Here is a 57,195-nt window from a genome sequence, read left to right as displayed (position 1 = left end):
AGATTGCGCAATAAAATTGCTTCTTCGACTTATCATATGACTTCTGACGGACGCAGGATCGTCCGCAGCAGGTAACGCAGATGCGGCGTTCCGGTTTCACGTCATGTTAACCACGCCCTGACTACGTTGGCAGCGAGCGTAGCAGTGACCCGTTGTTACTGCGTGGTTTAGTAATGAGTACCGTTCATGCCGTCTCAGCCGGCCAATAACGCGGACGTGCGCGCCTTGATGGGCCGTGACGGGAAACGCGCTGCCCAAAAGACCGTGCTTGAGGCACGCCAGAAGCTGACGTCCAGCTCCGGCACCCGTGCGGAATTCGACTTCGAACTGATGCATGATTATGCCGCTTCGCGTCGTGAAGCAGCATTGCCCATGGCCGCGGTCGTCTGCATCCTCGCCATCGTCTCGAGTTTTTGGGTGCCAGTCATTTTCTCCGCACTTTGGGCGGGGCTGGTAATCGTCAGTTTGCTGGTGGTGGTGCTGGTTGCGAGCCGGTTCATCGACCAGGACCCCAGCAAATTCAATGCGGCGAACTGGACGACGAGTTTTGTTGCGGCCGAAACCTTCTATGGCCTAACGCTTTCGCTTCTGGCCGTTTCCGCCTTTGTGGCCCCGACGGATGTGGCGCCGGTGATGTTTGCCATGGTGCTGGTAAGCATCGCAGCCAATGCGATCGCGACCCACACACTGCCCCCGGCGACGCTGATGAGCACTTTACCGGTAACGATCAGCGTGGCGATCAGCCTTGTCTGGCTCGGTGGTACGATGAATTACACGCTGGCCGGAGTTGCCGTCTGCGGCGAAATCTTCTTCCTGTTCCTTGCCCGGCAGCTCTATGGCTCGGAGCTTGAGACGCTGTCGCACCAGTCCGAAAAGGATTCGCTGATCGCGGAGCTGGAAGAAGCGCGGCAGATGTCGGAAGAGGCGCGGCGACATGCCGAGCAGGCCAATATCGCCAAGAGCCAGTTTCTCGCGACGATGAGCCACGAGCTGCGCACGCCGCTCAACGCCATCATCGGCTTTTCAGAAGTGCTGAAATCCGAACTGTTGGGCACGCACCAGGTGCCGCAATACAAAGAATATGCCGGCGACATCCATTCGAGCGGGCAGCATCTCCTCAACCTCATCAACGAATTGCTCGACCTCAGCCGTATCGAGGCCGGTAAATATGAGCTGCATGAGGAAGCGGTTTCGATCATCGATATCGCCGACGATTGCCAGCGCATGATGCAATTGCGCGCCAAGTCCAAGGGTATCGAGTTGACCTTTAGCTATGGCGATAACCTGCCGAAAATCTGGGGCGACGAACGCGCCATTCGCCAGGTGGTGCTGAACCTCCTGAGCAATGCCATCAAGTTCACGCCCCAGCATGGCAAGGTGATGCTACTCGTAACGCGCAGCGCCGATGGCGGGCAGTTGCTTTCGGTCAAGGATAACGGTCCGGGCATTCCGGAGAACGAAATCGAGACGGTGCTGTCCTCGTTCGGCCAAGGGTCACTCGCCCAAAAGACGGCGGAACAGGGTGCGGGTCTCGGTCTGCCGATCGTGCAGCGGATCATGGACCTCCATCAGGGCAGGTTCGATCTGTTCTCAAAGCTCCGCTTCGGCACTGAAGTCATTGCGACCTTCCCGCGTGCTCGCGTGATGGATGCGCTGGCCCCGGTGACCGAGCGTCGCAACAAGCTCGAGATTTACTCGCAGGTTGGTTGAAACCGAGCATTTGGCGTCTCAAATTTGCCCCTATCGGGCCCTCCATTGCGGTCCAGTTAGGGGTATCGAATTTGAAGTCGCTTGCTCGGTTCTTGTCGTTGTTGATCCTGCTCCCGACCCTCGCCTTTGCGCAGGAGAAACCGGTCCAGGTTTTCGACACCAGCTATCCGCCTTCAACGATCATATCGGCGCGTATCCAGCGCCAATTCCTCGACTCGGTTCGCTGGTCTGTCGGCGTCGAAGTGCGCAATAGTCTTGCGGCAGCGTTTGCCGAGCGACCCGCGCTGGAAATCTGGCAGGACCTGGTGGCCAAGGACGGGCTAAGGACCGGCAATGTGGCTGACGCGTTGACCGCCTATTGGGTGCTCAACTGGGTGACTGCCAACGCCCGCTACAACAGCAAGATCGACAATGAACCGGTGCGGGCGCAAATCGCCGCGGCCATGGCGAATGATGCAAGTTTTCGCACGCTCGACAATCTGCAGCGGCAAGAAATGGCTGAGGGATATATCCTCAAATTCCTCGTCGAGCATGCAGCGCTGAACCGGGCGATGGCCAGCAAGGATGTGGCAGCCCTCGGCAGGCTAGCCCTCGCCTCGGCCACCCGCTTCCGTCAGGAAATGGGCGTCGATCTCTTGACCCTTGAGCCCGGCTCAGAGGGGTTCATGCCAAGGGCACGACCTGTCGCGCCAGCGGCCGACTGACCGACGCGCTTTCGAAGGTCGCCATATTGGTGTGGAGGTGGAGGGCCGTCTTGATCAGGACGACACCGAGCGCTGCGCCCGTGCCTTCGCCGAGATAAATTCCGAGATTGAGCAGCGGCTTCTTGCCGAGGCGTTCGAGCACCTGTGCGTGGGCGCCTTCGTCGGCGACGTGTGCGAATAGGCAGTGGTCGATAGCTTCGGGGTTGACCGCATGGGCAATGGCGGCAGCGGCGGTTGCTACATAGCCATCGATAACGACAGGGACTTTCTGGTGGCGTGCAGCGATCAGGGCGCCGAGGATGGCCGCGATCTCGCGGCCGCCGACGCGGGCGAGAGTAGCGAGTGGATGATCGAGTTGGCCGGCATGGAACGCCAAGGCACGGTCGACGGCGTCGATCTTGTTGGCGCGGTGTGCGTCAAGGCTGCCTGAGCCCTGCCCGACCCAATCCGCGCCAGTGCCACCATAAAGCGCGGCAAAGATCGCGGCAGCGACGGTGGTATTGCCGATGCCCATATCGCCGAGGCCGATGAGATCTGGCTTACCGGCGACCGCTTCCATGCCGTAGGCGATGGTGGCTGCGCACATCTGATCGTCGAGTGCGGCGGCTTGGGTGATGTCTGCGGTCGCGAGTTCGAGCGCGAGTTCGAAGACGCGCAGGTTGATTTCATGGAGGCCACAAATCTGCGAGATGGCCGCGCCGCCATTGGTGAAATTGGCGACCATTTGGGCGGTCATTTCCTGGGCGAAATCCGACACGTCCTGCGCCGCGACACCGTGATTGGCGGCAAAGATCGTGACCATGGGATTATCGAGCCGCGGAACTTTCCGGTGCTGCCAGCGCGCGAGGAACTCGACGAGCTCTTCGAGGCGACCGAGCGAACCGGCGGGCTTGGTCAAATCCGTATCGCGTTCCCGCACCGCTGCCACGGCCGTTTCATCCCCATCCGGCACAGCCATCAGCAGGTCGAGAATATCGGCAAAGGCGGGATTGAGCGCAGGCATGGGGCAGTCCGGTAAAGGGCGATTGGTGCGGACTTGTTGCCCAGAACCGCGCCGAATGCAATTGAGACTGGAGCCGAGGCGCGACTGCGGCGTTAACGCGGGGAACTTCGCTGCTGCCAAGCCTTGAAATGGCCGCGCTGCTCCCCTTAATCCATAGGCACAGACCAACGGAGCGACGACGACGATGATCTTCATAGGGATTGCTCTCCTCGTCGCCGTGGGTATCGCCCTGATGATCTCGGCCGATGCCGGGAGCATGATCGGCCTGACGCAAACACAGACCGCCCAGCTCGTGCCGATGGTGGTGATCCTGATTGTCTTTGCCGGCGGGCTTTTCTCAAGGCGGCGCCGCGCGGCAGAATTGCTGGGCGCGGTCGGGCTTTGGGTCGCGATCTTTGCAGCAGTGGGCGTGGGCTACGCCTATCGTGACGAATTACTGGGTGTCGTCGGTCGGGTGACGGGCGAATTGCAGCCGGGTGTCGCCGTCGTCGATAGCGAAAATCGCACGGCAGAATTCCGGCGCGGCTTTGGTGGGCATTTCGAAATCGCGGCGACCATCAATGGCCACACGACCCCCATGATCTTCGACACCGGGGCAAGCGCCGTGGTGCTGACGCGCGCCGATGCCGAGGCGGCGGGGATCGATCTTCAGGGATTGCGCTATACAGTGCCGGTCTCGACGGCCAATGGCACCGGCATGGCGGCGCGAGCGCGGCTCAAGAATATTGAGGTCGGCGGGATCAGCCGGCGCAATATCGCGGCCTTTGTGGCCGAGGATGGCGCGCTCGATACGAGCCTTCTAGGCCAGACGTTCCTCGAAACGCTGGGCCAATATAGCGTGAGCCAGAACTCGCTCTTGCTGCGCGACTGATTACTCGGCAGCGACCTCGGCGCGGTCTTCGACAGCCGCCAGCGCCTGGAGGAACACTTCCGTGCCGGCATTGGGTCGGCAGGCATCGACGCTGAGAATTTGGCGGAATTGGCGCGCACCGGGACGGCCATTGGCGAGGCCCAGCATGTGGCGCGCGATATTGTTAAGCCGCGCGCCGTCGCGAAGCTGAGTTTCGGCATAACCGGCCATGGCATGCATGACATCGGCAAGGGTGATGTCGCGTGGCGCTTCGCCAAAGAGGCGCTCATCGACTTCGGCCAGCATCATTGGATTTTGATAGGCGGCGCGGCCGAGCATGACGCCGTGCATGTGCTGGAGATGGCCAGCGATGTCTTCAAAGGTTTCGATGCCGCCATTGATCACAATCGGCAAGGGTGCAAGGCGCGCGCTGAGCCGGTGAACACGCGGGTAATCGAGCGGCGGGATCGTGCGGTTTTCCTTTGGACTCAATCCCTGAAGCCAGGCTTTTCGCGCATGGACATAAAGCGCGGCAACGCCGGCTTCCGCCATCTTGTCGGCGAAGCGATCCAGGCTCTCTTCGGTGTCCTGATCGTCGATGCCGATGCGGCATTTGACGGTGACGGGCTTGTCGGTTGCGCTGCGCATGGCGCGGACGCAGTCGGCAACGAGGTCGGGTTCGGCCATGAGGCAAGCGCCGAACTTGCCCGACTGCACGCGGTCCGATGGGCAACCGACATTGAGGTTGATTTCATCATAGCCGAACTCGTCGCCGATGCGGGTAGAGGCGGCCAGATCGGCGGGATCGGACCCGCCAAGTTGCAGAGCGACAGGCTGCTCGACGGGATCAAAGCGCAGCAGGCGCTCGGTATCGCCGTTGAGGATTGCGCCAGTCGTGATCATTTCGGTGAACAAGAGACCGCGACGCGTGAGTACGCGATGGAGGTAACGGCAATGCCGATCCGTCCAGTCGATCATCGGGGCAACGGAGAAGCGGCGTGCGGTCTCGAGGGAGACGGCGGGGCCGCGCTTCTGGTCGGTCATCAGCGCGCAAACACGTTTTTCTAATCAGGAGGTGGCTGGAATAGACCTTTCCATGGCGGCGGGCAATGGACTGATCTGGATCAAAGCGGACACGCATGCGTTAGTCCAATGTCACACCAGTCCAAGCCAAAAGGGGGAATGAATGTATTCCAACATCATCTGCGCCATCGACGGGTCCGATCTCAGCACTAAGGCGCTGACCCAGGCGATCCATATTGCCGGAAAGCTTAGCGCGCGACTGACGGCGGTGACCGTAACCGAAACATCGATGATCGTGGCGCCGGGGCCGGAAATGATGATGGTCGACACGACCAATATGATCGGCGAACTCGATAAGGCCAAAGCGGAATCCGCAAAGGCGACCTTGGCCGCAGCATTGAAGCTGGGTGAAGCGTCCGGGCTCGAAATGTCCGTCAAGCATGTCCCGAACCTACCGGCAGCCGAGGGCATTATAGCGGCCGCGCGAGAGCTGAATGCGGACCTGATCGTGATGGGATCGCATGGACGCCGCGGGCTTGGCCGGCTGCTGCTTGGCAGCCAGGCGGCAGAGGTTTTGGCCCATGCCGATATACCGGTGCTGATCATCAAATAGCGCTAACATGTTAGCCATGGCGCGGCGGTTTGAATTCCGCTATGGGGCTTAAGCCCCGACGGAGAGCGCTGCGCCATGACACAGTCCCTGCCCCGCCATATCGCCGTGATCGATATCGGCAAGACCAATGCAAAAGTGGTTTTGATCGATGCGGCAAGCGAGACCCAACTTGGCGGGCTCAGCCGACCCAATACCGTCCTTCGCGATGCGCCATACCCGCATGCCGACGTAGATGGGCTGTGGGATTTTGTGCTCGATAGTCTCGGTCGGCTGCATCGCCAGCATGGCGTCGATGGAATTTCCATTACGACGCATGGTGCCACCGCCGCGCTGATCGCGGGCGATCGACTGGCGCTGCCGGTGCTCGACTATGAATATGATGGTCCTGCGGCTTCGGACGAAGCCTATGACCGAGCGCGGCCGAAATTTGACGAGACACTGTCACCAAAACTGCCGAACGGGCTCAATCTCGGGGCTCAGATCTTTTGGCAATCGCGCGCCTTCCCCGAGGATTTCGCTCGGGTGACGAGCATTCTGACCTATCCGCAATATTGGGCCTGGCGGTTGACGGGCGTGCTCGCCAGCGAAGTCACCTCGCTCGGCTGCCATACCGACCTTTGGGCGCCGGACAGCGGAGACTTTTCGGCGCTAGTGGATGAGCAGGGGTGGCGAGGGCTGTTTCCGATGATCCGTCCGGCGGCTTCAATATTGGGCGCCATTCGGCCCGATATCGCGACGCTGACAGGTCTTGCGGCAGACACGCCGGTGACCTGTGGGATCCACGACTCCAATGCGTCGCTGGTGCCGCATCTGGGACGGCGCGCTGCGCCATTCACGATCCTTTCGACTGGGACTTGGGCCATTGCGATGACAGTGGGTGGGGACACGGCGCAGCTCGACCAGATGCGCGATAGCCTTGCCAATGTCGATGCCTTTGGACGGCCCGTGCCGACGGCGCGGTTCATGGGTGGGCGCGAATTCGACGCGCTGGTGGACAAGATTGTCGAACCGACAGAGGCTGATCTGACATCGGTCATCGAGCGCGATGTTCAGGCTTTGCCGACCTTTGCGCCGGGGGTTGGGCCCTTTGCAGGCAAGAAGGGGCGGTGGACCGCGGCGCCGGATGGTTTGAGCGATGGAGAACGGACCGCTGCAGCCTCGCTTTATCTCGCGCTCGTCGCCCGCGAATGCCTCGAACTCTGCGGGTTGGGAGAGACCATCACCATAGAAGGTCCATTGGCGCGCAATGGCGTATTTGCGGCGGCGCTAGCGGCTTTGGCCGAGCGGCCGGTGCATGCTTCGGGCGATGGGACGGGAACGAGCCTGGGGGCCAGCCTGTTGTTCGGTGGACAGCCTGCGCATGAGCAGCACGATTCTCCGATCGCGCCGCTGACGCATCCAGGTTTTTCGGCCTATGCGCAGCGTTGGCGGGATCGTGTCACCGGATAGACTTAAGCGGCATTGACGGCGCGCTGCCCAAACCCAATGTTTGAGGCAGATATGGAGGCCGCCATGACGACGCCAAAGCACCGGATCATCATCATCGGTGGAGGCTTTGGCGGTATCGCCGCGGCGCAGGCGCTCAAACACGCCGATATCGACGTGTTGCTCATCGACCGGCGCAATCACCACCTGTTCCAGCCCCTGCTCTATCAGGTCGCGACGGCGTCGCTCAGCCCATCGGAGATTGCCTGGCCGATCCGCCACGTGCTGCGTCGCCAAAACAATGTCCGCGTAATCATGGCGACGGTCACCGGGATCGACGTTGCCGGCAAACAGGTGATGATCGAGGATGGCGAGCCGGAGCGCTATGACAGCCTGATCGTCGCGACCGGGGCGCAACACGCTTACTTTGGCAATGACGAATGGGAGCAGTTCGCGCCGGGGCTGAAAACGCTAGAGGACGCGACAGGCATTCGCCGCAAGCTTCTGCTGGCTTTCGAGGCGGCTGAGCGCGAGGCGGACACAGAGCGGCGGCGAGCCCTGCTGACATTTGCGATCATCGGGGCCGGGCCGACCGGGGTCGAGATGGCGGGGGCGATCAGCGAACTAGGGCGGTCAGCGCTGGCGGGGCAGTTCAAGACCATAGCGCCTGGAGATGTGCGCGTGGTGCTGATCGAAGGTGCCGATCGCGTACTGCTCAATTTTGAGCCCGAACTCTCGGACTATGCGCTCAAGGCGCTGAAGCGGCTCGGAGTCGAAGTAGAGCTAGGGCAAAAGGTCAAAAATATCGACGCCGATGGCGTCAGTTATGGCGACAAGCGGCTTGAGACCAAGACCATTATCTGGGGCGCTGGGGTTGCGGCGTCGCCAGCGGCAGAGTGGCTGGGCGTGGAGCCGGATCGGTCGGGACGGGTCAAGGTCGAGAAGGACCTGTCGCTGCCGGGACATAAGGAGATTTTCGTCGTCGGGGACACGGCGAGCATCATGCAGGAGAATGGCAAGCCTGTGCCGGGCGTGGCGCCTGCGGCCAAGCAAGCAGGGGCACATGCGGCGAAGACCACACTACTGCGGCTCAAGGGCGATATGAGCGCGCATCCATTTTCTTATAGCCATGCCGGCGATCTCGCGACGATCGGGAAGCGGGCAGCGGTCCTCGACTTTGGCTGGACCAAACTCACCGGCGGGCTCGCCTGGTGGGTTTGGGGCATCGCGCATATCTACTTTCTGGTCGACGTCAAAAACCGCATCTTCGTCGCGATGAGCTGGCTCTGGATTTATCTGACGGGCCAGCGCAGCGCGCGGTTGATCACCCACGGGCGGGCGACTTCTGCAGAGCCCTTGCGGGAAGTCGAAGAGGGCAAGGTCGGCTAGTGCGGCACAACAACTGAGGGCGCGGGCTTGGCCAAGCTCCGCTCGCGCAACCAGATGTATAGCCCGCTCAAAATAACGATCGGCGCGCCGACATAGAGCCAGAAATCGGGCGGCTGGGCGAAAATCAGCCAGCTCGAAAGCGCCATGAAAATGATCTGAAAGTAAGAAAATGGCGCCAGCACAGTCGCCGGTGCCAGACCCGAGGCCATGGTGATCAACTGATGACCGAGAAAGCCGAAGATGCCCACGGCGAAGAAGGCGATCCAACCATCTGGCGTCGTCGGCCAGGACCAAAAAAATATCACGATCGGCAGCAGTACGACGGTTGCGAAGATACCAACATAAAACTGGCTGGTCGCGGGGCTGTCGAAGGCGGAGACGCGGCGTGTGAGCAGCATATAAGCCGCAGTGCTGAATGCACCGAGAAGGCTGAGGAGTGAGGCTGGGTGAAAGGCGTTGGTGCCTGGGCGAACGATCACCAACACACCGATAAAGCCGACGCCGATAGCGGTCCACCGCCGCCAACCGACGGTTTCGCCGAGGAAGGGGACGGAAAGTGCGCAGATCAACAGGGGGACTGTGAAGGCAATGGCGCCCGTGACGGTCAAAGGCAGATATTGCACCGCGACGAAATTGCAGACGGTGGACCCAAGCAAAGCAAGCGCACGGAAGAACTGGAGTTTAAGGCTCCCTGTCCTCACCATGACCCGGCCATGGCGCGGCAGATGGACCGTCGCCACCAAAGCAAGATGAATGGCGTAGCGCAGGAAGACGATCTGCACGGCCGAAATGCCGACAAGCCCGAGCCATTTGGCGGAGGAGTCGATGCCCGTGAACATGAAATAGGCGGCAAGCGCCAAGCCGATCCCGAGGAGCCTATGCTCTTGGGGCGGGGCGAAGGGAGCAGACATTTTCTATCCATGCGGCCGCAGGAGGCGCGGCCCGGATCAAGGGTGGAAGAAAGCTGCCGCCCAGTCAATCGCCGGGCGACAAAAACTTGTATGGAAGTTTAGAAGGTTTCGGCCAGGTTGCGGATCTTCAGCGAGTTCCGCAAATCGGCCGAAGTGACGCTCGCGCCGTGGCGCGGGTGGAACACCAGCTCGACCGGCTTGCCAGGAAGCAGGGTTAGCGCATTGTCCGAGAAGTAACCGGGAACATCGACTGTCGCTGTCGCAAATACGGCTGGCTTGTCCGAAACGAGTGTCAGGACCGCCTGGCCGTCGCGATCGGACCAGGAGGAAGCGATCGTGGGCTGGACCAATTCATAGGCCTTATAGGGCTTGGGGAAGTAGTCGTTTTCGCCGATCGTTGTTCCGGCAGCGTCCTTCCATGAGAAGTAGAGGAACTCGTCGTCCGCAAGATCGGAGAGCGACATAGTTGCGAGAACGCTGGCAGCGTCGGGACCGACGGCGGCTTTGCCCGAAAAGACCGTCCGGGTTTCGCCAGTGACTTTGACGGCTTGAACGTCAAGTGTGAGAGACGCCGCGCTGCCGGTGTCGTTGATGCCCTTGAGGCTGATTGCGGTGTTTTCAGCATTGGGGACGGCGACGACATTGACCAGGCGGAAGAAGCGCTTGGCCATGTATTGCATGAGTTTCCACTGCCCGCCGTAATCAAGGCTGGACCAGCTTGCAACCGGCCAGATGTCGTTGATCTGCCAATAGAGCGTGCCCATGCAGCGCGGCTTGGTGGAGCGCCAATATTCGATGGCGGTCTTGATGGCGAGACCCTGTTGGATCTGGCTCAAAAACACCATCTGGTCGAAATCGCGCGGGAAGCGGAAGTAGCGCGTCATCGTCTCGATGATACGGGCATTGCCGCCATTGTTGCGCTGGTGGTTTTCCATGACCGGCGAGGACGGATTGCGGTCCTTTTCTTCCGAGAAGGTTTCGATGACGTTCATCGAAGTGAAGGACTGAAAGCCGAATTCGGAGGCGAAACGCGGATTAACCGATCGATAGGCGTCAAAGCTTTTCGCCGAATGCCAGACGTCCCAATAGTGGAGATCGCCGCGGGTGTCGGAGTGCCAGCCATCGGAAAAGTCCATGTATCCCAGCGATGGCGAAGACGGCCAGAAGCGTCGGGCGGGATCTTCATCCTCGACAATGCGATGCAGCATCGAATTGAGGCGGTCGTAATTGGCGAGATAGCGGCCGGGATCGGCTTTGGTTTCCGGATACCAATTGAGCGAGCCGATGACTTCGTTATCGCCGCACCAAAGGGCAATGGAGGCGTGGTGACTGAGGCGGCGCACCTGCTGGGTGATTTCGGTTTCGACCGAGGCGAGGAATTCGCGGTTGGACGGATAGCTCATGCACGAGAACATGAAATCGTGCCAAAGCAGGATGCCGAGCTCGTCGCAGAGATCGTAGAAATAGTCCGGCTCGTACTGACCACCGCCCCAGATGCGGAGCATGTTCATATTGGCAGCTTTCGCGCTCTCCAGCAGATCGCGGATGACTGTTGGCGTGATGCGCGAGGGAATGGCGTCGGCAGGGATCCAGTTGGCGCCCATCATGGTGATGTCGCGGCCATTGATGCGACACTTGAACGAGTGGTCGATCTCGTCCTTCTCGATGATCCATTCGAGTTTGCGAAGGCCGATCTTGCGGGTCGTCACTTCGCCTTCAAGATTGGTGGTCAGCTCATAAAGCGGTTGCTCGCCCTGCCCGGCCGGCCACCAGATCTTTGGATTTTGGATGATTACGTTGTGGGTGAAGACGTTCTCGCCCTTCTGGACGGAAACCTTATCGGTGATGGTCTGGCCAGCGATCGTGTGTTCGAGTTCGACTTCGCCATGGGCAAAGGCGAAGATGCGCGTCTTGATCGAGAGTTCGACCGAATTGGCGCCGTGGGCCTGATTGACCTCGACGCTTTCCTGGCGGGCAAGGCGCGATTTGCGGAGGCTCATTGTGCCGTAGACCCCGATGGGCATGGTGCAGATGCCCCAGTCCCAACCCGCATGGCAGGCTGCCTTGCGGATGAAGTTCATGTGGATGCCCTTCAGGCCATTGGTCTGGTAATTGTAGGTGAAGGGGATCGGGAACGGGTGCGCATCCGAGCGCGCCTTGGCGACATCGGGCGCGATATCGAATTCGATGCGGAGCGTGTTATCGCCAGCGCGGACCTTTCCGGTGACGTCGATGTCATGGCGCACAAAGCTATTGTCCGTTCGCGCGATCTCTTCGCCGTTGAGGAAGATGGTCGCGATGCAATCGACTTCCGAGAGCGTCAAGGTGAGATAGCCATCGATGTCCGTGGCCGAGGCTTCAAAGCGGCGCTCGACCGTCCAGGCGGTCTCATTGACCCACATCACGACCTTTTCATTCTCGCCGTAATAGGGGTCGGGAATGAGGTCGGCGGCAAGAAGCGCTCCATGAACGTCGCCAGGCAAGGTGATGGTCGTGGCGATATCGCGCGAGGTGGCGGTTAGCGCATATTTTCCGTGCAGGTTCAGCGCAGTATTGAAGCTTGGGATGGTCAAGTCGTCCTCCTGCCGGGCAGGCCCGGCCTCGTCTGGCAGCGGATGGCGTGGCTGCTGAAATCGATTTCGGAAGCGCTTTTAGCGTGAAGAGGTGACGGTTGGAATGCCCGCAAGCGCGCATTTTTTATCTTTTGCATCGTTGCGATCAGCTTGAGCCGAGAATGCGACGCTGGATTTACTGATCTATTAGGAAGTTACTGCTTAGTCTTCCTTGGTTAGGGGCGTTCGATGGCAGTTTTCCGGCAATTTTGCCGCAGCGTATTCGGTGGGCAGGCGACGGCAGAGCTGACGCTTGCGCAATGGGATGCCCTGCGGCTGCAAGTGCCGCTGATGTATGTCATGCTGCTGACCAATTCGATCATCCTGGCCGCCACGCATTATGCCGTCGCGCCGCATGGATTGACGCTGATCGTCCCTGGCGTCCTGACTGTCCTTTGCACCCTTCGCATTGTGATCTGGATGCGCGACGGAAAGCGTCCGGTGACAGTCGAGAAGGCAAAGCGCGGCTTGCGCATGCTGGTCATCCTTGGGCCAATGTTGGCTGTTGGTTTCACTTGGTGGTCGCTGAGCCTTTTTCCCTATGGCGATCAATATCAGCAGTCCCACGTGGCCTTTTTCATGGGCATCACCGTAATCGGCTGCATGTTCTGCCTTTTGCGCGTACGTCAGGCGGCGCTGGCGATCAGCGCGATCGTCATCGTTCCATTTCTTCTGGTTTTCGGCACCGCAGGTGAGCCGACGCTGCTGGCTATAGCGGTGAACATGTTGCTCGTGACGGCCACGCTGACCGTGATCCTTTTCGGCAATTATCGGGACTTTGCCGGCCTCGTTGCCTCGCGCACGGCGATCGCGCAGAAGCAGGCCGAAACGCAGACGCTGCTTGAGGAAAACCACCGCCTCGCCTGGCTCGACAGTCTGACCGGTGTGCCCAATCGGCGCTCGTTCCATGAGACGCTTAGCGCCTGTCTCGAAGAAGCGGGGCGCGAGGGCCGGACCATTGCGCTAGCGCGGCTCAATCTTGATGCGTTTAAGGCCGTCAACGAGGTGTTCGGACAATTCATGGGCGACCAAGTGCTGCGGGAAATTGCGCAGCGGCTCGACCAGAACAAGCCACCGCATTCGTTTTTCGCCCGTCTCGATAGTGATAATTTCGCGCTGATCGTGACGGAAAACACCGGCAGCAAAAATCTGGAGCGGCTTGGCAAGCGGCTTGGCGATATCGTCAACCAGCCGATCACCCTGGTGCAGGGCACGGCCCACGTCACCGCCTCGATCGGTTTTGCCGCATCAAGCGTCGATGACACACCAGAGACGCTGTTCGATCATGCTGATTATGCGAGCTGGCTGGCCAAGCGCGATATGCGCGGCCGCTGGATGATCTTTTCGGCCATCGATGCGCATGACCTCCGGCAGATCCGCCGGATGGAGCAGATGCTCCACGCTGCCGATCTCGAGAGCGAAATCTACATTTTGCTGCAGCCGCAATTCGATGTCTCGATTGGCGAGACGACGGGCTACGAAGTACTGGCGCGCTGGCGCAGCCCGCATCTTGGCGAAGTGTCTCCCGCCGATTTCATTCCCATGGCGGAGCGCTTGGGGCAGATCGGGCGGATCACACAGGTGGTGTTGCGCAAGGCGATCGAGGTCAGCAAAACCCTGCCGCGCGGCGTTCGCCTGTCGGTCAATCTTTCGGCGCACGATATCGGCTCTGATGCGGCCGTCGATGAGGTGATTGCACTGGTCAAAGCCGCGGACCAGCCAACGCGGATCGATTTCGAGATAACCGAAACGGCAGTGATGCGCGATCTGCATCAAGCAAATGAAGCGGTGTCGCGCCTCCTCAATCTCGGGTCGCGCATCGCGCTCGACGATTTCGGCACGGGTCACTCGAGCCTTACCCATGTGCAGCGTTTGCCGCTCCATCGGATCAAGATCGACCGCAGCTTTGTTGCCGAAGTCACGACCGACAGCACGAGCCGCGCCATCGTCAAAACGATGATCGACCTCTGCCGCAATCTTGGGATGTCCTGCGTGTTCGAAGGGATCGAGACCGAGGAGCAGCTCGAAGCGCTGGTCGGGCTCGGCGGAACAGTGATGCAAGGCTATCTCTTTGGCCGCCCCATGGCGCCGGAAGCAGCGCTTGAACTCGCCGCGCGACCAGGAGACGGCAAAAGGAATGACCGCTTGCGCCAATACGGCACGACAAGCTGAATTTTCGCGATGGCGTGTCGAAACCTCAGCCCGAAAATCGTCGCAAGGTCAGCGGCTCAACAGTGAGCGCGGGATGGACAAGACAAAATGATCAGGACAGGTTGGGTATTGAGCGTGCTGGTCACGCTGTTTCTTCTCGGTGCTTCGGCAGCGCCAAAGCTGATGAATTCGACGCTGGCACTGGATCCAATGACTGTCGTTGGCTGGCCAGCAAAATACATGCTGCTTATTGGCCTCATCGAGGTGCTGTGCGCTGTGCTCTATATCATTCCGCGCACCGCCCTATTGGGCGCCGTGCTGACGACCGGGCTTTTGAGCGCGGCACTGGCGGCCAATCTGCGGGTAGACAATCCGCTTTTTAGCCACACGCTGTTCAGCGTCTATTTCGGTATTCTGGTTTGGGTGGCGCTGTGGTTGCGCGAGCCCAAGATACGGAATCTCTTTCCGATCATTCGCTAAGAAAAAGCCCCGGCATCGCTGCCGGGGCTTTTGCTATCGCGCGGTTTCTAAATCAAGGAAGCCGCCCGATTGGCGTTCCCAGAGCATGGCGTAGTGCCCGCCGGAGGCGAGGAGTTGGGCGTGCGTTCCCTCCTCGACGATCCGGCCCTTTTCGAGCACGACCAGACGGTCCATGGCGGCGATGGTCGAGAGACGGTGGGCGATAGCGATCACCGTCTTGCCCTGCATCAGCATGGTCAACTGCTCCTGGATTGCCGCTTCGACTTCGGAATCGAGAGCAGAGGTCGCTTCATCCAGCACGAGGATCGGCGCGTTCTTGAGAAGAACGCGGGCAATGGCGACGCGCTGGCGCTGGCCGCCCGAGAGCTTTACGCCCCGTTCGCCGACATGGGCATCATAGCCCCGACGGCCCTGCGGATCGGAAAGGCCCATGATGACTTCATGGACATTTGCCTGCTCGGCGGCCCGGATCATCTCTTCGTCACTCGCCGAATGGCGGCCGTATTTGAGATTTTCGCGGACCGAGCGATGCAGCAGCGACGTGTCCTGGCTGACAAGACCAATGGCGGCGCGGAGGCTTTCCTGCGTCACCGAGCGCACATCGTGACCATCGATGCGGATCGAACCGTCCTGAACATCGAACATGCGCAGGGCAAGGTTGACCAGCGTCGACTTGCCTGAGCCCGAACGTCCGACGAGACCGATTTTTTCGCCTGGCTGGATCGTCAGGTTGAAGGCATCGATGACGCTGCCTTCCTTTCCGCGCCAATAGTTGAAGCTGACATTGTCGTATTGGAGGCCACCCGCCGTGACCGGCAGAGCGACCGCTTCGGGCGCGTCGAGCATGGTGAGGGGCTGGGCGATGGTGTCCATCGAGTCCCGCGTCGTACCGATCTGACGGAAAATGTTCGACCCGATCTCAAGGATCCAGCCGCTCATGTTCATGATCTGGAGGGCAAAGGGAATGGCCGTCGCCACCGCAGCGGCAGTCAGCGTGCCATTGTTCCAGCCGGTGAGAGACAGCCAGGTGACCGAGACCACCAGACCGGCATTGAGCAAGAAGAGCGTCGACCACATACAGGTAAAGACGCCCATGAGTTTACGGAAACTCTTGGCGTGGTCGAGGACGCTGTCGGAGACGTAGCGGTCCTCATGCTCGCCGGTCGCAAAGGTCTTGATCGTCTGGATATTGGTGTAGCTATCAACGATACGGCCGGTCATCACCGATTTGCTTTCCGAAAGCTCTTCGGAGTAACGAGCAATGAGCGGCATGGTGATGGTGAAGAGCACCGCATAAAGCAGCAGCCAGACGCCAATGGGCACCAGCAGCAATAAATCGAGCTGTGCCAGGACGATGATGGCGACGACTACGAACACCAAGGCATACCAGGCGGCGTCGATGGTCAGATTGACGCCGATCTCGATGGCTTCACCGACCTGAATGACCTTGTTGGCCATGCGGCCGGCAAAGTCGTTTTGGAAATAGGTCCAGCTTTGCCGGATGACATGCCAATGGCTTTGCCAGCGGATGATGTCGACGAGATTGGGCACGATGGCATGGTTGCGCACCAGCGTATCGAGGAGGAAGGTGAGCGGCCGGACGAGCACCACCACAAAGACCATCCACAAAAGGGTCTGGCCGTGCTGGTCGAAGATTTCGCCTGGATTGGTGGTGGCCAGCATGCCAACGATCATGCCGACGAAGACAGGCATGAGCGCATCGGCAACCGAGCCGATGGCGACAAGGCCTATGCGGATGGCAAAGGCGCGTTTGAATTGGCCGATGAAGTAGCTGACGAAAGGTCGGAGGCCCATCGGCGGCTGGCGGTTCTTGGCCAGGGCGACGGGCGAATAGAGATTGTCGAAGAATTCGATGACGCGGTTGAACATTTTCTGCTCATTTTATTGAGCCGCGCCTGACGGGAGCTTCCTTAGTTGTATTGCTGGGAAGGAAAGCTGGTTTCCACTCTTCCTAGCGATACTGGCTTCCAAGTCAGGTTCGGTGCCGATCGGTGGGTTTGGGTTGGCTTAGGGCAAATGCACTCGGGTTGCCCATATGTCGCGTCATGATGATATCTCCCATTTGGGATCTCCTTGGTTGGTGCTGCCCCTCGGGGCAGCGGGTTGATAACTCTATGTCGGAAACGGAGCGGCGCTTATTGCGCCGCGTCCTCCACCTGATCCATTTCCAGGAAACCGCCTGATTGGCGGGCCCAAAGCTGGCTATAGATGCCGCCTGAATCGACGAGCTCGGCATGAGTACCCTGCTCGACGATCTGGCCTTTGTCGAGCACCACGAGACGATCCATCATGGCGATGGTCGAAAGGCGGTGGGCGATGGCGATCACCGTCTTCCCGCGCATCAGCAGCTCGAACTGGCTCTGGATGGCAGCCTCGACCTCGGAATCGAGAGCAGAGGTTGCTTCGTCGAGCACGAGGATCGGTGCGTTTTTCAGGAGTACGCGGGCAATAGCGATACGTTGGCGCTGGCCACCGGAGAGTTTCACACCGCGCTCGCCGACATGGGCGTCGTAACCGGTGCGACCCTTGTAGTCGGTGAGGTTGAGGATGAAGTCATGGGCCTCGGCCAGCTTGGCCGCTTCGATCATCTCCTCTTCCGTCGCATCCGGACGGCCGTAGGTGATGTTTTCGCGCACCGAGCGATGCAGCAGAGATGTGTCCTGCGTGACGACGCCGACATTGGCGCGGAGGCTATCCTGCTGGACCTCGGCAATGTCCTTATCGTCCATAAGAATGCGGCCACCCTGACGGTCGTAGAACCGCAGCAGCAGATTGACGATGGTGGACTTGCCTGCGCCTGAACGGCCAACGAGACCGATCTTTTCACCCGGCTTGATATTGAGATTAAGGCCCTCGATGACGCCGGATTCCTTGCCATAGTGGAACGACACGTCGTCAAATTTGATGTCGCCGGCAACGCGGCCGATGGCCTTGGCCGCAGGCTTGTCCGAGACGACGCGGGGCAGCGAGATCGAGTTGATGCCGTCCTTGACCGTGCCGATGTTTTCGAAAAGCGACGACATTTCCCACATCACCCATTGGCTCATGCCCTGGAAGCGCATGACGAGGCCGAGCGCAACCGCGAGGGCGCCGGGGCTCATGATGCCCTGCATCCAAAGCCAGATGCCAGTGGCGCCGACGGCAAAAAGCAGTAGCGCATTGGACCAGAGCACCAGCATATTGAGCCAGGTGAAGAGCCGCATCTGGCGGTAGACGGTGTCGAGGAACTCGTCCATCGCCTCGCGGGCATAGGTCTCTTCGCGGTTGGAATGGCTGAAGAGTTTTACCGTCGCGATATTGGTGTAGCTGTCGACGATGCGGCCGGTCATCATCGAGCGCGCATCGGCCTGCGCCTGGGAAATCTTGCCCATGCGCGGGATGAAATAAACCATCAGAGCGACATAGGCAGCGAGCCAGGCGAGAAACGGCACTGCGAGCCGCCAATCAGCGGCGGCGGCCAGAATGACGGCGCCCGTGAAGTAGACGACGACATAGACCAGCATGTCGAGAAGTTTCATGACCACTTCGCGCACGGCGAGCGAGGTCTGCATCAGCTTGGCGCCGATACGGCCGGCAAACTCATCCTGGAAATAGCTCATCGACTGACGGATCAGATAGCGATGGGCCATCCAGCGGATGCGCTGGGGGAAGTTGCCCAGGAGTGTCTGGTTCATGGTCAGCGTCGAAAGAAGCGCAAAGCCCGGCACGATGAACACAACCATCGCGCCCATGAGCGCCAGCTTCCAACCGTCCGTCTCAAGGAACGTGTTGGGATCGGCGTCGGCGAGCCAATTGACCACATCGCCAATGAAACCGAAGACGAGGATTTCGCCGATAGCAACGGCTGCGGCGGCAAAGGCCATGAGGGCCAGCCACTTCTTGGCGCCAAGGCTATAGTGCAAGCAGAAGGCGAGCAGCCCCTTTGGCGGCTCCGTCGGCTCACCTGCAGGGTAAGCGTCGAGCCGCGTTTCGAACCATTTCAACATAACGTCACCATACCTACCGTCCGGAAGGACACCGTGGCCAAACGCTATGCGACGGCAATGACAATGGCCGTCAGCAGAGCTGGCAATGGTCGAACCACCCAGGAAAACTTCAAGGACCGCGCTCGGTACGCCCCCAAGTGGCGCAGAGGAGCTGCGTGGTGCATTGCCCGTTCCTCCTCCTCGCACCGCCCTATGGCACGAAGAATTGGGCTATGCAGCCAAGAGCGGCGTAGAATACACAAATGGAGAGAGTCGGCTGTTACCCGATGGCCACATTAGACTGCCAGAAATAACGTTGTATTGGATCGCCTAATGCGCACCGAGACCGAGCACACCATTTTTCTCAAGGACTATGCCCCGACGCCCTACGCGATCGTCGCCGTGGACATGGACTTCAAGATCACTGCGGCTGGGACTCGGGTGCGCACGCAGATGACGGTGGAGCCGCGACCTGAAACGGCGCCGGGGACGCCGCTGGTGCTTGATGGCGATGGACTGACGCTCGATTCCATTGCCATCGATGGCCTGCCGCTGATGCTCTCGGCCTATGCCTCAAACGAGACAGGTCTCACCGTTGTGGAACCACCGTTCCGCCGCTTCGTGCTCGAAACGGAAGTGAACCTGCAGCCCGACGCCAATACGAAGCTGATGGGGCTCTATCGCTCGGGCGGGACCTGGTGCACCCAATGCGAACCCGAGGGGTTCCGGCGCATCACCTATTATCTCGACCGGCCCGACGTCCTCGCCACATTCAAGGTGCGGATCACTGCGCCCAAAGACATTGCGCCGGTGCTGCTCTCGAACGGCAACCTCGTCGACAAGGGCGAAGCTTCCGACGGCATGCATTTCGCGCTTTGGGAAGATCCGTTCCCCAAGCCCGCTTATCTCTTCGCGCTCGTTGCCGGCGATCTGGGCTCGATTACCGACACTTTTACGACCATGAGCGGCCGCAAGGTCGATCTCGCAATTTATTGCGCCCATGGCAAGGAAGCCGAATGCGTCTATGCCATGGACAGCCTCAAGCGCTCTATGGCCTGGGATGAAAAGCGGTTCGGCCGGGAATATGATCTCGACGTTTTCAACATCGTCGCCGTATCCGATTTCAACTTCGGCGCGATGGAGAACAAGGGCCTCAATATCTTCAACGACAAGCTGGTTTTCGCCCTGCCCGAGATCGCGAGCGACGCCAATTATTCCAATATCGAGCGCGTCATCGCGCACGAATATTTCCATAATTGGACCGGCAATCGCATCACCTGCCGCGACTGGTTCCAGCTCTGCCTCAAGGAAGGGCTGACGGTCTATCGCGATCAGGAATTCTCCTCGGACGAGCGTAGCCGCCCGGTGCAACGCATCCACGATGTCGAAAACCTGCGCGTGACACAGTTTCCCGAGGATGGCGGTCCGTTGGCGCATCCGCCGCGGCCTGACCATTATCGCGAAATCAACAATTTTTACACGACAACTGTCTACCAGAAGGGCGCGGAAGTCGTCCGCATGCTGGCAACGCTCCTCGGCGAGGCTGGTTTCCGCAAGGGAATGGACCTTTACTTCGAGCGCCATGATGGCGAGGCGACAACGATCGAAGCTTTCATCAAGGTGTTCGAGGACGCCAATGGGATGGAGCTCAATCAGTTTGCCCGGTGGTACACCCAGGCGGGAACGCCAATCGTCAACGCGCGCGACACGTACGACGCCGCGAGCCAGACCTACACGCTGAGCCTAAGCCAGCGGACGGCGCCCACTCCAGGCCAACCGGAAAAGGCGCCCTTCGTCATTCCCGTGAAGTTTGGGCTTATCGGACCAAATGGACACCCTGTGACTTGGTCCGAAGTCAGTGGCGGTCGCGTAGAGGGCGACCTCATCGTCCTCGACCAGGAAACCGTCACCCTGACGTTTACCGGTGTTGCCAATCGGCCCGTGCCGTCGCTGTTCCGCGGTTTTTCAGCCCCCATCAAGCTCGAGACGGGGCTCGGTCATGGCGATCTGCTTTTCCTCGCGCGGCATGATAGCGATCCACTCAATCGTTGGGATGCGATGCAGACGGTTGCAACGCAATTGCTCGCCAAGAGCGCCACTGGCGCGAAGCCGACGACCGGTGACATAGATGCCCTCCGGCAGGCGATGATGGATACGCTCAACGATCCATCGCTTGATCCGGCCTTCAAGGCCCAGGCGATCGGCATTCCGGACGAAACCGTGATTGCGCGGCATATCGGGCGCAATGTGGATCCAAGCGCGGTTAGCGCGGCGCGGGCAAGCCTCGTCAAAACCATCATTGGCCCAATTGCGGCACAGCTTGAAGCGGTCTATCGCGAACTCGCTGTTTCCGGACCCTATAGTCCCGATGCGGAGCAAGCCGGACGCCGGTCGCTGCGCAATCGGCTGCTTGCGCTGCTGACGGCAGGATCGGACCTCGGCGCGGATCTGGCCGAGGCCCAGTATTACGCGGCGACCAATATGACGGACCGCTACGCTGCGCTCGCAATATCGGCGCATAACTGGACCAAGGCCGCGCCTGCTCTACTTGGGGATTTCCGAATGCGTTTCGGCGGCGATCCACTGGTGTTCGACAAGTGGCTGGTGGCGTCCTCGCAGGCGCCGGACGACGGGGTGATCGAGCGCCTTCGCTCTATCCTTTCGGCACCGGACTTCCCCAAGACTAACCCCAATCGCCTGCGCTCCCTGCTCGGCAGCTTTGTCATGAGCAATCTCGAACAGTTCGCACGCGCCGATGGGCTTGGCTTCCGTTTCGTGACCGAAGCGGCGGCGGAAATCGATAAGGTCAATCCGCAGGTCGCGGCTCGCATCCTCACAGGCTTCCGGACATTGCCACTCCTTGAAGCCAATCGCCGCGAGATCGGGCGGGCAGCGCTTGAGGCACTCAAGAGCCAGCACGCGCTCAGCCGAAATACTGGTGAAATTTTGGATCGAATCCTCGCCGGCTGACCCCAAATCACAGCCCGCTGTTTGGCGCTAAGCCACGGCTTCTGGGCACCTCAGACGAGTATTCCACAGGCGGGTTCCGGAGACGTTCTCTGGGACCCTTTTTCTTAAACTATTTTTCTTTGAGCCTAAGTGACTCAAGAGACTCGCGTTTTTTGACAAGCCCAAAACAGCCCCTGTGAGGACTCTGGACAACACCCCTCGGGATGATTCATTAATCGTTAACGGGCAAATCGCTTCGAGACTAACCTCTTCTAGTTCTGGAGAATTTTATGCAGTCGTCGGAGACCTCCGGCGCCAGTGCTGACGAAATCGGCGCGGGCAATGGACGAAATTTCTGGCGTGTCCGCCACCACAGCAAGACTGCACCCCGCAGCCGGCGCAACAAGACAACATCGGTCACGATGTCAGTCGCCGGAACAGCTTTTATCGCCGCAACACTCTTTGTTGCCTATGACGTCTATTCGACATTGGCAGAGGTAAAGCGCGAGCTGGCTCTGATGGGCACCGCTGTTGCAGCGCGCGTCGCCACCGTTGCGCCGGAAACCGCCGAAGCGACTTTGGCGGGCAGTCTGGGTGATTATCCCGGGATCGTCAGCGCCAGCTTCATCCAAGGCGGCGTACCCGAGCAACGCCCGCTCTTTTCCGAATTGGTCCCCGCTGGCGAGCATGGGCTTATCAGCATTGAAGGCGAACAGTCCGGTGCGCTGGCAGGTATTGCAGGCCGTGGCGCCGCAGCCCTCGCCCTTGCCGGTCTTATGACCGCCTTTACACTGCGTCGCCGCCGCGACGACGACACCGAAGTTGATCTACAGCTTGAAACACTCGAAGTCCTGACTTCCGCCATCCCCATGGGCGCTGCCTGCTGGACCCAAGAAGGCCGCATGATCGTCTGCAATGAGGATTATCGCGCCCGCCTCAAACTCCGCGACGATGACATCACCTACTCGGAAGCGCTGGGACGCCTGTTGACGGGCGGCTACCTCAAGCTACTCCGCGAAGACCGCGGCAATCGCCTGCTCGAATTGCACCAGGTCGATGGCTCTTGCCTGATGATCGAAGAGCGTCCCTTGGACAATGGCGGGTTCATGACCCTCGTGTCGGACGAAACCAAACGCCGCCACGCCGACGTTCTGCTCACGACGATCCGAGAAGAGCAACGCCAGCTGGCGCGGCGCTATCATGAGGAAAAGATCAAGGCCGAGGCTGCGAGCCGCGCCAAGACCAATTTTCTTGCCCATCTAAGCCACGATATCCGCACGCCGCTCAACCACATCATCGGCTTTGCCGAACTGATGGGCCGGGAAACCTATGGCAAGCTCGGCGATCCGCGCTATGCCGACTATGTGCAGTCGATCCGTAATTCCGGCGAGCATCTGCTCAACTCATTCTCTGCCATTCTCGACCTCGCCGAACTCGACAACGGCCAGAAGGTGCTCCGGTCCGACACAGTGCCGGTTGATGAGGTCATCGATTCCGTCAGCCGCCGTTTCCAGGCGCAAATCAAACGCGCCGGCCTCGAACTTGCTGTCAGCGCCAATTGTGGTGCCGTGCTCAATGGCGATCGCCTGGCCCTCGTCCGCATGGTTGCCAATATCGTCGAAAATGCCATCCGCTTTACGCCGCCAGGCGGGGAGCTGACCCTAGCCACGTTCGCGGCTGAAGATGGCGTCGTGATCGAAGTGACCGATACCGGCATCGGTATGAACGAAGAACGCCTGAGCAGCCTCCGTCAGCCATTCGCCCTTGGCGATGCGACTTTCACCAAGGAAGGCGTCGGCCCTGGCCTCGGGATTTCGATCTCCCGCGCCATTGCCGAATTGAGCGGCGGCCGCATGGTGATCGACTCAACGCCTGCGATCGGCACGACCGTTGCCATCTCCCTCCCCATCGGAGCAGACCTATCTAAGGCGACCGTGGCAGCCTGATCGCAACTGGTCTGATGCGCACCGAACAATAAACGTTACAGCGTTCGCGCTTTTTCGTACCACTGGGCCGCTGCTGCAGCGACTTCGCTCTGCATCTGGGCGACATCAGTCGCGAGCAGCCGGAAATCGGGATAATGGCAGAGTTGGGCCAAAAGCTCTTCGAACGCCGGAGACCAGGCCGTCTCGCTGAACGGCGAAACCAGCGCCGAACTCATCACCTGCAGAATGGTCGCGTAGATCTGGTGGATTTCCGCCAGTCTTTCGCCCCTCGGCACCAGGCCGAGCTTGCCGAGGCGCATCAGCACGCGTGGGGGCGCGGCCTGTGGCAGATCGATCATCCTGCTCGCAACGAGCTGCGCCGATTGCGCGATAAATTCGAGATCAACGAGGCCACCCGGCGCCAGCTTGAGATCGAAGGCATGGCGCGGCTTGCGCTCCTTGGCCATCAACGCGCGCATGGACACGGCGTCGTCGATGGTTTTTCCGACATCGCGTGGCATGGCCATGACTTCAGCGATCTCGGCATCAACTTTTGTCCGCAAGGCGGGAGCCCCAGCGACGACGCGTGCGCGCGCCAGTGCCAAGTGTTCCCAGGTCCAGGCTTCTTCATGCTGATAGCGATGGAAGGAGCCGATGCTGGTTGCGAGCGGTCCGGCATTCCCCGAAGGCCGCAGCCGCATGTCGGCCTCGTAAAGCACGCCTTCGGACGTCGGCGCAGCGAGGGCGGCAACCAGACGTTGAGTGAGCCGCGCAAAATAGTGGGAGGTCGCCAATGGCCGCTCGCCGTCGGACTCGGCATCGGGCGCGTCGTAGAGCAGGATGAAATCAAGATCGGAGGCGAACGTCATCTCCCGGCTCGCCATCTTACCGAAGGCCAGCAGAGCGGTCGACGCGCCGACAATGCGCCCATGGCGCCGCGCGAACTCATCCTCGACGCTGGCGAAGAGACGATGCAACAGGGTCTCGGCCAAGGCGGTGAACTGTTCACCGGCAACCGTTGCAGAGACTGTGCCCGAGAGCAGCCCCGCGGCCACGAGAAATTTCTGCTCCTGCCCGATGATGCGGGCGCGATCGATCAGATCTTCATAGGAGCGCGCATCGGCGAGGAACGTGTCGACTTTTGCCACCAGCACATCGCGATGGGTAACATCATCGGCAAAGGCCGGGTCGATCAGACCATCGACCACGTGCGCGCGATGAATGACCGCCTCCGCCATGCGCGGCGCCGAGGCCATGAACTGGACGAGCAGCGACCGCAATTGCGCATGATTGCGCAGCAGCGCGAAAAGCTGCACGCCAGCAGGCAGGCGCGAGAGAAAGTCGTCCATACGCGCGAGACCCAGATCGGCGCTTCCCGCCGCGGCGAGCGTCGTCAGCAGTGCTGGCAGAAGTTCTGTCAGATGCGCTCGGGCCGCGGAGGTGCGCGTTGCGGCGTAGCTCCCATAGTGCCACTTTCGCACGATCTCGATGGCCTTGTGGGCGTCAACGAAGCCCATATTGGTCAGGGTTTCGAGCGTGTTCGGATCGTCGTCGCTGCCGGTAAAGACAAGGTTGCCTTCGACCGTTCCCAGCGTTTCGCCCTCGGTGAAGAGCTCGGCATAATAGCGAGCGACCCGTTCGAGCGCCGCGCGATAGGTCTTCTCGAAGGTTGCAAGATCAGGCTCGCCCATCAGCCGGCCGATAACGGCAACGGCTTCGGGCGTATCGGGCATGATGTGGGTCTGTTCGTCGCGCAGCATTTGCAGCCGGTTTTCGACGGCGCGGAGATACCAATAGGTCTCGGTCAGTTCCTTCGCCGTCGTCGGCGCGATCCAATTGGCCTCGGCAAGCGCGACCAGAGCATGGGAAGTCGGCCGCACGCGCAGCGACTTGTCCCGGCCACCAGCGATCAATTGCTGGGTCTGTGCGAAGAACTCAATCTCGCGGATACCGCCGCGTCCAAGCTTGACATTGTGCCCTTCGACGCGGATATCGCCGACCTTCTTCGACACATTGATCTGGCGCTTCATCGCCTGGATATCGGTGATGGTCGCGTAGTCGAGGTGCTTGCGCCAAACATAGGGCGCCAGCTCCTTGATGAAGGCTTCGCCCACCGCCTTGTCGCCCGCGCAGGGCCGCGCCTTGATCCAGGCGGCGCGTTCCCAATTCTGGCCGCGCACTTCGTAATAGGCAATGGCCGCATCGACCGACAAAGCCACGGGGGTCGACCCGGGATCGGGCCGCAGGCGCAAGTCGGTGCGGAAAACGTAGCCATGAGCTTGATGATCCTCCATCAGCCCGACGAGCTTTTGCACCATGCGCGAATAGATTTTCGTTGCTTCGCTCGGATCGACAAGCACAGGCTTTTGCGGATCGAAGAAGGCGACGATATCGATATCGGAGGAGTAATTGAGTTCGCGCCCGCCATGTTTGCCGAGGGCGAAGAGCGCGAGACCGGAATTGGCCGCCAGAGCTTCCTCACGCGGCAGAACCAGTTGTCCCTTGTCTGCGGCCTGCCCCATAAAGAGATCGAGCGCCGCTTCGAGCGCTGCGTCGGCCAGGTCGGAAAGCGCTTCCGTCGCGCGTGCCGTCGTCCATGCGCCACCGGTTTCGGCAACCGCCGCCAACAGTGCAGTCCGGCCCTTGGCGATGCGTAGCGTCTGCCCAAGCCCCGCCTCGTCACCCGACCGGCCAGATGTGCTCACCTCGGCCAGCAGTGCGCCGAAAGCGACATCGGGGCCCGTTTCGATCGCGTCCATCAGCCATTGCGCATGTACGCGCGCCAGTTCCAGCAAATAGGGGGCCGACTGCAGCAGCGGCCCCAAGAGGCCAGCATGCCTCTGAAACTGCTGGCTGAGCGATGCTGGCAAGTCAGCGCAAAGCGCGTCGAATGCTGGGTGGGGAATGGATGGCAAAGGCGAAAGAACGGTGCTCATTAAAGAGGCATAACCTGCCTCCTCCAACCCAGCAAGTCAGGCTAGGCCCTGTCCGTCTTGCCGGCCTCAGATTGGGAAAGTTCGGCCAGGACGCGCTTTTCCTCGTCTGACAGATCATCGCCAGCCTGAGGCGAAGATTGCCTGCGGCTAGCCATCCAAATACCACCGAGGCCCGCAGCCAGCAGGGCCGGTGCCGCGATCCAAAGGATCCAGGTATGCTCGTTGAGTCTTGGATTGAGGAGGACATATTCGCCATAGCGATCGACGAGATATTGCTGGACCTCGGCGTCACTATCGCCGGCTACCAGTCGCTCACGCACCAGAATGCGCAAATCCCGAGCGAGATCGGCGTCGCTGTCGTCGATCGACTGGTTCTGGCAGACGAGGCAACGGAGCCCCGACGAAATCGCCCGCGCCCTTTGCTCTAGCGCCGGATCGGACAGCATTTCGTCTGGCGACACCGCCAAGGCCGGAAATGCCAGAGCCAGCATCAGAGCGAGACAGGCCAGGACCAGCTTCATTCGGCCGGTTCCATGGCGTGCTTGGTGGCGCGCTGTGGAGCGCCGACGCGGAGCCGCCGATCGGTCAGTGACAGCACCCCTGCCCCCGCCATGACAATGGCGCCGAGCCAGATCAGGAGTATATAAGGCTTGTGCCAGATGCGGACGACATGGGTGTCATCGAGCGGCTCGCCGAGCTGCAGATAAAACTGCGACAGCCCAAAGGTGGCGATTGCCGCTTCTGTCGTTGGCATGCCGCTCGCGACATAGGTCCGCCGCTCGGCCTCAAGATTGGTCGTGCCGCCACCAGGCGCGGTCAGGGTGAAATGGCCGGTGTCGGCCATATAGTTCGGGCCCGGAATCTGGGAGAAATCGTCAAATGTCAGAGAATAGCCGGCAAGTTGCGTCGTCTCTCCAGGATTGAGCGTTGTGACCAGTTCGGTTTCCCAGGCGCTGACAGAGACAATGCCGAGCACTGTCAGCCCCAAGCCCATATGGCCAATCGCCGTCGACCAGATGCTGCGCGGGAGTCCTGCCAGACGGCGCAAACTTTCGCGCACTGGAATGCGCCCGATCTTGCCGCGCTCGATCAGTTCGGCAAAGGCGCCGAAGGTGACCCAGAAGCCAAGCAACAATCCGAGTGGCGCGAGCGAAATCGAGACGCCGCCCAGCGCTGACACCAAAATCGTGAGGAAAATGGCTAGTCCTGCCGCACCGATCAGCCGCTGCCCAGCAGCCACCATATCCGCGCGCTTCCAGGGCAAGAGCGGCCCAAACGGCAGAACCAGCAGCAGTGGCGCCATCAGCGCGCCGAAGGTCAGATCGAAGAAGGGCGCGCCAACAGAGATAGTGGTGCCGATCAGCGCGTCGAGCACGAGCGGATAAAGCGTGCCCACAAGGATCGCGCCGACAGCCGTTGCCAGGAACAGATTATTGAGGATCAGCGCGCCTTCGCGGCTAATGGGCGCAAAAAGACCACCCTGCCGCAAGGCGCTTGCACGCAGCGCGAACAGCAGGAAGGCGCCACCGATCAGCACGGCGAGAATAGCGAGAATGACGAGACCACGCGTCGGGTCGCTAGCAAAGGTATGGACTGATGTCAGGATGCCCGAACGGACAAGGAAGGTGCCAAGCAGGGACAGCGAGAAAGTGATGATGGACAAAAAAATCGTCCAGATTTTCAGCGCATTGCGCTTTTCCATCACCAGCGCCGAATGAAGCAGCGCCGTGCCCGCCAGCCAGGGCATGAAGCTGGCGTTTTCGACCGGGTCCCAGAACCACCAGCCGCCCCAGCCGAGTTCGTAATAGGCCCAATAGGAGCCCATAGCGATGCCGAGGGTCAGAAAAATCCAGCTCAGCATGGTCCAGGGCCGCACCCAGCGCGCCCAGGCCTGGTCGATGCGGCCGGAAATCAGCGCGGCAATGGCAAAGGAAAAGCAGATCGAAAAGCCGACATAGCCCGCATAGAGCAGCGGCGGATGAATGGCGAGGCCGATATCCTGCAAGATCGGATTGAGATCGGCACCCTCTATCGGGGGCTGCGCAAGACGGGCGAACGGATTGGACGTGAACAACGTAAAGCCGCCAAAGGCAACGACGAGCAGGCTCTGCGTCCCGAGCACCAGATTGAGAAGGTCCGCAGGAAGACGCCGGCCAAACGCCGCCACCAGAGCACCGAACAGCACAAGGATCAGGATCCAGAGCAGCAGCGACCCCTCGTGATTGCCCCAGACGCCGGAAATTTTGAAGATCAGCGGTTTCAACGAGTGCGAATTATTCGCCGCCAGCGCGAGGCTGAAATCGGATGTCGCAAAAGCCTGCACCACGGCGAGGAACGCAACTGCCACCAGCACGAACTGCAAAATAGCCGATTGCGCCAAGACGGAAGCCAGACGTTCTCCGCTGCGCCAAAGCGTCAGCCCGCCAATGGATGATGCCAGCGCAATGGCGCAGGCTAGGATCAGGGCGAAATGTCCCAGCTCGATGCTCATTGCGCCGTGCCCTCCGGCCGCCATTCGCCCTGCGCCTTCAGCGCCTCGACGACTTCCTTGGGCACATAGTTTTCGTCGTGTTTCGCCAAGACATTGGTCGCGGTAAAAATGCCATCAGGACCAACCGAGCCCTCAGCGACGACGCCCTGCCCTTCGCGGAACAGATCCGGCAAGATGCCGCTATAGCGCGCCGTTATCTCGGTGCCGCCATCGGTGACAACAAAGGAATTGTCCTGCCCAGCGCGCACCCAGGTGCCGTCCTTGACAAGACCACCGAGACGGATTGGGTGACCGGCCTCGACACCACGCGATTGAATTTCGGATGGAGAATAGAAAAAGACGATCTGATCGCGTAGCGCCGTCAGCACCAGCGCCGCAGCAATAGCCAGCACCACACCAAGCCCGACGATCACAGCGAGGCGCTTCTGCTTGCGCGACCAGCCCTTGCGGCGGACTGCGGAAGGCATGGTCATTGCGCGTCTCCGTTCAGTTTTAGTCCAGCGCTCAGGGCCAGTGTGTCGAGTTCGCCTCGTTCGAACGCCGTGGGATAGGCCGCGACCGAAGCATCATAGGCTTTTTGCGCATTGGGCAAATCGCCAAGCACAATGTAGGAACGCACGAGCTGCGTCCATTCTTCGACCGTTCCACCCTCGTCGTAAAGCCGTGTGGAGAGACTCTCGACCATTCCGCCGATCATCTCTGCCTGATCGGCCGCCGTCGTATCGACACCGTCGTTTTGCGCCACTGCAAGACCCTGCCGGGCAGCCGGCAGCCAAGGCTCCGTGCCAGTCGCAAGGTCTATCGCCGACTGCCAATAGCGCGCAGCATCGTCATATTTTGCAGTCCGCGTCAGTTCGGCGGCCAGATAAAGCTGCGGCTGCGGGTCAGTGGGGTCGAGTTCGGTTGCCTGGCGCAGCAGCGTCATAGCCTCATCAGACCCTGCGCCATCCGCCGCAAGCAGCAGCGCCTCAGCCTGGTCGGTCAAGAGTTGCGCCGTCGGTTGCGATAGCGCGATGACACGGCCATAGGCGTTGGCGCCATCCGTGAAGCGGCCGACCTGCACCAAGGCCGGCGCGAGGACGGTCCAGCCGCGAATGTCATTGGGATCTTCTGCAAGCCGGGTCTCAATGCGGGAAATGGCCGCGTCGATATCCATGTTTTGCGCCGCCACATCGGCGCGCGAGGCGAGGGGCTGAGCGGGACTATTGGGGCTGCCAAGAAGAGCATAACCACCGAGCGCAATGGCGGCGACAAGAGCGGCACCGGAGACAAGCGCGGCGCGGCCGAATCCGACGGCAGCGGGCTTGGCTTCCGACTTTGCCCGGATCATTTCGCGCGCCAACTCGCCCTTGGCGCCAATCGCTTCATCGGCATTGATCTTGCCGGCTGCCAGATCGCTATCGATCCCGGCGAGCAATTGGCGGAAATGGCTGGTGGTATCTGCGCTTTCGTCCACCGCTGCGTTGACCCGGCGACCGCGCCCCGCGTACAACAACGCGGCGCAGGCAATTGCGGTTACAGCTATGGCGATCAACCAGAAAATCATGGGCTCCGGACGCTTGCTTCCGGCCTTGAGAAAGGCCGCGCCTTCTATAAGCCGATTGGCAGCAAATGCCACTAAAACCCACGTGTTAGCACCGGACTCATTGCCACAGGGTCAGCGCGCCGCAGGCAGGCCGCATGCCTGACATCTTGGTCGAGTTCGCTGTTTTCGGCGCCAGTCCGCTGGCCTGCCTCGTTGCGGGCCTCCTTGCCGAGCGGCATGGAAAAACCGTGGTGCAGATCGCGGAGCCCGAAGCCCGCTATCGGTTGACGCGCAGTATCGATCTCTCTATCGCGCCGATCACCCGGCCCGAAACCTGGGCGCTTTTGGGCAAACTTGTTCCCGAAACGCAGAAGCTGCTGACGCGGATCGGCGGGCGTCGCGTCCTGCGCCGGCTCGACCCGCTGCTCTACGCCGATCACGCAGAAGGTCAGGAAGCTATCGGCCACATTGCTCACATGGCCCGCGCCAATGGGCTGATGGCCGATCGGGTTGCCAATTCGAAGCTTGGACCGAACCGAAGTGCGTTCCGGTTCGGCGACGTGCTGGCAATTGACCGACAAGCGCTGCAGCCACGCTCAGAAAAATGGCTCACGGGTCTAGGCGTCAGGCGTTTCAGCCCCGACTTTGCCACTCTGCACGCCGATGGCGCGACCGAGCTAGTGGATGGCGAAAACACGATCCGCGCCGCGCGATCGATCCTGATCGACGAAGCCGCCATCATGCGACAACTCCCCACCGCGCACTGGCCGGACGAGCTTCAGACCCGCCCCCATGCCAGCATTCTCATTTCCGCCAAGCATCGTCTCGGCAGCGACGTGATGCTCAATCTCGATACCGGTCTGACACTCATCCAACTCGATAGCGGCAGTGTCGCCGCCACGGGCCCCGGCACCCTTTCGCAATTTTCGGCGCGGCTCGCGCAAACACTCTCGGACCGGGGCGTCACCCAACAAATTGGGCAGTCCGGTTTTGACGCGCTTGTCTCACTTGACGGTGCACCGATCATCGACGCTGTGGACACGGGCCCAGTGATCCTTGCCGGCCTTGGCACGACCGGCGCTTTCCTCGCGCCTCTCTTTGCCCGCTACCTGACGAATACCGCGAGCGACGAAGAAGCTGCTTGGTGCGCCGCAAGGAGTTCAGGCACCGACCGCCGCGCCGTCGCCGAGTTCCTTTTCCGCTTGCCGGATCATGCCGCATGAGACCGCAGATTAGTCGGCTACCCGCAAACACCGCCAAGGGCCTTGCTGGCTCGCAAATCGATCGCACCCGGCCCATCGAGTTCCGTATCCAGGGCCGCATGGTCTCGGCGTTCGAAGGCGACACGGTGCTGACCGCGCTCCTCGCTTCGGGAATCGACACCATCGGGACCCATCACGGTCAGCCGATTGGATTGTGCCACGGCGCAGCCCCCGCCATTGCCTATGCCGGCGCTGCCGCCACGCCAGAACTCGCCTTGCCGATGGATCGTGTACCTGCGCGGGGCGGCGCCGATTACGTCTTCGTCGCTCCCGGCAAGAAGTCAGGCCTTATCACCCGCCTGTTCCAGGGTGGCCGCACACTTGGCCTGACGCTGGACGATCATAACAGGAGCCTCGCCGGCCCCTGGCGCAGTCTCGTCGGTCGCACCGAACCCGGTGTCGATGTGCTCGTCATTGGTGGCGGTGTCGCCGGGATGAGCGCGGCTTTGACTGCCGCCCGCGCCGGTCTTTCGGTCACGCTCGTCGAAGCGAGCCCCATGCTTGGTGGCCATTCCGGCCTGTTCGGCACTCAAGATGGCGATGCAACGCCTGAGGACCACGTCACGCTACTGGTCACCGAAATCAAATCCCACGCCGCAATCACCGTTCGCACCCATAGCGAAGCCTTCGCGATCGTGCCGGGTCTTGTCCGCGTGCATCAGATCGATATCAGCGGCGGTCTCGTCACCGGCAAAGTGCTCGACCTACCCGCCCGCTACATCATTCTCGCCACGGGCTCCATCGAGCGCCTCCCCGTCATTCCCGGCAATCGACGGCCCGGCGTCATCGGCGCGCAGGAAGCCTATGAGCTCGCTCAGCGCTACGGCATCTGGTCAGGTCATTCGGTGATGGTCGCAACCTCGGCCAATCCCGCCTACCGCCTTGCCACGCTGCTTGCCGAAACCGGCATCGCACTCGATCGCATTACCGATGGGCGCGATCAGGCCAGTTCGCGCTATATCGAATTTTCGAAGGCTTATGGGTTCCGCTTGTTTCCTGGCACGGTACCAAAGAGCATCGCCACAGCCGACGGGCAGCTTGCCATCGATCTGGCGCATGGAGATGCCGTTCGTGTCGACAGGCTCATCCTCAGCGGCGGCTGGCAGCCCGATCTTACGCTGTGGCACATGGCTGGCGGGCAAAGCCGCTGGAACGCCAATGCGGAGCGGCTCGAACCCATCGGCACGCTCGACACAATCGCTCTCGCTGGCGCCGCCGCGGGCTACCTCACGCGCCAGGGCTGCGTCACCAGCGGCGTTGCCGCGATCAATCATCTGCTCGGCCGGGCTGGTCCCGGTGTCGACGACCCCGTCATATCCGCGCTTTACGAGACGCCCGATCGGCAGATGTGCGCTCTTGAAGCGCCAGACGCGAACCCTGCCTATCTCGATGCCGAAGCCAGTCTAGTCGTTCGCCCTACCCCCCAGCCGCAGCATTGGTTGTCCAAAATCACCGACAGGCAAGGAAGCACTTCGGGCCTTCTCGCCGAATCGCCGCAGCCGCTTTCGATTTCTGCAATTTCCTCGGGCGTCGCTCTTGGCCTGATCCCGCCTGAATCCGCCGGTGTCGTCGCGCAGGAGCGGGTCGCCCTGATCCCTCTCTCGCACCAAGATGCGGCAGACATTTCCGCGCCATCCGAGACCAAGTCTGTCCCAGATTACCTCCAGGGACGGTTTGGCGCCGACGCCATAGTGGTGCAGCTCGATCAGCCCGAGGCGCGCCGAACCGACAGCGGTGCACTCATCTTCCTCGATCACGACACGACCAACCCGCAGCGCGCGGTGGGTATCGTCCTTAGAATGCGGAGTGAGAAGATCGAAGCGCTCTTGGCCGCAGCCCATGCGCAGCCGGGCGTAAGGCTGGTCGTGCGGGATCTCGGCCAGGCGTTCCCGGCCGAGGTAAAGGCTTAGCTGCGCTTTTCCGCGGCGTGCCGCGCGCGCTTCAGCGTCTCGGCATATTCGGCCGAGAATCGCACCTGCGCCATCTGGATCACCGCATCGAGGCGGGCGATCGTATTGGCGTCTTCCGGGTCCTGCCGATAGGTATCCATCGTGCGCTGAATGTGGATTTCCAATGCCTGGCCTGACTGGTTCCAGGCCTGCTCGAACACCGAATTGAGCGCCAAAGAATCCCGGCAATCGCGTACGGTTGCGAGGAGGAAAATCCCGCCAACAGCGGCGAAGAGTTTTTCGGTGTCGAGCCGGTCCGCGTTCTCGCGCCGGCGCATGGCCTGGTTGAGGTCGGTCACGACCTCCTTGAGCCGTGGCTCCAGCCGGTCCGAAACATATTTGGTGATGGCCGAAAGGGTTGCCGTCGCCTGGCTGCCGCGCGAAAACTCAATATATCCCGTCAAGGAGCGCACGAGCTTGTGGAAGCGCTCAAGCGCCCGGCAGATCAGATCCACATCGGCGAATGGCCCATTGCCCTCGAAGAACCGCAACTGATTCTGGGCATGAGCGATATAGGCATCGAGAAGTGGGCCGAGGCCCGCGCGCCGCACGGACACTTCCGTAGCCGCGCCCGAAAGTTTGATGGCGGCGAGAACGAGGATCGTCGGGTTCCCCGCCTGACCAAGCGCAGCGTGGAAAACCAACGCCGCAAGCGCAGGCTCCTGCAGCGGCATGGCCTTGATGGCTGCGGCCAGAGCATTTTCGTCGGAGATTGAATTGGTCGCCTTGCCGAAGGCCTGGGCTTTGCCGAGAAGTGCCCGGTTGCGCAGAGCCAACATCACCGTGGGCAAATGTTGGCGCGTCTCGTCGCCGCCAAGCTGGGCGGAAAGGCGTCGCGCGCCTTCCACATCGGCCAGGCCTTGAGCGAGCGCGGCCTTCATCCGCCCCAGCATTTCGGGCAGAGCAGCTTCCACCTCGGCAGGCGTCAAAGCACCGCTGGCAATGCGATCGGCCGGAAAAATATCATTGCAGATATCACGCGTTACCCAGGTCCATATGGCTTGGGCCGCGTGAGCATTCACCGATCCCTGAAACGTCTCGAGCAAAGGGTCATGCACGAGAACGGAATCGATCAGACCACAGAAAGGGCCTTTAGGCTTTGGTGTCGCGCTCGGTTGGGCAGAAGCCGGCGCAACGGTATCCACGCGGTTGGCGAGCTGTGTCATGGGGCTGTCAGTCAAAAAGAAATTTGACCGACAGCGTACCGAGCGCAGGTAAACAATCCATGTCAGGCATGGATTGACTTGAGTTTATGCGGCGCCCTGAACCACGTTCCAATTGCCGGTCTGCTCACGGCAAGCGGTGCCCTTTTTCACATAGTCTTGGCCATTGGCCTTCACGGTATGCGTGAAGTCGCGGCAATCGAGATTGTTGACGCGGACGTAAGGCCCAACCGAGACCGAGCCGGTCGTGCCCTTGTCGCCAGCCCACTGGCGCGGCGCGCCGGGACGGCCAAACTGGAGCGCGTAGAATTGCGCGCTATTGGCTTCAGCCGAATCCTTTGCCGTCATCACGGCGAGCGCTGCGCTATCGACAAAACCGGTGGAAACGCTGGTCGTCAGGCGAGCCTGCTGCGTCGTCTGGGCCGTGCTTGGCATCATCGGCTGCGTCACGACCGGCATCGGAGCAGTAGCCACGACCGGAGCCTGCGCCACCTGGCTCGTTCCAGTGCTGGAGCAACCGGCAAGCGCCAGAGCAAGGATAGGCATGGCAAACAGGGCAAAGCGATTCATCGTTATGGACCTTATCAGCGTTCGATCGGTACTTGTTGAGCCATTGCGGCGAAAGTGCGTCAGGCGGGGGATGGGCGCCCAATGCCCCCCGCCCGTGCAGCGGGAAGGCGCAGTTCGACCAATAGTCCGCCTAGCGCCGAACGTTTGAGCTCAAGACTTCCGCCATAGACATCAACCAGTTCCTTGACGATATCCAGCCCCAGCCCGCTTCCCGGCGTTTTCTCGTCGAGCCTGACACCGCGGCGCAACACTTTGCGGGCGTCATCCTCGGTCAGACCGGGACCATTGTCCTCGATCCGAATCAAAAGCTGGCTGCCCTTGGCATTGCGTTCGCCCGAAAGCGAAACGTCCACCTGCCCCTTGGACCACTTGCACGCATTGTCGAGCAGATTGCCCGCCATTTCCTCGAGATCGGCTTCATCGCCCCTAAACCAGGGAAGGCCCGCCTCCGGTTGCTCGAAATGAACATCCACGTCGTGATGGATTTTTCCCATCACCCGCGCCAGCCGCGACAGGATCATGCCCGCATCGGCTTTCTTGCCCACGACCGACGTCCGCGCTGCGAGCCGCGCGCGTTCGAGATAGGTCGAGACCATTGTGCTCATCTTTTCGGTCTCGGCCGCCACGGCATCGGCCAATGCGCCATTTTGCGTCCCGGCTTCGTTGCGCAACACGGCAATCGGCGTCTTCAACCCATGGGCGAGATTGCCCACCTGATTGCGCGCCCGCTCGATGATCTGGGCATTAGAGCGCAGCAGTTCGTTGACCTCTTCGGCCAGTGGCGCGATTTCTGTGGGATAGCGCCCGGTGATCTCCGTCGTTTCGCCCTCGCGGACGCTTTCGATTGCCGCACTCAGCCGCCCCACGGGCCGCATGGCAAAGCGCGCGACGATCACGCTCATGATGGCGAGCATTGCGCCCACCGCACCAAGCACAATGAATGTCTGCCCGCGGAAATCGCCGACCAGCCCAAGAATTTCAGTGAGATTGCCGGCGACCTCGATCCGATAGGTCTGGTCACCCATCGAAACACTGCGCTCGACGACGCGCAATTGCGTTCCGAAGGCATCGGACAGCACGCCAGTGCGCCGGCCGAGCGCATCGAGATTCCCGCTCAGCCCAGGCAGATCGATCCCAACGACAGACGTCGACAGATTGACAAGCCGGCCGCTACCATCGCGAATAATCCAGTACCAGCCCGAGCGCGGACGATCGAAACGCGGATCCGCAAGTGTGATTCCTGGGTCGCGCGGATCACCGGCCTCGAGCAAAATCCCCGTGAGGCTCTCGACGTGAAAATCGAGCGTCTGGGATAGCGTCGTATCGAGCGTCCGCGAATAAAGGTCGGTCAGCAAAAAACCGGTCGCGACCAGCGCGATGACGAGCCAGCCGGCCGTCAGCCAAAAAAGCGAAGCGGCAATCGATCCCTTGCGCAGCCAGTGCGGCGCGTTATCGGGCGAAGCAGCCGGTTGTCCGGTCTCGTTGGACAAGCCCGCCTAATCCCCGACGATCTGATAGCCGAGCCCGCGCACGGTCTGGATGCACTCTTCGGGCAGTTTCTTGCGCAGGCGCCCGACAAAGACCTCGATCGTGTTGCTGTCGCGGTCGAAATCCTGGTCGTAGAGGTGCTCGGTCAGTTCCGTGCGCGACACGACCTTGCCCTTGTGATGCATCAGATAGCTCAAAAGCCGCAACTCGTGGCTCGTCAGCTTCACGGCTTGCCCATTGACTGTCACCCGGCCCGAACGCGCGTCGAGCCGCACCGGCCCGGCGGTGATTTCGTTGCTAGCATGACCTGCCGCGCGGCGCACCAGCGCGCGCAACCGTGCCAATACTTCTTCCATATGAAATGGCTTGGCGACATAGTCGTCGGCCCCGGCGTCGATCCCCTGAACCTTATCGCTCCAGCGATCGCGCGCCGTCAGCAGCAGCACCGGCGTGGTTTTGCCCGCACGGCGCCATTCTTCGAGCACCGAAAGCCCGTCCATCTGCGGCAAGCCGATATCGAGCACCACCGCATCATAGGGTTCGGTTTCGCCAAGGAAATGTCCCTCTTCCCCATCGAAGGCCACGTCGACGACATAGCCTGCTTCAGTCAGGGCTTCCTTGAGCTGCCTGTTGAGATTGGTATCGTCTTCGACAACCAGAATACGCATCGCCTGCCCCCGACGCTCAGAGAAATCCGCTGGTGACCACTACCACCATTCTCGCACAAAGGCACAATAGGCTGGAAACCTATTGTGCGCTCAGTGTTAGGTTCTGCGCCTGACCATCCGCCGTCAATACGCCGATGATGTAGACCAATTGCCCGCCCTGATCGCAAACTTGGACATTGAGAATTTCAGCGCTGCCATCGACGCCATTCGCCGCCAGCACCGCATCAAGGGACATGATCTGCCCCGAGGTGACGGCTTCCTGGATCTGTTGCCGGTCAAGACAAGCCTGTGCCTGGCTCGCTCCCGTACCCGAAAGGGCCAAGGCAAGAGCCAGTGCAATGGCGGCAGCGGCGGATGGTTTTGGGGCTTTCGTGTTCATGGCGTGAAACTAGCGGCACCTAGCTGAATGGGACATGAATAAGGCAGGTCATATCCGAAAGCTGATTGTCCCGATTTCGTTCCGTCATGCCATGTCGTCACTGAAACGGTGGGTTTATTCGGCGACTTCCAAAGATAGCGATCGCCATGATTATCTGCCCCGCCCGAGTTCACCAGACAGTCTTCTGGCCCTGAGAATATGCTCTGTGGAACCGAATTGAGATGATCAATTTTAGCCCCACCACTTAAATTCCCGACACGAACGTAATAGGGGTGCTTTAGCCTCCGTTCCGTCACATCAGCTGACGTTGGGGAAAAAATAATGTCGAAGCCGATCCGGTCCATGCTCCTTCTGGGAGCTGCAGCCCACCTGTCCATTCTTCCACTTGCCGCGACCGTGCCAGTGGTGCTGGCGCAGGCCAACCTGCCCGCGCCATATGTATCTCGAGCGTTCGATGCCGTCGTTCTGCCGATCGACGAGAGCGTTCGAAGCGCTTTCGCGCTCAATGCAGCCGACAGCGGCGTCCTGGTCCTTGCCGTTGCGCCTGACGGTGTTGCCGCTCAGAACGGCGTCGAACCGGGTGAGATCATCCATCAGGTCAAGGGCAAGGACATTGCCACGCCGATCGAACTCGATGAGGTGGTTTATTTCTGGCTCACCCAGCAGGTTTCAGATTTCAGCGTCGACTATTATCGCGCCGGTGTCTTGTCCTCGTCAGACGTGATCATCACACTCGAACTCTACGAGGCAGCGCTCGACGTAGCTGCCGTGTCCAATTGGACGTCCTGGAGTTACGAGGGCTTCAGCTACGAGGAATATACCGTCGAATACTCCGAAGAGATCGTTGAAACTTACGAAGAGTCCGAAACCACCATTGAGGAAACGGTGACCTCAGAAGAGTTCTCGTCGGAACTCGAAGAGGACAGCCAGGAAGACGAGGCCTCTGACGAATCCGAGGAAGCGGCGTCAGACGACGCTGATGCGGATGATGGCGCCGCGGACGACGGTGACGAAGCCGATGATGGCGGCGAAGATGATGGCGCGGATGACGGCGACGGTGGGGAGGAGGAGTAACCTCATCATCCGCTCCGGAACGCCGACATTGGCATAGCACCAGTTTACCGAACTGGGACTGGAGGTATTCCAGTCCCAACCACACTGAAATCGCTCGGCATCATTCGAGGCAGAAGCCCCGTCAAACCGCGCCCGTCTTCAATCCCTTGCGCAGAAAGATGATAGCCAGCGCTTCGAGAATGAGATTGCCTGCTGCGCCGCCATCGAGCGATGGCAAATCCACGCCCAGCACCTGCGCCAACCCCGCCAGCAGCATGAACGCCGCGACGATATAAGTGCGATAGCCCGAGAAAACATCCATCGGCAGTCTCCTTTGCATGGAAGTGGAATTTTCGACGGCGCCCAGCGCAGCCGCGCGCACGGCGGCCACACGGCTGGTCCAGCCGCGGCCGAAAACCGGAAAAGTCGCGAGCCCGCGCAGGAAGGTGAGCCGCCGGTCGCAAACTGCGTTGATCAGCGCCCTACTGTCAGCCGCACCAAGCGCCGCGAGCGTCTTCGGCCCGACTTCACCATCCGCCGCGACGCCGAGCGCCGCCTGCAAGACGCGCGCCGCCCGATCCGGCCCGGAATTGACCGCAAAATCAAACACCGCGAGGTCCACGCCCGCCGGCATCGCCCCGGCCTTACAAGGGTTCCAGTATTGTGCCCGATAGATCTGCGCCGCCTCGGCCCGGCTCAGCGCCTTCACCGCGCTTTTCGGCAAGTCGGTCCAGGGCGAAATTTTTCGCCACCGCGCCAGTGTCTTGCGCGTGATCCCCATATTCGTCGCGCCGCCAGGATCGCTCGGATGGTCGCTATAGTCCCCCTCGTGCTTCAGCACCTCCTTGAGGCACCGCTCAAACCGCTCATCCGCCATAGCCCTGCTCCCGTGCCTGCCCCGCTCCCAAAGCCGGGCTCACCTGCGCCACCGTGTAGACAAAGCCCGTCGCCGCACCGCCAAAGTCGGCCACCTGCTCGGCGAGGCTATAGCTCGCCTGCGCGGTCCCGGTATCGATGACGCGCTTGACTGTAGGCCCATCAAAAATCGACAGCCGATAGTACTCCGGCACCACATCGAGCCCCGGCTCCGCCATGCCCCAGGCATCATCATCCGCCCGGCTTCTTCTGATCCAACTGAAGGCGATGGCCCCGTCACTCAGCCGCCTGACCCGCAGATGCACCGGCGCCAAGGGTAAGGCCGCCGCCACCGGGGTCACGGCCGAAACCACCTGCCCCATAAGATCAGTGCTGCCGGCATAAGCCCGAACATCCCGCGCCTCGCCCAGCCATCCCGTCTCCACCGGCACAGCATTGACGCGTCCATCGAGCACCATGACACGACATCCCGCCGAAACCGGCCCCACCGCCCCATCCGTCCCGCTCAGTCCACGCAACAGCCTTGAAAGCCGATACACCCCCGGCTCGATGAGTTCAGCCTCGGCAAAGCCGATCACCTCCCAAGCCCCCGCATCCGTCTCGACCGCAATCCGATTGCCACCCGCCAAAACCGCCGGCTCAGCCCCATCGGCCAAATGCCCACCATAAAGCCGGATGGTCAGCGCATTGCCCCGGTCCCAAACCGCCCGCGGCCCAGCCCCAAACGCCTCCACCACCTCTCCCAGCGTCGCCGGCCGTTCGACCTGCGTCAGTGCCGCACCTGTCGCTGCATCCACCAACCGCACCGTCCCTGGCCACGGCCGCGCAAACGCGCCTACCACCAAGCGGCTGCGCGTAGGATCACCAGGCACCGGCGGCAAATGCGCCAGCGCAATCATCGGCGTCGCCGCCAACCCCGCCACCGGCGCAGGAGCCGGTGGCCGCGTCAGCCCCGCAGCCGTCGCGACCCCAGCCGCCACCGCCCGCGCCGTCACCCGCCGCACCAGCCCGTCCCGGATTTCCGTGATCTCAAACGGCCCCTCAGCCAGCCCCTCCACGGTCACCCGATCCCCCGGCTCCACGGCAAGGAGGCTCGACGGCAGCGCAAGCTCGACTGTATCAAGCGACGCTGCCCGATCATCGAGCAACCGCTCTGACGCCAGCCTTGCCCCTGCCCCATCGAGCACCATGGAGAGGCTCTCGCTGACCAGCGGCCCCGTCCCCGGCCGGATCGACGTCGCCGTTGCCACCAGATAATCGCGGTCGCGGTCGACATGGCTCAGCGCCAATCGCGCCGGCCGCTCCTCCGCCGCCGCCCGACGGCGCGCCAAGATCGGCCCCTCGCCCTCCGCGAGCGCCTCGTGATCGAGCGTCACCGCCGCCGATCCACGTCCCGAGACAGCCGTCAGCACGCCCTGCCGGGCCAACAGCCTCTGCCCCGTAATCTCCAGCAGCGGCTCCAGCGCCTCTCGCGCCGTCCCCGGCGATGCCAGCATCACGCCAGTCACCATCGGCTGCACTGCGCCCGAAACCAGCGTCACCCCATGATCCCGCGCGATTGCCGCAGCCAGTTCGTCCGTCGCCATGCCGCCCAGCCGCCCGGTCAGCCAGTGCCCCGTCAGATGGTTTTGTCCATCCGCCCAGACCTCGGTCAGCGCCGGAAAGGCCGGATAAGGCCGCGCATCCCAGGTCCAGCAATAGATCCGCTCGACATCGACCATGCCCGACGGATTTTTCGCGGGATCACTCCAATGCCGGTAGTGCGCCCGCAGATATTGTCGCTGCATCAGCGCATCGGGCGCCCCATTGGAGAAGTATGGCCGCCCACCCTCGGCGCTCTTGGCGTCGCCAAAAATATTGGGCTGGTTCGCGCCCTTGTCGACCGCCGCGCAGCCCAATTCCATGAGCCAGATCGGCTTCGCCCCCGGCACCCAGGCCGTCGGCACAGCCGCTCGCACCCCACCCGGCCGGTTGAAATGCTGCTGGCTCCAAAAGCTGACCAGATCCTTGAACCGCCAGATCCACGGCTCGCCATATGCGCCATCCGCAATCGGCGTCCGCACCTGGTTCAGCCGATCGGTGTCGCTCGCATAGAACCAGTCGAACCCCTCGCCCCCAGCGATATTGCCGCCAAGATAATTGAGATCGTGAATACCACCTGTCGCTGCATCGAGATGCCCCTCGCCCTCGCGCCAATCGGTCGCCGGCATGTAATAGTCGATCCCAACCGCATCGATGGCAGCCGATGCCCAGAGCGGATCGAGGTGGAAGAACTTCTCGCCCCCGCCCTGCAACCCGGCATATTCGCTCCAATCCGCCGCATAGGTCAGCTTCACGCCGGGACCGACCAGCGCCCGCACATCGCCCGCCAAGGTCAGCAGTGCCGAAACGAACGGAAAACTATTCCCCGCTCCGCGCACCGTCGTCAGCCCGCGCATTTCCGAGCCGATGATAAACGCCTCGGCCCCGGCCTCCGCCGCTAGGCCCGCATAGTGCAGCACCATGGCGCGATAACCCTGCACGAATGCTGCCACTTGCGCCGCAGCCGCTGCGCTCCCATCGGGAGACCCCGCCCGTCCAGCCGCCGGATGACATGTGATCCGCCCGCGCCACGGATAACTCGCCTGCATCGCCCCGCCATAAGGATCGGGCAGGCCATTACCCGCCGGCACATCCATCATCACCATGGGATAAAGCGTCACCGAAAGCCCGCGCGCCCGAAGGTCGGAAATCGCTGCACGCACTGCTGCATCCGATGGCGTACCGCCATAAGCCGGCCCGCCCGCATGGCTCGACACCACCGGCACATCCCCGCGCGAAAACCCCGCGACGCTCCATTCGACGCCCTCGACCACACGCTCCGCCGCCTCCACCCGCGGCCCGATGGCGCAGGACCCACAGCGCAGATCGTCCCCAAACCAGGCCACCACCAGCGAAACATGTTTGAGGTTCGGGCAAAGCTCCTGCAGCTCGTCGATCGACACCGTCCAGTCGCTGACACCGGGCAGCACATGCGCGTTCTCGGCCTGGCCCGTCCCCCGTCCCAACACGCGAAAGCGCGGCACCGGGTCATAACCAAACTCGGTCGCGCCGGGGATCACCGTGATCGCCCTCATCGCGGGCTCCAGCTCACCCACCGGCCGGCACAGCTCGACTGAAATCTGCGGAATGCGATTGCCGAAGCGCGAGAGCGGCAGGTTTTCGAACACGATGTAGCAAAGCCCGCGGTACGCCGGCGCCTGTCCCGTCCCCTGCGTCGCTTCGATCAGGCTATCGGGCGCCTGGTCCTCGCTCCCCGCATAAAAGCGGAAATTGAGCCCGCGCGTATCGAGCAATTGCCCATCCGCCCAAATCCGCCCCAGCCGCGCCGCAGTCCCTTCGCAAAAGCCGATGGCAAAGCTCGCGCCGATTTCGTCGTCTTCCTCCTGCCCAAACCCCTTGGCGCCCGACGTCTCACCCCCGAGCCGCTCCAGCTCCCGCGCCCAGATGATATTTCCGGCCAGCCGCCCCCAGCCATAGAGCCGCGGGATCGGCACGCCCTCCGCCGATCCGCCAATGCGGACGTCAAAGGCGCGCTGCTGCGGCTTTTCGCCAAACAGCATCCCATCGACAGCACTCCCCGCCAGCGCCCCCAGCGCCCGCCCGATCGTCGCCCCGATCGGCCCGCCCACCAGCGCCCCGGCAAACTGCCCCGCCAAGGATAAAGCCAAAGTCGCCATGTTTTTGGTCCTGTTATTGAGATGTGGTCGCTACGGAAACACGAACCTACCGCTCACCCGCTTCACCCAGCCCGGCGTCAAATTCGCCTCGACTACGCCGAGCTTTTCCTGCGCATGGATGAACCGATCGGCTCCAACCAAAATCCCGCAATGCCGCGCCTCGTCGAGCCCATTGAGCCGAAACAGCACCACCTGTCCCGCCTCAACCGCCCCCTCCGCCGGCAGCAAAAACCGCTCCGCCGCTTCCCGCAGCGCCCCAGCATGCTCCGGATCTCGCACACTCGCTCGATAGGCGGGAACCGTCACGGGCTCCTCGCCATAAAGCGCCCGCCAGACCCCGCGCAGCAGCCCTAGGCAATCGCACCCCGCGCCCTGTGTCGAAGTCCGATGCCGATAGGGCGTGCCGAGCCAGGCCCGCGCCGCCGCAACCACCGCATCCCCGGTCATCGCACCACCGCCCGCCCATCGAGCGCGTCGCCCTCGCGCGGATAGCGCAGCACGAAGTCATTGCCCGGCACATGCGGAAAGCCGCGAAACCCCGCGCCATTGCCGAATTTGTCCCGGCACGTGGCAAAGCGCCGGTCACACCCTGCCGTGACCTTCAGCGTGTCGCCCGGCAGCACCCAATCGCCCACCCGCTGCCCAAATCCGATGAGATCGCCAGCGCCACTCTTGCGATGCGTCAAAACCGCGTCCGCCAGCCCGCTCTTCTTCCCCGAAGCCCAATGCCCCATGCCAAAGGCAAACCAATCCTCGGCAAAACCGCCGAGCCCACTGACCTCCACCCGAAACGCATCAATGACCGCGACCACTGTCGCCACCGCCCAGCGCCCCGGTGCACCGAGATCGACACCACACCGCGCATCCCCCACCACCGCATCGCACAGCCCCTGATAGAGCCGGCCGCCGGTCTTATTCAGCGCTGCTTCCGCTGAGCGCAGTTCCGCACGAAAAATCCCATCTTCACGCACGATCTCGCCGATCGTATCGACCCGCAGCAGCAGTCGCTCCTCCGGCGCCTGCCAGTTCACCCGCCAGGTCTCTACCCGCGCGCCATCGTAGCGCCCGAGCAAGATATCGTCCTCGGCAATGGCGGCATCATCGAGAATGCCCAGCACCTCGCCCGTCTCCACCTGCGCCCCGAGCCGCACCGGCACCTCGCCGCCCTCAAGCCCATGCATCGGCCGGCACGCCGTCCCCTCGACCACCAGCTCCAGGTCGTGATCGGTAAATCCGAGCACGACCCCATCGGATCGCAACACCCGCCAACAGGTCGCCAGCGTTGTCTCGCCCTGCGCCAGATGGGCTGCCAAACCCGCGCTCACCGTCTTCATGGCAAGATCTCCACCAGCGGGATGTTTGGCGCCTCGGCCGCATCGAACCCCGACCATTCGACATCGAGCCGATCGGTATCGAAGCGCACCGGCACATCGAACAAAAACCCCGCCGTCACCGCCGCTCCCGCACTCGGCGCCACGGCAAAGCTGACAATCCCCGTCGTCACGTCAACGCTCCAGCCACTCATCGCCTCGACACCCGCCACCGCCACGCGCACCGAGCCCGAAACCGGCTTCCGGATTGGCCGCTGATAGGGCGCAAAGCTCGCCCCATAGGTTTTCATCAGCTGAAAACTCTTCGTCGCGCCATCGCCGGTCCCGATCGCCTGATCTCCTGGCATCGGCACCCCGCCACCCGATGAGTGATCCATCCCGTCGCGCCACAAAAACCCATGCAACCGCCCGCGTCTTTCCTCGAAAAACGCCAGCACCGCCTGCATATCCGCCCGCGATTTCACCCCATAACCGGCATTGTACTTCCGCTGCGAATGCGCCCACCGGCCATTGCGCTGCTCGCCTCCGCCCGCGAGGGTGACGACATCCGTCTTCCGCTCCGGCCCACCCCGCGCCCCCAGCGCAATGTCGAGCGGAAACCGCACATGATGAAATGCCATTCTTTTGCTTCCCCAGTCTCGGTCCTCCCCTCGCCCCTTGCGGGAGAGGGACAGGAATTTTGCGTTCAGCAAAAATCCAGAGTGAGGGGTTCTCTCCTCCGCAAAGGAGCGCACTGATAGCGCTGAGAAATATCCCTCATCCCAACCGCAATTCGCAGCTGCGCATTCGGTGCCCCCTTCGGGGCACCTTCTCCCGCAAGGGGAGAAGGAAGAAGCTCAGCTTCCCCTCGACCCCCGCCTGACGGCCCTCAACAGCATCGCGCTCACCTCCGCCTCGCTCGCCGCAAAGCTTCGGGCATCGCTCGCCGTCACATTGAACGTCACATTGACCCCGCCACCGCCGCCTGCGACGCCGAGCCGACCATCCGGCCCGCGCGCCAATGGCATGATCGCCTCCGGCCCCGCCTCGCCCGCCAGCCCGATGGCCCCACCCATCGGAAAATAGGTCGGCGCCGCAATCACCCCGCCCTTCGCGTGTGGAATGATCGCTGGATTAAGGCCCACAAACAGCCCCTCCAGCGCATTGCCCGCGAGCGTTTCCAGCGGCTTGAACGCCGCTTTCAGCGCCATGTCGGCAAAAGCCCTGCCGACGCCGACAATCACTGACTCCAGCGATTTCCCATCGAGGAGCGCACTGCGAAAGCCGGAGGAGATCGACCGCGCCACCCCATCCGCCAGCGAATGAATGCGCTTGATCTCGACGGACACATCGCCGAGCTCGTTCCTGAAATCCTCGTCGAAGAGATTATCTGCCATCTGGGAAGCGCTCCATCAGCGCTTCGAGCCCCGGCCGGTCCATCGACCCCGCCCGCTCGCCCACCACTGCGCCCCAGGCTGCCGCCAGTTCACGCGGGCTCATTTTCCAAAAAACCTCGGGCGGCAGACGCAATACGCCTAAACCAAACTGCATGGTGTCCTTCCAGGGAAACGGCCTCATGCCGCTTCCCCAAACGTCGCCTGCAGCAAGCGCACGGCAATATCAGCCGCCCCGCGCAACCCGCCCTCGACACTCATCTGCGCCAGGTCATCATCGGAAATGGCATTGCCACCCCCGCGCAACCCTGCCCCAATAATCGCCGTCAAATCCCGCGCCGAAATTTTCCCGCCGGCAAACCGCTCGGCCAGTCCCGCGAGATCCCCCGCACCCAGCCGCGCCTCCAACTCCGCCAGCGCCCCCAGCGTCAGGCAAAGCGTCCGCGTCTCGCCACCGATCTCGGCAGCGATTTCTCCTCGATGAATGTTTGGCATTTTGTCTCCTCAGAAAAACGTCGCGCAGCGACACCTCACCCTCGGGGGGAGAGGTCGACCCTCTTGGGTTCACCGAATTCGCGTCTGCGAATTCGGTTGGGGTGAGGGGGCCTTCCCTAAGCCGCCACGAACGTCACTTCCCCGGCACTTTCTAGCGCCAGGTCGAACGTCACTTCCCCCGCATGGTCAGCCGAAAATTCCAGCGCCACGATCTGGAACGGCCCCTGCACCGTCCCAAAATGCGGCAGAATAAGCTGCCAATTCCGGATCGTGCCGCCAAAGAAAAGGCTCCGGATGAGCCCATCCGAAGCCTGGTCCTTGAACACCCCGGCCCCCGAAACCGAAGCCCGCTTGACCCCGCCGCCCGCCAGCAATTCCCGCCAGCGCCCCGCGCTTTCCTGGTCCGTCGTATCGACACTCGCCGCATTGAACGCCAGGCTCCGCGTCCGCAGCCCCGCCACCGTCAGAAAACTTCCCGACCCCGTCTGGTCGAGCTTTAAAAGCATATCCTTGCCGCTCTGCGCTGCCATCTTGTGTCTCCCACCAAAGTCCCCCTCATCCGGCGCTTCCGTGCCACCTTCTCCCGAGAGGGAGAAGAACAGACCGGCGTTCACCTCTTATTCCTCGCCCCCTCGAGGAGAGGTGGCCGAAGCGAAGCGGAGGTCGGTGAGGGGGATGCCGTCACTCGCTCAAAAACCGCAGCAAAACCGCCGCCCGCGCCTGTCCTGTCGCCGTATCGATCACCGTCTCGGTCCGCACATGCTCGGCCAGCGTCACGGCCAACCCCACCGGCGCCAGCCCAACCCGCGCCGCCATCACCCGCTCGGCAATCGCCAACGCCGCCTTCCGGCTCGCCCGATCGGCCCAGCAATGCACCATCACCCGATGCTCCTGCCCCGGCGTCCCGTCGCCATCGGCCTGGCGCGTATCGTGCCGGTCGATCACCACATAAGGCGCTGGCCTATTCTGCGGCGGTGCATCGAACACCCCGCCCGCCCCAATCAGGGCGGTCAGCGCAGCATCCGCCTCAAGCGCCGCCACCAGCGCCCCCTGCAGCAAAACGATCGGATGGCTCATCCCGTCACCTGCGTTTCGCTGCACGAACAGCTCAAATAGGCTCGTCGCCCATTAAGATCCGCCGCGCTGACCACATCGAGATTGCGCCCGCGATAGATGATCCGGTCCCCCGGCCCGAGATCAGGCCGAAACCGCAAAACCACCGCATGCGAAATCGCCACCATGCGCCCATCGGCATTGCTGCCCTGACGCCCGGAAAGACTGCGCACCCGCGCCCAGGCATTGCCCAACGGCACGAATATCCGCGCATGCCCGCCTTCCGGCTCCGCCACGCTTTCGCGCCGCCTGAGCTGCACCCGATCGGTCAGCGTCCCGATCGGCGGCACCGCCTCACTCACAGACGCACCCGCTTATGCGCCGCCACCAGCCGGTCAAACCCCGTGGGGACCACCGCCCCCGAACCCGCCACGATGACGGCATCGCGATGCTCATGCCAATGCGCGATCAGCCCCAGCATCGCCTGTTTGAGATCCGCCGGCACCTCGTCCGGTTCGGTTCCAAACCCCGCGACATAATCGATTTCGATCCCCTGCCGCTCCTGCAGCGCCGGCATGCCAACCACGACGCGCGGTACCATCAAGCGATCGGGCTCGGACCGAAACTGATCGAGCGGCAATTCATGGCTCGCACCATTGCCATCGGTCGCCAAAATCTCGGTCACCGCAATAAGCGGCGCCACCGGCAGCTTGACGACACCATTCTCCGGCCAATCGTCGAGCACCACCCGCCAACTCTGCGCCAACAGCGCCTTGCCAGTGATGCCCTCCACATGCAGCCGCGCCGCCCCGATCAGTGTCGTGATCAGCCCGTCTTCCGCACCATCCTCGACTTTCAGAAACCCCTTCGCCTCGACAAGCGAAACCGGCTCCTCAGCGGGCCCCGCCAGGAGATAGGACGTCATATTTTTAATCCTTGTTTGGGAACGCCGCGGCACCCCACCCTTCCTCCCCCTGATAGGGGGAGGGGTGCTGCGGTGGCTCTCCGCCGTTATCTCTAACTCGATAGGTCCCTCCCCCCACCAGGGGGGGGCTAGGCGGGGGTCAGCTGACACCAAACTTGAGCAGCTTGATCGCGTCATAATCCGCGATCCCGCCCCCAACCCGCTTCGTCGTATAAAACAGCACATAAGGCTTGCTCGAATAAGGATCACGCAAGACGTTCACCCCCTGGCGATCCACAATCAAATACCCGCGCCGGAAGTCACCAAAGGCCACCGAAAGCGAATTCGCCCCCACGTTCGGCATGTCCTCCGCCTCCACCAGCGGAAAGCCCATGAAGCTGGCACGGCCATCCGCAGCCGCCGCCGGCTGCCAGAGATAATTGCCGTCCGCATCCTTGAGCTTGCGCAGCGACCCCTGCGTCTTGCGGTTCATCACCCAGGTCGCGTTCTGGCGATAGCCGGCCTTGAGCGCATAGACGAGATCGATCAGCACATCGCTGGCATTGCTCGTCGGCAGCGCACCCGCCGCACCCGTCGCGACATAGCCGAGATTACCCCAGCTCCAGCTCGTCTCCGCCACCGTCGTCGCCGCGAGGAACCCCGTCGGCTTGTTGACGCCATTGCCGGTCACAAAAGCCGTCGTTTCCTGCGCCGCAAAAGCCGCGTTCACCTCGTCGGCAATCCACTGGCCGACATCGACCGCGGCATCGTCGAGGAAAGCCGTAGTCGCCGCCGGCATGGCGTAGAGTTCGGTCGTCGGATAGGTCAGTTCCGCCAGCGTCTGGCTCGACGTCGTCGGTCGGCTCGCCGCCTCGCCCACCCAGCCCGTCTGCGGTCCGGTCACCGTGATCGGGCGCTTATAGATCGAGGCCGAAACCTGGCGCACGCCTGCGATAGCGCGGATCGGTGAAATGCCCGTCATCAGCCGGGTGATTTCCACCTCGACCTCGCTCGGCACCACATAGCCGCCATCGGCGCCGACGCCGACCTGCAGCGCCTTTTCCTCGCCGCGCTTCACATAGGCCGAAAAGGCTTCCTTATATTCGCCATTGGGCACCGCGCCCTTGCCCTCGAGCGCCGGGCGGCCACGCTCCGCCGTCGCGCGATCGAGCGCCGCTTTCTGCCCGTCGAGCACGGCATTGAGCTTTTCGAGCTTGCCTTCCAGCAGCCCGTCGGCCGTGCCGCGCTTTTCAATTTCCTTCAGGCGCTGGTCATTGGTGCGCTTGAACTCCTCGAAAGCAGAGGAAAATTCGCCAAACAGCGCGGCAACGTCAGTCCCCGCGCCGGCCTTGGTTTCAAGTCCGTCGTCAATCCGATCCATGTCGGCATCCTTCTATCGGTTACGGATAGTTCTCGTGGCGGCCGCAATGGCGGCGCCGGCCGAAATGGGAACAGCGATCCGCGCCGCCTCCATCATCGGAAAGGTCACGATCGAAATTTCATAAAGATCGATCTCGTGCAGCAGCCGGTTCCCCGCCTGCCGGCTGGCTTTCACGGTGCGAAAGCCGATGGAAAGCCCATCGAGCGCCTCGGCCTCGATCAGGCGTTTGAGGGCATCCGCCCGCGGCACGCCGGGCACGAGCCGCCCACGCGCAAAAAGCCCGTGAGAATCCTCGCGAAGCTCCTCCCAAAAGCCCACCGGCTCCTTGGGATCGTGCTGAAACAATAGCCGAATGCGCCCTGCGCGGCTCCTGAGGCTTTTGGCAAATGCCCCCGGCAAGACAATATCGCCGCCGCTATCGAGCCGGTCGAACACGCTCGCATATCCCGCAAAGCGTCCATCGGCATCGACAGGAATTGGCCCCGCCATCAGCGCTTGCTCCCAGCCCGCCCCTGCGGCCGAGCGGCAGATCGCCCCGACGGTTTCGCCATCGGCTTCCCCTTATCCGCCAGCGTCCCCGCCAGGTTCCAGGCAAATTGCCGAAACGTCTGCACCGCCGCCTCTCGCCCCTGCTTTTCCGCCATTACTCGTCCCCCCTGCGAAAGAGCCTATTGAGGCTCGCAATCTCGCTCACGAAATCATTGAACCGCTTATTCCCCGCCGCCATCTCCCGCAGCGCCCAAACCAAGAGCGAACTCGCCCCCGTCGCCCACAAAAACAGCGCCAGATGCGCAAGATCCCCGCGCTCGACGATGGTTTTCGTCAGATCGTCCATGATGTGTCCCCCTCAGCGAAGTCAGGTGGGCGAGACACCAACCATCTCCCGCTTCTCCGCATCGCTCAAAAAGTCCGCGCCCCCAACCCTCGCCCAAAGCGCCGCGCGATCCTCCGCCAGCGCCTCGACCTCGTCGAAATCCGGCACGACCTGCGCGCCGTCGAATGCCGGCCCCAGCCACAGGCTCAGTTCCTGCGCCACCCGCACCACCAGCGGCACCAGGGTTTGCCGCCACAGCGCCCGATTGGCCTCGGCCATATTGGCATAGGTATTGTCGCCCGGAATCCCAAGCAGCATGGGCGGTACGCCGAAGGCGAGCGCAATGTCCCGCGCCGCCGCATGCCGCGCCTCGATGAAATCCATCTCGCGCGGGCTCATGGCGATGGCCTTCCAGTCGATCCCACCATCGAGCACCATGGGCCGCCCGGCATTGGCGGCGCCCGAAAAATTCTCTTCCAGCTCTTCCTTGAGCCGTCGGAACTGTTCCTCCCACCGTGCGCCCACCGGCCGTATAGTCATAGCCCACCGGCCAGCCGTCACCACCTGAGAAGACCCGCATCCGATCGGGCCGCAGCACAAACAGCGCCTTCACCCCGCCATCGACGATCCCGGCCTGCAGATAGGCATTCCCCGCCGTCTGCAGATAGGCATAAACCGCCTCCAGCATCTCCGCGCCCGATTGCCGCCCATTCGGCCTTTGTAGCAGCGCCACCAGCGGATGCTCGCTCACCGCCTTTCCGTCCACCCTGACCACCAGCGGCACCCGGTTCGCCGTCTCGGCAATCAGCCGGACGCAGCGATAAACCACCGGATTACGCATAAAGCCCTGATTGACGAGGCTCGCATAACCCCGCCCACTCCACTGCGCCGGCCCCAAGGCGCTCAACGTCATCATCGATTGCCCGCCAAAACTCTTCGTTTCGCTAGGCGTGTTCTTCCCTCCGCCAAACAGGCGGCCCATCCAGTTCGGCATTTTTTTGATCCTTAGATTACCCGCACCCTCGGCCCCTGTCCCTTGAGCAAAAGCTCCGTCAGCGCCCATACCAGCGCATCCACCCGGTCCGGCGAATGTCCATCCGCCTTGCCATCCGGCCCAAAGGCACAGAGCTCATCCTCAAGCGCCGTCAGCCCCTCCACATGCCCGATGAGTCCCCGTGCATAAAGCGCCGCCACCGGCTCCGCCCGCACCCACTTGCCCCGGCTCGCCCGCACCTCGATCACCGGCACCGTCGCCTTCACCTGCGTAATCAGCCCCTTCACCAGGTCCCCGCCCTGGTTCACCTCAACGACTATCGCGTCCGCCTGATGCGCCTCATACGCCGCCACGGCCCGCCTCGCCCAGGTCAGCGGCGCCACCCCCTTGAGCGTCGCGTCTTCGAGCACCACCGCGCCCTCGCCACTGCGGCCCACAACCACGATCCCGCACGCATCCGAGCGCGCCGTCCCCGTCACCGGCGGATCGACCGCCACGACGATCCGCCCGTCGATCACCCCGCCCTCGCGGAAAATCCCCCGCTGCCAGAGCGCATCGGGTCGATCCTCGATCAGCTCGCCCTCAAGCTCCTGCCGTCCCAGAACCGTGCCACGATAGCGCGCGACAACGGCGTCCAAAAACGTCGGCGCCAATTGCGCCTTGTTTTCCTCCGTCGTGATCCGCACCGTCACCGTCTGCGGGTCGGCCAACAGCCGCTTGATCAGCCGTGTCGGCCGCGGCGTCGTCGTCACCAATTGCCGCGGCCGGTCCCCCAGTCGCAGCCCGAACTGCAATTGATCGAAGGCCTCTTCCGCCCTTGGCCATTTTCCCGCCTCGTCGCACCAGGCAGCGGCAAATTGCGGTCCGCGAAACCGTTCCGGGTCCGATGCCGTCATGATCGACGCCTCGACCCCATTGGGCCAGACCAGCCGATTGCCCCCGCGCAGGATCGGTCTCTCATCGTCGGGGTGCACCGCGATAATGCCGCTTTCGCCGCGCACCATGATGCTCAGCGCTTCGGTCATCGTTTCGCCCACCAGCGCAATCGGCGACACCCGCTCCCGCGCCAGTGCACGCACCCATTCCGCGCCCGCCCGTGTCTTGCCCGACCCGCGCCCGCCCATCAGCAGCCACGTCGTCCAGTCGCCTGCCGGCGGAAGTTGCTTGGGAAAGGCCCATTTCTGCCAGTTGAAGAGCATCGTCTCGACATCTACGTCTTCAAGCCGTTCGACCTGTTCTTTCTCTGTCAGGCGCGGTCCCTGGACAGGTGCATTGTCCCAAACATCCGTCTCGGTCACGCCCCGCCCCTATCGTCTGTTAAACTGCTCCAACTGCTTGACGAGTTTAGCCCGCATGGCCGTCATGTCCTTGCGGCTCGCCGGTTCCACATCGGGCTTGGTCGCCCCCTGCTTGATCAGCGTGTCGAGCGTTTTCACCGTTTCGCTCAGCGCCTTGACCTGTTTGTCGATCGGTTCGTCCACCGCCTTCTCCAACTGTCTCACCTGCTTGTCCAAAACCCTGAGCATCCGCGCGACGATGTCGCCATGCTTGGGCACCCGAGCCCGCGAACTCAGCCAGCCTTCCAACTGCCGGCGATAGCGCAACTGCATCTCGGAAATCCCATGCCGCTGGCAGATCACCGACGGCAAAAACAGCCGGCCTTCATACTCTTCCCGAATGGTCTCCCAATCGGGCTTGCGCGCGTCGTCCATGTCATTGACTCGATTGTGAATCCGCCCAAGCGGAACGCCGTGGAATCGGGCTGGATTCATTTCTGTGGCCCCAACGGAAGAGCCCGATGTCCACCGCCATCCGCCATATGCACTACAAATCCGACAGCCAGGAGCTATCGGTCTGGTTCGGCCCCGATTTCCGCCGCTACAAATATTTCGGCGTGCCGCAGCACCTCTATGAGGCCTTCAGCGAAGCCGACAGCCAAGGCCAGTTCTTCAACCGCTTCATCAAAGGCCGTTTTGATTGCATCCCGGTCGCCAAACCCGCCAATCCCAACAAAGGCTGGCAATCCGTACGCCGCGTTTCACCCACTTCTTCGACCATACCCAAACAATAGCAGGTCACCGTGACGCGGGGATAAGATGGATAAGTTTTTAGTCGATCCAGGCTGAAGATCGCCGCAGCGCCGCAGAATCGCGCGGCGATTTCATCGCCCCTTCAGCCCGCTCCAGAGCATCTTCTCCCAGCGCGCGCGCTGCCCCGGCAAAGCTCGGATTGCACGCCGCCACCGTCTCCAGGCACTTCATCAGCCGGATCATGACCTCGACAATATGCGCCCCGTCGCGCGCCAAAGGCCGGAAGACATCCTCAAGCACATCGGCAGGATCAAGCCGGGCCACGAACACCCGGTCATGCTTGGCGTCCTCTTTTTCATCCTCGAATTCGAGCAGCAGCCGGGTCACCGTGTCGATGACGTCGATCGCCGTACCCGGATCGTTGATCCCCGCGGACATGGCCTTGTCGGCGATTTCGCCGAGCACGACAAAGCCGAAACGCGGATCGGAATCATAGCTGCGCGTGTCGCCGATCACGAAACAGGCCGCCAGTTCCTCCGCGACGTCTTGGCCAAAAGACCCTTCGACCGCGAGCACGGGCCGCACCGGCGTCGCATAGGCGCCCGGCCGGGCCAGCACCGCCAAGGTCAGGTCATGCTCTTCCGCCAGCCGCTGCAGTTCGACCGTGTCGCAGTGCTGCACATAGCCGGGCTTGAGCGCAGTAATCCGTTCGCCCTGCGGCTCGCCGTCCAATAGGCGCCCATCGAGCAGCGGATGCTCAGCCATCACGGCGAGCGCATCGTGCGTCGCTTTTTCCACTGCATCGATCGTATTGCCCACCCGCCCGATCGCCGAAATCTGACCGATCCAGCGGATAAGTGCCGCCACGACAAGGACGAGCACGCCGAGCGTTACGACGAACAGAAAAAGCCGCCCGGCTTCGCTATAAAGCCCCGCCGAAAGCCCGATAATGCCGACGATGGAAAACAGAAATGCCCCGATAAAAACCGAGATCGAGGTCTGCGCCCGCAGATCGCCGGCAACGAGCGGCACCGCCCGCGGCGTCGTCGCGCTCGAGGCACTCGACAACGCCCCGACGACGGTCGAAAGCGCAAAGACAGCGACGGTGAGAAGGCTCGATGCCAATATCTGCAGGATCGACTGCACGGCATTGGCCGGCATGACGAAAGGCAGCTCGTCCGGCGCAAAGCGCGCCAGGATATAGGCGATGACGACGGTCAGCACCGCCAGCGCCGAAAACGCCGCCGGCAGAAACCACATGCGCTGCAATAACTGGCGCAGTTTGAACCGGATATAACTCATGAGCCCCCCTTTCCTCTCGGAATGCGCGGGGTCGGAATTGGATGCGCCTTGAGCCTAAGGCCCCCTCACCCGCCGGCTACGCCGTCGACCTCTCCCCCCTAAGGGAGAGGTGGGTGATCACCAATGTCGCGGAGCGACACCTCTCCCTTGGGGGACTTCGAATTGACCCGAAGGGAAAATCGCTCCGGTGAAGCGATTTTAAGTGAGAAGGCCATGAGAGCTATGCTCGAATGGATTGTCGGCCCTCTTGGGCCGGGTGAGGGGGCCTTCTGGCGCTCGCAAACGCCTCACCCAAAAACCCGCTTAGCCTCCATCGCTAAGCCAAGCCCCACGCTCCCCAACACATCCGTCCGCACCACATCGGCGTCCGGAAAGAGCCCCTGCAATTGCCCGGCCACTGCCGGCACCAGCGTCGAGCCACCCGTCAGGATCAAACTATCCACCGCCTCGCGCCCAACCCCCGCACGCTTCAGTGTTTCGCCGATTGCCGCTTCCAGCCGGCTGATCGAATCCGCCAGTGCAGCGCCCAATTCCGCCGCCGTGATCGTCGTCTCGATCGTCCGGTCCCGCACCGGAAAATCAAATAGCGTCTCGGCCCGGTCCGACAGATCGATCTTGGCTTCTTCCACACGCCCGATCAGCCGGTGCCCCAGCCGATCTTCCACCAGCATCACCATGGTCTCGACCCGATCAGGGTCCTTCGCCTCGCGCATGGTCGAGCGCAGATCGCGCTGCGCCTGCGCGTCATACAGCCGGTTGATCCGGTGCCAGGTTGAAAGCTCCACATAGGGCGCCACGGGCAGATAGCGCTTGCCGTCCCGCGTTTCGCTGCCAAGCCCAAGCTCAGGCATCACCTTGGCCATCGACAGCAACCGGTCAAAATCGGTCCCGCCGATATGGACGCCCGCCGTCGCCAGAATGTCGCCGCTGCGATCCGCCAGACCGCTTCGTTCCGGCGAAACCCGCACCACCGAAAAGTCCGAGGTGCCGCCACCGAGGTCGACGATCAGCGCCAGCCGCTCGCCATTGACCTGCCGCTCATAGTCGAGCGCCGCCGCAATCGGCTCGAACTGAAAGGCGATCTCTTCAAAGCCCTGTGCTCGCACTGCCGCCTCGAGCTGCCCCTGCGCTGCCGTATCAGCCACCGGATCGTCATCGACAAAATGCACCGGCCTGCCCATCACCACCTGGGTCAGTTCATCGCCGAGTTTTGCCTCGGCGCGCTGCTTCAATTCCCCGACAAAGCTGCCGATGATCTCGCCAAAGCCGAGCCGCCGCCCCTTTATCCGCGTCGTATCGTTAAAGAGCGTCGTCCCCAACACGCTCTTGAGCGAGCGCATGAGGCGCCCATCGGCCCCACTCACATATTCCGCCACCGCATCGCGCCCAAACCGCAGCTTGTCGTCTTCGAACCCGAAGAACAAAACGCTCGGGATCGTCCGGCTCTCGCCCTCCAGCGCCAACAGATCCGGCTGACCATCCGTCCCAATCCGCCCAAGCGTCGAATTGGAAGTGCCAAAATCGAGGCCACAACTCAGCGCCATCGCAAACCGTCCAAGAAAAGGGAAAAGCGCGGCAACCGCGCGGGGACGGGCTCTATAGGGGGTGAGCCTTGGCTTGGCAACCGCTGGGGGAGAGAAAGGCGTACAGCCATCACGTCGCGCCGAGCGTTACACGGCGTCATTCCCGCGCAAGCGGGAATCTCTTC

The 57,195-nt window shown here is 62.0% G+C and carries 50 protein-coding genes and 1 pseudogene; 14 read left to right on the top strand and 37 right to left on the bottom strand.

Features of this window, described 5'->3' with window-relative positions:
* The first annotated feature begins 186 nt into the window (after positions 1–186).
* The gene (locus tag ASE94_RS13525; protein WP_061908011.1) at positions 187–1,710 is read left to right on the top strand and encodes a HAMP domain-containing sensor histidine kinase; all 1,524 of its coding nucleotides are present in this window, start codon (positions 187–189) and stop codon (positions 1,708–1,710) included.
* 71 nt (positions 1,711–1,781) lie between these two features.
* Positions 1,782–2,414, top strand: coding sequence for a DUF6683 family protein (locus ASE94_RS13520; protein ID WP_156352159.1), 633 nt, complete (start codon positions 1,782–1,784; stop codon positions 2,412–2,414).
* On the opposite strand, the gene cobT is transcribed toward ASE94_RS13520, so the two are convergent.
* Positions 2,374–3,417, bottom strand: coding sequence for a nicotinate-nucleotide--dimethylbenzimidazole phosphoribosyltransferase (gene cobT / locus ASE94_RS13515; RefSeq protein WP_062630851.1), 1,044 nt, complete (start codon positions 3,415–3,417; stop codon positions 2,374–2,376). The two genes, ASE94_RS13520 and cobT, sit on opposite strands and share 41 nt — an antisense overlap.
* Positions 3,418–3,601: 184 nt before the next feature.
* Here cobT and ASE94_RS13510 point away from each other — a divergent pair, with 184 nt between their 5' ends.
* A complete protein-coding gene (locus ASE94_RS13510; RefSeq protein ID WP_062630850.1) occupies positions 3,602–4,288 on the top strand; it encodes a TIGR02281 family clan AA aspartic protease in 687 nt (228 codons plus the stop codon).
* Here the strand turns inward: ASE94_RS13510 and dusA are convergent, their stop codons facing one another.
* A complete protein-coding gene (gene dusA, locus ASE94_RS13505; RefSeq protein ID WP_062630849.1) occupies positions 4,289–5,311 on the bottom strand; it encodes a tRNA dihydrouridine(20/20a) synthase DusA in 1,023 nt (340 codons plus the stop codon).
* Between the two features lie 142 nt (positions 5,312–5,453).
* On the opposite strand from dusA, the gene ASE94_RS13500 reads away from it, so the two are divergent.
* From ASE94_RS13500 to ASE94_RS13490, 3 genes are all read left to right on the top strand, one after another.
* The gene (locus ASE94_RS13500; RefSeq protein ID WP_061908006.1) at positions 5,454–5,903 is read left to right on the top strand and encodes a universal stress protein; all 450 of its coding nucleotides are present in this window, start codon (positions 5,454–5,456) and stop codon (positions 5,901–5,903) included.
* A 75-nt stretch (positions 5,904–5,978) separates the two neighbouring features.
* The gene (locus ASE94_RS13495; protein ID WP_062630848.1) at positions 5,979–7,352 is read left to right on the top strand and encodes an FGGY-family carbohydrate kinase; all 1,374 of its coding nucleotides are present in this window, start codon (positions 5,979–5,981) and stop codon (positions 7,350–7,352) included.
* Between the two features lie 63 nt (positions 7,353–7,415).
* Positions 7,416–8,717: an NAD(P)/FAD-dependent oxidoreductase gene (locus ASE94_RS13490; protein WP_062631339.1), complete on the top strand. Its 1,302-nt coding sequence runs from the start codon at positions 7,416–7,418 to the stop codon at positions 8,715–8,717.
* On the opposite strand, the gene ASE94_RS13485 is transcribed toward ASE94_RS13490, so the two are convergent.
* Both ASE94_RS13485 and ASE94_RS13480 read right to left on the bottom strand, forming a co-directional pair.
* Entirely contained in the window at positions 8,714–9,628 is a 915-nt protein-coding gene (locus ASE94_RS13485) for a DMT family transporter (RefSeq protein WP_061908004.1), read from the bottom strand. The two genes, ASE94_RS13490 and ASE94_RS13485, sit on opposite strands and share 4 nt — an antisense overlap.
* A gap of 98 nt (positions 9,629–9,726) precedes the next feature.
* Positions 9,727–12,201: a glycoside hydrolase family 2 protein gene (locus ASE94_RS13480; protein WP_062630847.1), complete on the bottom strand. Its 2,475-nt coding sequence runs from the start codon at positions 12,199–12,201 to the stop codon at positions 9,727–9,729.
* Positions 12,202–12,429: 228 nt separating this feature from the next.
* On the opposite strand from ASE94_RS13480, the gene ASE94_RS13475 reads away from it, so the two are divergent.
* Both ASE94_RS13475 and ASE94_RS13470 read left to right on the top strand, forming a co-directional pair.
* Positions 12,430–14,412, top strand: a complete 1,983-nt coding sequence (locus ASE94_RS13475; protein WP_062630846.1) for an EAL domain-containing protein — start codon at positions 12,430–12,432, stop codon at positions 14,410–14,412.
* Between the two features lie 87 nt (positions 14,413–14,499).
* A complete protein-coding gene (locus ASE94_RS13470) occupies positions 14,500–14,871 on the top strand; it encodes a DoxX family protein (protein ID WP_062630845.1) in 372 nt (123 codons plus the stop codon).
* Between the two features lie 33 nt (positions 14,872–14,904).
* Here ASE94_RS13470 and ASE94_RS13465 read toward each other — a convergent pair whose 3' ends face one another.
* On the bottom strand, positions 14,905–16,761 hold the full coding sequence (locus tag ASE94_RS13465) for an ABC transporter ATP-binding protein (RefSeq protein ID WP_082461214.1): 1,857 nt from the start codon (positions 16,759–16,761) through the stop codon (positions 14,905–14,907).
* 266 nt (positions 16,762–17,027) lie between these two features.
* On the bottom strand, positions 17,028–18,878 hold the full coding sequence (locus ASE94_RS13460; protein ID WP_062630844.1) for an ABC transporter ATP-binding protein: 1,851 nt from the start codon (positions 18,876–18,878) through the stop codon (positions 17,028–17,030).
* A gap of 312 nt (positions 18,879–19,190) precedes the next feature.
* Between ASE94_RS13460 and pepN the strand changes: the two genes are divergently transcribed.
* Positions 19,191–21,827, top strand: a complete 2,637-nt coding sequence (gene pepN / locus ASE94_RS13455; RefSeq protein ID WP_062630843.1) for an aminopeptidase N — start codon at positions 19,191–19,193, stop codon at positions 21,825–21,827.
* 269 nt (positions 21,828–22,096) lie between these two features.
* Positions 22,097–23,752, top strand: a complete 1,656-nt coding sequence (locus ASE94_RS13450; RefSeq protein ID WP_062630842.1) for a HAMP domain-containing sensor histidine kinase — start codon at positions 22,097–22,099, stop codon at positions 23,750–23,752.
* 35 nt (positions 23,753–23,787) lie between these two features.
* On the opposite strand, the gene ASE94_RS13445 is transcribed toward ASE94_RS13450, so the two are convergent.
* Genes ASE94_RS13445 through ccmI form a run of 5 tightly spaced genes read right to left on the bottom strand, consistent with a single transcriptional unit; the run spans position 23,788 to position 30,776 of the window.
* Positions 23,788–26,667, bottom strand: a complete 2,880-nt coding sequence (locus ASE94_RS13445) for a bifunctional [glutamine synthetase] adenylyltransferase/[glutamine synthetase]-adenylyl-L-tyrosine phosphorylase (RefSeq protein ID WP_062630841.1) — start codon at positions 26,665–26,667, stop codon at positions 23,788–23,790.
* Between the two features lie 41 nt (positions 26,668–26,708).
* The gene (locus ASE94_RS13440) at positions 26,709–27,188 is read right to left on the bottom strand and encodes a cytochrome c-type biogenesis protein (protein WP_156352158.1); all 480 of its coding nucleotides are present in this window, start codon (positions 27,186–27,188) and stop codon (positions 26,709–26,711) included.
* Positions 27,185–29,158 (bottom strand): heme lyase CcmF/NrfE family subunit, encoded by a 1,974-nt coding sequence (locus tag ASE94_RS13435; RefSeq protein WP_062630840.1) that lies wholly within the window; start codon positions 29,156–29,158, stop codon positions 27,185–27,187. Before ASE94_RS13435 ends, ASE94_RS13440 begins: the two co-directional genes overlap by 4 nt.
* Positions 29,155–29,631 carry a cytochrome c maturation protein CcmE gene (gene ccmE, locus ASE94_RS13430; protein WP_082461213.1) on the bottom strand — a complete coding sequence of 159 codons (477 nt, stop codon included), beginning with the start codon at positions 29,629–29,631 and terminating at the stop codon, positions 29,155–29,157. Before ccmE ends, ASE94_RS13435 begins: the two co-directional genes overlap by 4 nt.
* Positions 29,628–30,776: a c-type cytochrome biogenesis protein CcmI gene (gene ccmI / locus ASE94_RS13425; protein ID WP_062630839.1), complete on the bottom strand. Its 1,149-nt coding sequence runs from the start codon at positions 30,774–30,776 to the stop codon at positions 29,628–29,630. Before ccmI ends, ccmE begins: the two co-directional genes overlap by 4 nt.
* A 62-nt stretch (positions 30,777–30,838) precedes the next feature.
* Here ccmI and ASE94_RS13420 point away from each other — a divergent pair, with 62 nt between their 5' ends.
* Both ASE94_RS13420 and ASE94_RS13415 read left to right on the top strand, forming a co-directional pair.
* Positions 30,839–31,906 (top strand): hypothetical protein, encoded by a 1,068-nt coding sequence (locus ASE94_RS13420; protein ID WP_062630838.1) that lies wholly within the window; start codon positions 30,839–30,841, stop codon positions 31,904–31,906.
* On the top strand, positions 31,903–33,855 hold the full coding sequence (locus ASE94_RS13415; protein ID WP_062630837.1) for an FAD-dependent oxidoreductase: 1,953 nt from the start codon (positions 31,903–31,905) through the stop codon (positions 33,853–33,855). The genes ASE94_RS13420 and ASE94_RS13415 overlap by 4 nt, the downstream gene beginning before the upstream one ends.
* On the opposite strand, the gene ASE94_RS13410 is transcribed toward ASE94_RS13415, so the two are convergent.
* The 5 genes from ASE94_RS13410 to ASE94_RS13390 all read right to left on the bottom strand — a co-directional run bounded on the left by ASE94_RS13410 (position 33,852) and on the right by ASE94_RS13390 (position 38,162).
* Positions 33,852–35,060, bottom strand: coding sequence for a hypothetical protein (locus ASE94_RS13410; RefSeq protein ID WP_062630836.1), 1,209 nt, complete (start codon positions 35,058–35,060; stop codon positions 33,852–33,854). The genes ASE94_RS13415 and ASE94_RS13410 overlap by 4 nt on opposite strands.
* 84 nt (positions 35,061–35,144) lie before the next feature.
* A complete protein-coding gene (locus ASE94_RS13405; RefSeq protein ID WP_061907990.1) occupies positions 35,145–35,627 on the bottom strand; it encodes an RT0821/Lpp0805 family surface protein in 483 nt (160 codons plus the stop codon).
* A gap of 59 nt (positions 35,628–35,686) precedes the next feature.
* The gene (locus ASE94_RS13400; protein ID WP_062630835.1) at positions 35,687–37,117 is read right to left on the bottom strand and encodes a HAMP domain-containing sensor histidine kinase; all 1,431 of its coding nucleotides are present in this window, start codon (positions 37,115–37,117) and stop codon (positions 35,687–35,689) included.
* Between the two features lie 6 nt (positions 37,118–37,123).
* The gene (locus ASE94_RS13395) at positions 37,124–37,783 is read right to left on the bottom strand and encodes a response regulator transcription factor (protein WP_061907988.1); all 660 of its coding nucleotides are present in this window, start codon (positions 37,781–37,783) and stop codon (positions 37,124–37,126) included.
* Positions 37,784–37,862: 79 nt separating this feature from the next.
* Positions 37,863–38,162: a hypothetical protein gene (locus tag ASE94_RS13390; protein ID WP_062630834.1), complete on the bottom strand. Its 300-nt coding sequence runs from the start codon at positions 38,160–38,162 to the stop codon at positions 37,863–37,865.
* A gap of 321 nt (positions 38,163–38,483) precedes the next feature.
* Here ASE94_RS13390 and ASE94_RS13385 point away from each other — a divergent pair, with 321 nt between their 5' ends.
* Positions 38,484–39,236, top strand: coding sequence for a PDZ domain-containing protein (locus tag ASE94_RS13385; protein WP_062630833.1), 753 nt, complete (start codon positions 38,484–38,486; stop codon positions 39,234–39,236).
* Positions 39,237–39,357: 121 nt separating this feature from the next.
* Here ASE94_RS13385 and ASE94_RS13380 read toward each other — a convergent pair whose 3' ends face one another.
* The 19 genes and pseudogenes from ASE94_RS13380 to ASE94_RS13295 all read right to left on the bottom strand — a co-directional run bounded on the left by ASE94_RS13380 (position 39,358) and on the right by ASE94_RS13295 (position 53,867).
* Positions 39,358–40,092 carry a glycosyl hydrolase 108 family protein gene (locus tag ASE94_RS13380; protein WP_062630832.1) on the bottom strand — a complete coding sequence of 245 codons (735 nt, stop codon included), beginning with the start codon at positions 40,090–40,092 and terminating at the stop codon, positions 39,358–39,360.
* On the bottom strand, positions 40,082–43,810 hold the full coding sequence (locus ASE94_RS13375; protein WP_156352157.1) for a glycoside hydrolase/phage tail family protein: 3,729 nt from the start codon (positions 43,808–43,810) through the stop codon (positions 40,082–40,084). Before ASE94_RS13375 ends, ASE94_RS13380 begins: the two co-directional genes overlap by 11 nt.
* Before the next feature lie 30 nt (positions 43,811–43,840).
* Positions 43,841–44,257 (bottom strand): NlpC/P60 family protein, encoded by a 417-nt coding sequence (locus ASE94_RS13370; protein ID WP_062630830.1) that lies wholly within the window; start codon positions 44,255–44,257, stop codon positions 43,841–43,843.
* Positions 44,254–45,144, bottom strand: coding sequence for a DUF2163 domain-containing protein (locus ASE94_RS13365; RefSeq protein ID WP_062630829.1), 891 nt, complete (start codon positions 45,142–45,144; stop codon positions 44,254–44,256). Before ASE94_RS13365 ends, ASE94_RS13370 begins: the two co-directional genes overlap by 4 nt.
* On the bottom strand, positions 45,141–45,761 hold the full coding sequence (locus tag ASE94_RS13360) for a DUF2460 domain-containing protein (protein ID WP_062630828.1): 621 nt from the start codon (positions 45,759–45,761) through the stop codon (positions 45,141–45,143). Before ASE94_RS13360 ends, ASE94_RS13365 begins: the two co-directional genes overlap by 4 nt.
* 216 nt (positions 45,762–45,977) lie before the next feature.
* Complete coding sequence (locus ASE94_RS13355) at positions 45,978–46,517, bottom strand: phage tail tape measure protein (protein WP_062630827.1); 540 nt, start codon at positions 46,515–46,517, stop codon at positions 45,978–45,980.
* Positions 46,507–46,698, bottom strand: a complete 192-nt coding sequence (locus ASE94_RS13350; protein WP_062630826.1) for a rcc01693 family protein — start codon at positions 46,696–46,698, stop codon at positions 46,507–46,509. Before ASE94_RS13350 ends, ASE94_RS13355 begins: the two co-directional genes overlap by 11 nt.
* Positions 46,695–47,009, bottom strand: coding sequence for a gene transfer agent family protein (locus ASE94_RS13345; RefSeq protein WP_062630825.1), 315 nt, complete (start codon positions 47,007–47,009; stop codon positions 46,695–46,697). Before ASE94_RS13345 ends, ASE94_RS13350 begins: the two co-directional genes overlap by 4 nt.
* Before the next feature lie 116 nt (positions 47,010–47,125).
* A complete protein-coding gene (locus tag ASE94_RS13340; protein ID WP_062630824.1) occupies positions 47,126–47,539 on the bottom strand; it encodes a phage major tail protein, TP901-1 family in 414 nt (137 codons plus the stop codon).
* 151 nt (positions 47,540–47,690) lie between these two features.
* Positions 47,691–48,086 carry a DUF3168 domain-containing protein gene (locus ASE94_RS13335; protein WP_062630823.1) on the bottom strand — a complete coding sequence of 132 codons (396 nt, stop codon included), beginning with the start codon at positions 48,084–48,086 and terminating at the stop codon, positions 47,691–47,693.
* A complete protein-coding gene (locus tag ASE94_RS13330) occupies positions 48,083–48,424 on the bottom strand; it encodes a phage head closure protein (protein ID WP_062630822.1) in 342 nt (113 codons plus the stop codon). The genes ASE94_RS13335 and ASE94_RS13330 overlap by 4 nt, the downstream gene beginning before the upstream one ends.
* Complete coding sequence (locus ASE94_RS13325) at positions 48,421–48,987, bottom strand: phage head-tail connector protein (RefSeq protein WP_062630821.1); 567 nt, start codon at positions 48,985–48,987, stop codon at positions 48,421–48,423. Before ASE94_RS13325 ends, ASE94_RS13330 begins: the two co-directional genes overlap by 4 nt.
* 139 nt (positions 48,988–49,126) lie before the next feature.
* A complete protein-coding gene (locus tag ASE94_RS13320; RefSeq protein ID WP_062630820.1) occupies positions 49,127–50,347 on the bottom strand; it encodes a phage major capsid protein in 1,221 nt (406 codons plus the stop codon).
* Between the two features lie 12 nt (positions 50,348–50,359).
* Positions 50,360–50,836, bottom strand: coding sequence for an HK97 family phage prohead protease (locus ASE94_RS13315; RefSeq protein ID WP_061907973.1), 477 nt, complete (start codon positions 50,834–50,836; stop codon positions 50,360–50,362).
* A gap of 154 nt (positions 50,837–50,990) precedes the next feature.
* Positions 50,991–51,182 (bottom strand): hypothetical protein, encoded by a 192-nt coding sequence (locus ASE94_RS13310; protein WP_062630818.1) that lies wholly within the window; start codon positions 51,180–51,182, stop codon positions 50,991–50,993.
* Positions 51,183–51,203: 21 nt separating this feature from the next.
* The gene (locus ASE94_RS21515) at positions 51,204–51,701 is read right to left on the bottom strand and encodes a phage portal protein (protein ID WP_244484041.1); all 498 of its coding nucleotides are present in this window, start codon (positions 51,699–51,701) and stop codon (positions 51,204–51,206) included.
* 34 nt (positions 51,702–51,735) lie between these two features.
* A pseudogene (locus ASE94_RS21510) lies at positions 51,736–52,002 on the bottom strand (phage portal protein); the annotation flags it as partial.
* 164 nt (positions 52,003–52,166) lie between these two features.
* The gene (locus ASE94_RS13300) at positions 52,167–53,453 is read right to left on the bottom strand and encodes a terminase family protein (RefSeq protein WP_244484040.1); all 1,287 of its coding nucleotides are present in this window, start codon (positions 53,451–53,453) and stop codon (positions 52,167–52,169) included.
* A gap of 9 nt (positions 53,454–53,462) precedes the next feature.
* Positions 53,463–53,867, bottom strand: coding sequence for a hypothetical protein (locus ASE94_RS13295; RefSeq protein ID WP_062630816.1), 405 nt, complete (start codon positions 53,865–53,867; stop codon positions 53,463–53,465).
* An 86-nt stretch (positions 53,868–53,953) separates the two neighbouring features.
* On the opposite strand from ASE94_RS13295, the gene ASE94_RS13290 reads away from it, so the two are divergent.
* Positions 53,954–54,226: a KTSC domain-containing protein gene (locus ASE94_RS13290; RefSeq protein WP_061907969.1), complete on the top strand. Its 273-nt coding sequence runs from the start codon at positions 53,954–53,956 to the stop codon at positions 54,224–54,226.
* Positions 54,227–54,263: 37 nt separating this feature from the next.
* On the opposite strand, the gene ASE94_RS13285 is transcribed toward ASE94_RS13290, so the two are convergent.
* Together ASE94_RS13285 and ASE94_RS13280 are read right to left on the bottom strand one after the other, a co-directional pair.
* A complete protein-coding gene (locus ASE94_RS13285; RefSeq protein ID WP_062630815.1) occupies positions 54,264–55,487 on the bottom strand; it encodes a DUF2254 domain-containing protein in 1,224 nt (407 codons plus the stop codon).
* 287 nt (positions 55,488–55,774) lie between these two features.
* Complete coding sequence (locus ASE94_RS13280; protein WP_062630814.1) at positions 55,775–57,031, bottom strand: Hsp70 family protein; 1,257 nt, start codon at positions 57,029–57,031, stop codon at positions 55,775–55,777.
* Positions 57,032–57,195 lie beyond the last annotated feature (164 nt).

The organism is Devosia sp. Leaf64 (assembly GCF_001421945.1).
Taxonomy (GTDB): domain Bacteria; phylum Pseudomonadota; class Alphaproteobacteria; order Rhizobiales; family Devosiaceae; genus Devosia.
This window is presented reverse-complemented; position numbering and strand designations above follow the sequence as displayed.

What these genes read in the sequence shown, in the direction of transcription:
- ASE94_RS13525 (WP_061908011.1), top strand. Translation starts at nt 187, where the DNA reads ATGCCGTCTCAGCCGGCCAATAACGCGGACGTGCGCGCCTTGATGGGC.
- cobT (WP_062630851.1), bottom strand. Translation starts at nt 3,417, where the DNA reads ATGCCTGCGCTCAATCCCGCCTTTGCCGATATTCTCGACCTGCTGATG.
- ASE94_RS13510 (WP_062630850.1), top strand. Translation starts at nt 3,602, where the DNA reads ATGATCTTCATAGGGATTGCTCTCCTCGTCGCCGTGGGTATCGCCCTG.
- dusA (WP_062630849.1), bottom strand. Translation starts at nt 5,311, where the DNA reads ATGACCGACCAGAAGCGCGGCCCCGCCGTCTCCCTCGAGACCGCACGC.
- ASE94_RS13500 (WP_061908006.1), top strand. Translation starts at nt 5,454, where the DNA reads ATGTATTCCAACATCATCTGCGCCATCGACGGGTCCGATCTCAGCACT.
- ASE94_RS13495 (WP_062630848.1), top strand. Translation starts at nt 5,979, where the DNA reads ATGACACAGTCCCTGCCCCGCCATATCGCCGTGATCGATATCGGCAAG.
- ASE94_RS13490 (WP_062631339.1), top strand. Translation starts at nt 7,416, where the DNA reads ATGACGACGCCAAAGCACCGGATCATCATCATCGGTGGAGGCTTTGGC.
- ASE94_RS13485 (WP_061908004.1), bottom strand. Translation starts at nt 9,628, where the DNA reads ATGTCTGCTCCCTTCGCCCCGCCCCAAGAGCATAGGCTCCTCGGGATC.
- ASE94_RS13475 (WP_062630846.1), top strand. Translation starts at nt 12,430, where the DNA reads ATGGCAGTTTTCCGGCAATTTTGCCGCAGCGTATTCGGTGGGCAGGCG.
- ASE94_RS13470 (WP_062630845.1), top strand. Translation starts at nt 14,500, where the DNA reads ATGATCAGGACAGGTTGGGTATTGAGCGTGCTGGTCACGCTGTTTCTT.
- ASE94_RS13465 (WP_082461214.1), bottom strand. Translation starts at nt 16,761, where the DNA reads ATGTTCAACCGCGTCATCGAATTCTTCGACAATCTCTATTCGCCCGTC.
- ASE94_RS13460 (WP_062630844.1), bottom strand. Translation starts at nt 18,878, where the DNA reads ATGTTGAAATGGTTCGAAACGCGGCTCGACGCTTACCCTGCAGGTGAG.
- pepN (WP_062630843.1), top strand. Translation starts at nt 19,191, where the DNA reads ATGCGCACCGAGACCGAGCACACCATTTTTCTCAAGGACTATGCCCCG.
- ASE94_RS13450 (WP_062630842.1), top strand. Translation starts at nt 22,097, where the DNA reads ATGCAGTCGTCGGAGACCTCCGGCGCCAGTGCTGACGAAATCGGCGCG.
- ASE94_RS13445 (WP_062630841.1), bottom strand. Translation starts at nt 26,667, where the DNA reads ATGAGCACCGTTCTTTCGCCTTTGCCATCCATTCCCCACCCAGCATTC.
- ASE94_RS13440 (WP_156352158.1), bottom strand. Translation starts at nt 27,188, where the DNA reads ATGAAGCTGGTCCTGGCCTGTCTCGCTCTGATGCTGGCTCTGGCATTT.
- ASE94_RS13435 (WP_062630840.1), bottom strand. Translation starts at nt 29,158, where the DNA reads ATGAGCATCGAGCTGGGACATTTCGCCCTGATCCTAGCCTGCGCCATT.
- ccmE (WP_082461213.1), bottom strand. Translation starts at nt 29,631, where the DNA reads ATGACCATGCCTTCCGCAGTCCGCCGCAAGGGCTGGTCGCGCAAGCAG.
- ASE94_RS13420 (WP_062630838.1), top strand. Translation starts at nt 30,839, where the DNA reads ATGCCTGACATCTTGGTCGAGTTCGCTGTTTTCGGCGCCAGTCCGCTG.
- ASE94_RS13415 (WP_062630837.1), top strand. Translation starts at nt 31,903, where the DNA reads ATGAGACCGCAGATTAGTCGGCTACCCGCAAACACCGCCAAGGGCCTT.
- ASE94_RS13410 (WP_062630836.1), bottom strand. Translation starts at nt 35,060, where the DNA reads ATGACACAGCTCGCCAACCGCGTGGATACCGTTGCGCCGGCTTCTGCC.
- ASE94_RS13405 (WP_061907990.1), bottom strand. Translation starts at nt 35,627, where the DNA reads ATGAATCGCTTTGCCCTGTTTGCCATGCCTATCCTTGCTCTGGCGCTT.
- ASE94_RS13395 (WP_061907988.1), bottom strand. Translation starts at nt 37,783, where the DNA reads ATGCGTATTCTGGTTGTCGAAGACGATACCAATCTCAACAGGCAGCTC.
- ASE94_RS13390 (WP_062630834.1), bottom strand. Translation starts at nt 38,162, where the DNA reads ATGAACACGAAAGCCCCAAAACCATCCGCCGCTGCCGCCATTGCACTG.
- ASE94_RS13385 (WP_062630833.1), top strand. Translation starts at nt 38,484, where the DNA reads ATGTCGAAGCCGATCCGGTCCATGCTCCTTCTGGGAGCTGCAGCCCAC.
- ASE94_RS13380 (WP_062630832.1), bottom strand. Translation starts at nt 40,092, where the DNA reads ATGGCGGATGAGCGGTTTGAGCGGTGCCTCAAGGAGGTGCTGAAGCAC.
- ASE94_RS13375 (WP_156352157.1), bottom strand. Translation starts at nt 43,810, where the DNA reads ATGGCGACTTTGGCTTTATCCTTGGCGGGGCAGTTTGCCGGGGCGCTG.
- ASE94_RS13370 (WP_062630830.1), bottom strand. Translation starts at nt 44,257, where the DNA reads ATGACCGGGGATGCGGTGGTTGCGGCGGCGCGGGCCTGGCTCGGCACG.
- ASE94_RS13365 (WP_062630829.1), bottom strand. Translation starts at nt 45,144, where the DNA reads ATGAAGACGGTGAGCGCGGGTTTGGCAGCCCATCTGGCGCAGGGCGAG.
- ASE94_RS13360 (WP_062630828.1), bottom strand. Translation starts at nt 45,761, where the DNA reads ATGGCATTTCATCATGTGCGGTTTCCGCTCGACATTGCGCTGGGGGCG.
- ASE94_RS13355 (WP_062630827.1), bottom strand. Translation starts at nt 46,517, where the DNA reads ATGGCAGATAATCTCTTCGACGAGGATTTCAGGAACGAGCTCGGCGAT.
- ASE94_RS13350 (WP_062630826.1), bottom strand. Translation starts at nt 46,698, where the DNA reads ATGAGGCCGTTTCCCTGGAAGGACACCATGCAGTTTGGTTTAGGCGTA.
- ASE94_RS13345 (WP_062630825.1), bottom strand. Translation starts at nt 47,009, where the DNA reads ATGCCAAACATTCATCGAGGAGAAATCGCTGCCGAGATCGGTGGCGAG.
- ASE94_RS13340 (WP_062630824.1), bottom strand. Translation starts at nt 47,539, where the DNA reads ATGGCAGCGCAGAGCGGCAAGGATATGCTTTTAAAGCTCGACCAGACG.
- ASE94_RS13335 (WP_062630823.1), bottom strand. Translation starts at nt 48,086, where the DNA reads ATGAGCCATCCGATCGTTTTGCTGCAGGGGGCGCTGGTGGCGGCGCTT.
- ASE94_RS13325 (WP_062630821.1), bottom strand. Translation starts at nt 48,987, where the DNA reads ATGACGTCCTATCTCCTGGCGGGGCCCGCTGAGGAGCCGGTTTCGCTT.
- ASE94_RS13320 (WP_062630820.1), bottom strand. Translation starts at nt 50,347, where the DNA reads ATGGATCGGATTGACGACGGACTTGAAACCAAGGCCGGCGCGGGGACT.
- ASE94_RS13315 (WP_061907973.1), bottom strand. Translation starts at nt 50,836, where the DNA reads ATGGCGGGGCCAATTCCTGTCGATGCCGATGGACGCTTTGCGGGATAT.
- ASE94_RS13310 (WP_062630818.1), bottom strand. Translation starts at nt 51,182, where the DNA reads ATGGACGATCTGACGAAAACCATCGTCGAGCGCGGGGATCTTGCGCAT.
- ASE94_RS21515 (WP_244484041.1), bottom strand. Translation starts at nt 51,701, where the DNA reads ATGACTATACGGCCGGTGGGCGCACGGTGGGAGGAACAGTTCCGACGG.
- ASE94_RS13295 (WP_062630816.1), bottom strand. Translation starts at nt 53,867, where the DNA reads ATGGACGACGCGCGCAAGCCCGATTGGGAGACCATTCGGGAAGAGTAT.
- ASE94_RS13290 (WP_061907969.1), top strand. Translation starts at nt 53,954, where the DNA reads ATGTCCACCGCCATCCGCCATATGCACTACAAATCCGACAGCCAGGAG.
- ASE94_RS13285 (WP_062630815.1), bottom strand. Translation starts at nt 55,487, where the DNA reads ATGAGTTATATCCGGTTCAAACTGCGCCAGTTATTGCAGCGCATGTGG.
- ASE94_RS13280 (WP_062630814.1), bottom strand. Translation starts at nt 57,031, where the DNA reads ATGGCGCTGAGTTGTGGCCTCGATTTTGGCACTTCCAATTCGACGCTT.